This is a genomic window from Nocardioides pocheonensis (genome assembly GCF_003725535.1).
Lineage (GTDB): Bacteria > Actinomycetota > Actinomycetes > Propionibacteriales > Nocardioidaceae > Marmoricola > Marmoricola pocheonensis.
Genome location: NZ_RJSF01000040.1, coordinates 322,386 through 379,767, shown reverse-complemented (window position 1 = coordinate 379,767; position 57,382 = coordinate 322,386). Strand labels below are relative to the sequence as shown.

Here is a 57,382-nt window from a genome sequence, read left to right as displayed (position 1 = left end):
TGGCCGCCGAGCAGAGCAGGAACGCGTCGGTGATCACCAGCTGCTCGGAGACGTCGAACGCGAGGAGGTCGGTGGCGAGCTTGTCCGAGGCGGCTGCGGCAGCGGCCCGGACCAGCTCGAGGGCACGGGGCGTGGCCGTCATGGGCGCCTTCCGGTCATGGTCGGGGATTCTTGGTAGAGCCGGTGCTTGGCGATGTACTGCACGACGCCGTCGGGCACGAGGTACCAGACCGGCTCACCGCGTCCGGTGCGCGCACGGCAGTCGGTGGAGGAGATGGTCAGCGCGGGGATCTCCACGATCGTGACCCGCTCGGGCGGGATCCCGTCGAGCATCGCCTGGTCCATGTCGTATCCCGGGCGCGTGCACCCGACGAAGTGCGCCAGGGCGAACAGCTCGGCGGCGTCGCGCCACGTGAAGATCTCGGCCAGGGCGTCAGCGCCGGTGATGAAGTACAGGTCCGCGTCGGGCATGCCGGCGGCCAGGTCACGCAGCGTGTCGATCGTGTACGTCGGGCCGGGCCGGTCGACGTCGACGCGCGAGACCGTGAACCGGGGGTTCGACGCCGTCGCGATCACGGTCATGAGGTACCGGTGCTCGGCCGAGGTGACCTCGCGGGCCGACTTCTGCCACGGCTGGCCGGTGGGGACGAACACCACCTCGTCGAGGTCGAACCACGCCTGCACCTCGCTGGCCGCCACGAGGTGGCCGTGGTGGATCGGGTCGAAGGTGCCGCCCATCACGCCCACGCGCCGACGGCCTCGCCCCGGCTCGACCGGGGCCGAGCCGTCGACCTCGGGCGTCGTGCTCAGGAGTGCTCGCGTCCCTGGCCGAAGGCAAGCAGGGCGCCCATGAGGACCAGGAGCACCAGCAGGATGCCGCCACCGATGTAGTACGGGGCCCAGTACGTGCCGGACTCGGCGACGTCGGCGCCTCCGGAGACCAGCGGAACGAGCAGGTTCGTCATGGCCGGTACCTTACCGGCCCGTACGCCGCGCCCCGGCACCCGGTCAGTGGCCGAACAGGATCCCGACACCGGCCAGCACCAGCCAGAACCGGATGGTCCGGCCGAGGAAGACCGTCCCGAGGAAGATCGCGAAGTTCATCCGCAGGGTGCCCGCGAGCACCGCGATCACCGCCAACGGTGGGAAGCCGGTCACGGCCGAGGTGAACGAGATCGCGCCGGCGAACACCGGGCGCCCGACGATCCGCTCGTGCCAGCGCGCGTAGGACAGCTGCCACTTCTCGGTCTCCATCTTCTGCCGGATCCAGCGGATCCGCAGCGACTGGGTGCCGGCGAAGTACCAGAACACCTTGCCCGCGGTCTGCCCGGCGGCCCCGACGGCAGCCAGCTGCCAGTCGGAGAGGTGGTGCGCCTTGATCGCGACCGCGGCCAGGTAGGCCTCGACATTGAGGATCGGGAGCAGTGCGGATGCCACCGAGAACAGGAAGGTCCCGAGGATCAGCTTCACGCCGTCGTGCCCTGCACCGGTGCGGTCGGCGCGTCGGTCGACCGCTCCTGGCCCGTGGCCTGCGGGATCGGCATGCCGATCCGGGCGACCATGATCAGCGAGACGATCTTGAACACCAGCAGCGCGCTCGCGACGATCGCCCCGACCCAGGCCAGGTGGGTCACGAGCAGGAACACCGCGAACAGCGCGGAGTTCACCGCCTTCGCCGGGTGCGTCCAGTTCATCCGGTAGATCGTCTTGTCGACGACGAAGAAGTAATTGGGGCTGCGGATCCGCCAGGCGAGGAACGCCGTCGACAGGAAGCAGTCGATCACCATGAACTCGGCGAGGTAGATCAGCACCGGCGCGGTGAACTCCGGGTGCAGCCACGCCAGGCCCAGGTAGAACGTCGCCGAGCACAGCCGGTCGCTCATGATGTCCAGGACGGCGCCGATGCGTGTCTCGTGGTGGAGCCGGCGGGCGACCTGGCCGTCGAGCGAGTCGCCGGCCCAGTAGACCACCAGGCCCACCACCAGCAGCTTGAGCGCCGGGCTCCAGAACCCTCCGGTGCGGTCCGCGTGCATGGCGAAGCCCATGACGGTGATCGCTGCCGCGGTGCGGATGAACGTGATGATCGTCGCCGGCGTCGCGAACCGCTCCTTCGCGGGGTCGGCCCAGACGTCCAGGTCGCCCGGGTCCATCGGACCCGTTCCCCTCACCTTCAACGCACGTGCCCCTCGCCGGTGACGACGTACTTGGTGGACGTCATCTCGGGGAGCCCGAGGGGTCCGCGAGCGTGCAGCTTCTGGGTGGAGATCCCGATCTCGGCGCCGAAGCCGAACTCGCCGCCGTCGGTGAAGCGGGTGGAGGCGTTGATCATCACCGCGGCCGAGTCGACGGCCGCGGCGAACCGCCGGGCGGCGGACTGGGAGCCGGTGACGATCGCCTCGGTGTGGCCCGAGGAGTGCCGCCTGATGTGGTCGACGGCTGCGTCCAGGCCGGGTACGACGGCCGCGGAGATCTCCAGGGCGAGGTACTCGGTGTCCCAGTCCTCGTCCGTCGCGGCGACCACCCCGTCGAAGGCGGTGAACGCCTGGTCGCCGTGGATGGTCACGCCGGCGTCCTGGAGCGCGGCGACCACCCGGGGCAGGAACTCCTCGGCGACCGCCTCGTGCACGAGGAGCGACTCCGCCGCGTTGCAGACCGAGGTGCGCTGGGTCTTGGAGTTGAGGACGATGTCGAGCGCCATGTCGAGGTCGGCCGCCGCGTCGACGTACACGTGGCAGTTGCCGACGCCGGTCTCGATCACCGGCACGGTCGACTCCTCGACGACCGAGCGGATCAGACCCGCACCGCCGCGCGGGATGAGCAGGTCGACCAGGCCCCGGGCGCGCATGAGGGCCTTGGCGGCGTCGTGTCCCTCGCCCGGGGCGAGCTGGATGCAGTCCTCGGGGAGGCCTGCCGAGGCGAGCGCCTGACGCAGCAGCCCCACGACCGCAGCGTTGGAGCGTCTGGCGCTGGAGGATCCCCGGAGGAGCACCGCGTTGCCGCTCTTCAGGCAGATCCCGGCGGCATCGGCGGTGACGTTGGGTCGCGCCTCGTAGATCACGCCGACCACGCCGAACGGCACGCGGACCTGGCGCAGCTCCAGGCCGTTGGCGAGGGTCGAGCCCCGGAGCACCTCGCCGACCGGGTCGGGCAGCCCGGCGACCTCCCGGAGCCCCTGGGCCATGCCGGCCACGCGGCCGCTGTCCAGGCGCAGGCGGTCGATCAGGTGGGCCGGGGTGCCGGCGTCCTCGGCGGCCGCGACGTCCTCGGCGTTGGCCGCGAGGACCTCGTCGGTCCGGTCGAGCAGCTCCTGGGCCATCGCCTCGAGGGCGGCGTCCTTGGTCGACCGGGTCGCGAGCGCGAGCACGGCCGCAGCCTCGCGGGCGCGCGCGGCGGCCTCGGCGATCTGGTCGGACATGGTGCTGAGCCTATCCGGGACAGGACGGGGTCGAACCGCCGGATGGGGTCGGTCGGTGGGGTCGAGGTTTCGGCCCGCCGTCGCGGGTTCGCGAGCTCACCCGCGGGCTCGCTCAACCTCTTCGCGTCGCAATCCTGCTCGTACCTCGCGGGCTTGCGGCTCAGAGGCGGAACGGCACCGACGTCGGCTTGTGGTGGCCCACCGGGCGTCCGCCACCACGGCGGGCGCGCAGCGACTTCTCGACGACCTCCAGGCCGACGACCTCCCAGGAGGGCAGTCCGGCAGGCTCGCGGTACTCGGTCCACACGCGCAGCGCCAGCGAGGCGACGTCGAGCATCGAGTCACCCTCGTCCCAGAACTGCAGCTCCGCGCTCGCTCCGGTGAACGACACCGAGTCGATGAACGGGCGCTGCTCGCTCAGGCGCGCCAGCGCCGACCGGACGAGCAGCGGCTCGACCGGATCTCCCGCCACGGTGACCGTCACGTGCCACAGGCGCCCCGCAGGGTCCACCACCACACGCCCTCCTCAGCCGCCGACCCCCAACGGCACCAGTGTGTCTGACCCTGGGGCCGCCGTGCAGTCGAATCCGCCAACTCGCGAGCGGCCCGCTCAGCGGTCCAGGAGGGTGAGGTCGTCGCGGTGGACCACCTCGCGCTCGTACGACGCGCCCAGCTCGCGGGCCAGCTCCCGGGTCGAGCGGCCGAGCAGTGCGGGCAGCTCGGCGGCGTCGTAGTTGACCAGGCCGCGGGCGACCGCGCGCCCGTCAGGGTCCAGCAGGTCGACGGGATCGCCCGCCGCGAAGGACCCGGTGACCGCGGTGATGCCCGCCGGAAGCAGCGAGGCACGGCGCTCGGTGACGGCGCGGACGGCACCGGCGTCGAGCCTGATCGTCCCCTTGCCCTCGGTCGCGTGGGCGAGCCAGAGCAGCCGGGTCGGGCGGCGGCGACCCGTCGGGTGGAACAGCGTGCCGACGGTCCGGCCGGCGAGCGCGTCCGCGACCTGGCCGGCGGCGGTGAGCACGACCGGGATGCCGGCACCGGTCGCGATCCGGGCGGCCTCGAGCTTGGTCTGCATGCCGCCGGTGCCCACCCCGGCGCTCCCGGCGCTGCCGAGGGTCACGCCGTCGAGGTCGGGCTCGCCGTGCACGTCGGCGATCATCCGGCTGCCCGGGCTGCTCGGCGGGCCGTCGTACAGGCCGTCGACGTCGGAGAGGAGCACGAGCAGCTCGGCGTGCACCAGGTGGGCCACGAGTGCGGCGAGGCGGTCGTTGTCACCGAAGCGGATCTCGGTCGTCGCGACGGTGTCGTTCTCGTTCACGACCGGCACCACACCCATGCCGAGCAACGTGACGAAGGTGCGCTGCGCGTTGCGGTAGTGCCCGCGGCGCGTGACGTCGTCCAGGGTGAGGAGGACCTGGCCGGTGACCAGCCCGTGCCGGGCGAACTCCTCGGTGTAGCGGTGGACCAGGATCCCCTGGCCCACGGACGCAGCCGCCTGCTGGCGGGCCAGGTCGCGCGGCCGGCGGCGCAGCTGCAGCGGCGCCAGCCCGGCGGCGATCGCGCCGGAGGACACGAGCACGATCTCCGTGCCGCGGCCGTGCACGGCCGCCAGGGTGTCGACCAGGGCCCGGACCCGCTCCGGGTCGATGCCGCCGGCAGCGGTCGTCAGCGACGACGACCCCACCTTCACGACGACGCGCGTGGCCGCGGCGACGGCGGACCGTGTCACCGCTCGCCCTCCGCGTCCTCGTCCCCGCGGTCCAGGCGGCGGGCCACGTCGGCCCGCGTCTCGGTCTCGGCACGCTCCGGCATCGCCTCGGCGATCGCTTTCCGGCGGTCCGCGGCCGGCCGCGACTCGGTGAACCGCTGGTCCTCCCCGCGCCGGCCGAGCATCTCCGCGCCGCCCGCGTCCAGGCCGGGCTTGAAGTCGAAGACCACCGCGTTGTCCGGATCGCCGATGAGGACCGGATCCCCTTCGACGGCACCGAGCTCGAGCAGCTTGGCCTCGACACCGAGCCGGTTGAGCCGGTCGGCGAGGAACCCGACGGCCTCGTCGTTGCTGAAGTCGGTCTGCCGGATCCAACGCTCGGGCTTCTCGCCCCGCACGCGCCAGCCCTCGCCCGTCTCGCGGACGGTGAACTCCTCGGAGGAGTGCCGCGACTTCGGGCGCAGCACGATCCGCTCGGCCTTGGCGACGACCCGCTCGCGGCGGGCGGCGGCCACCACCTGGGCCATCGCGAAGGACAGCTCGCGCAGGCCTTCGTGAGTGACCGCGCTGACCGCGATCACCGGCCAGCCCCGAGTGGCGACCTCCTCGCGGACCATCTCGGCCATCTCGCGGCCGTCGGGGAGGTCGACCTTGTTGAGCGCGACCAGGCGGGGCCGGTCCTCGAGACCGCCGTACCGGGCGAGCTCGCGCTCGATCACGTCGAGGTCCTCGAGCGGGTTGCGGCCGGGCTCCATGGTCGCGAGGTCGACGACGTGCACGAGCGCCGCGCACCGCTCGATGTGGCGCAGGAAGTCGTGGCCCAGGCCGCGGCCCTCGCTGGCACCCTCGATCAGCCCCGGTACGTCGGCGACGGTGAACGTCGTGTCGCCCGCCTGCACCACGCCGAGGTTGGGCACCAGCGTGGTGAAGGGGTAGTCGGCGATCTTCGGCCGCGCCCGGCTGACCGCGGCGATCAGGCTGGACTTGCCGGCGCTCGGGAAGCCCACGAGGCCGACGTCGGCGACCACCTTGAGCTCGAGGCTGATCGTGCGTTCCTCGCCCGGTTCGCCGAGCAGCGCGAAGCCCGGGGCCTTGCGCTTGGCCGACGCCAGCGCAGCGTTGCCGAGGCCTCCGCGGCCGCCCTCGGCGATGACCAGCTCGGTGCCGGCCCCGACCAGGTCGGCGATGAGCTCGCCGGACTCGTCGGTGACGACGGTGCCGTCCGGCACCGGCAGCACGACGTCCTCGCCGTGGCCGCCGTTGCGGTGCCCGCCGGCGCCGTGGCCGCCGTGGCCGGCCTTGCGCTTGGCGTTGTGGTGGTAGTCGATCAGCGTGGTCACGTCAGGATCGACGCGCAGGATCACCGATCCCCCGGGGCCGCCGTTGCCGCCGTCGGGGCCGCCCAGCGGCTTGAACTTCTCGCGGTGGACCGAGGCGACGCCGTTGCCGCCCCGCCCGGCGGCGACGTGGAGCACCACGCGGTCGACGAAGGTCGGTACTGCCATCGGGTGCTCCTTTCTGTGCGTGTGGTTTCGGCAGGCTCAACCACCTGTGTGGTCGAGCCTCGAAACCACGAAGGGCGCCCCTGGAACTCAGGGACGCCCAACGTCGAGTCGGTGTGTGGTGCTAGCGCCCGGTCACTCCGCCGGGGACGGGACGATGTTCACCACGCGGCGACCACGTCGGCTGCCGAACTCCACGTTGCCCGCGACCAGCGCGAACAGGGTGTCGTCGCCGCCACGGCCGACGCCGGTGCCGGGGTGGAAGTGCGTGCCGCGCTGCCGGACGATGATCTCGCCGGCGTTGACCAGCTGACCGCCGTAGCGCTTCACGCCGAGACGCTGGGCGTTCGAGTCGCGGCCGTTCTTGGTGGACGCCGCGCCCTTCTTGTGTGCCATGAGTTCAGTCCTGTTCGGTCGAGCCTGTCGAGACTCAGAGCTTGATGTCGGTGACCTTGACCTGGGTGTACTTCTGCCGGTGACCCTGGCGCTTCTTGTAGCCGGTCTTGTTCTTGTACTTCTGGATGATGATCTTGGGGCCCTTGGTGGCGCCGAGCACCTCGACGGTCACGGCCGCCTTGTCCAGGCCGGTCGAGGTGACCTTCTCACCGTCGACGACCATCACCACGGGCAGGCTCAGGGACGCGCCAGCGACCTCGTCGGTCCTGTCGATCTCGATGACGTCGCCGACAGCAACCTTCTGCTGCTTGCTGCCACTGCGCACGATCGCGTACACGTCCGCTTCACACTCCTCGTCGATGAAACTCAGGGTCCGGCGGCACACGTCTCCCGCCGGTCGGCGGGGGTGGTCCACACAGAGAGGGCGTGCACGAGCACGCCGAGGATCAACTTTACGTGGTGGCCGGGTGCGCGGTCAAAACGGCTCCGCGGGAGTCCGGCGCCGCGGGGGGCCGCCGTACCCGCAGGATAGTTCACGAATGTGAAGTAATCTGCCGGTCATGTCCTCCCGCTCGGTCTCCCCCGGCCCGCCGACGCCTCCCGGCAACGAGGCGCCGCTGTCGCGCTTCGACCGCGACCACCCGCACTACCGCTGGATCGCGCTGTCGAACACCACGCTCGGCATGCTCATGGCCACGATCAACTCCTCGATCGTGATCATCTCGCTGCCGGCGATCTTCCGCGGGATCCACCTGGACCCGCTCGAGCCGGGGAACGTCAGCTACCTGCTCTGGATCATCATGGGCTTCCTGGTGGTCTCGGCGGTCCTCGTCGTCACCCTGGGCCGGCTCGGCGACATCTACGGCCGGGTCAAGATGTACAACCTCGGCTTCGCGGTCTTCTCCGCCTTCTCGATCCTGCTCTCGGTCGACCCCTTCACCGGCGGCCAGGGTGCGATGTGGCTGATCGTGATGCGGGTCGGCCAGGGCATCGGCGGGGCGATGCTGTTCGCGAACTCCACGGCGATCCTCACCGACGCCTTCCCCGCCGCGCAGCGCGGCATGGCGCTGGGCATCAACCAGGTCTCCGCGATCGCCGGCTCGTTCCTGGGCCTGATCATCGGCGGCGTGCTCAGCGAGTGGCACTGGCGCGCGGTGTTCTGGGTGAGCGTGCCGATCGGCGTGGTCGCGACCGTCTGGGGCTACCGCTCCCTCGTCGAGCTCGGCGAGCGCCGGCACGCCCGGCTGGACATCCCGGGGAACGTCACCTTCGCCGTCGGGCTCACCGCGCTGCTGGTCGCGATCACCTACGGCATCCAGCCGTACGGCGACCACTCGACCGGATGGTTCAACCCGTGGGTCCTCGCGGGGTTGATCGGGGGAACCGTCCTGCTCGTCGCCTTCGCGCTGATCGAGGCGCGCGTGGAGCATCCGATGGTGCCGATCGGCCTGTTCCGGATCCGCCCGTTCACGATGGCCAACCTCGCCGGCCTGATGGCGGCGATCGGTCGCGGTGGGCTGCAGTTCATGCTGATCATCTGGCTCCAGGGCATCTGGCTACCGCTCCACGGCTACAGCTACGAGTCGACGCCGCTGTGGGCCGGCATCTACCTGCTCCCCCTGACCGTCGGCTTCCTCGTGGCCGGGCCGGTCTCCGGATGGCTGTCCGACCACTTCGGCGCCCGCCTGTTCGCCACCGGTGGCTCGCTGCTGGTGGCCGTCACCTTCGTGCTGCTGCTGGTGATCCCGATCGACTTCGCCTACCCCTGGTTCGCGCTGGTGATCTTCCTGAACGGGATCGGGTCCGGCCTGTTCAGCGCCCCGAACACCACGGCGGTGATGAACTCCGTGCCGGCGCACGAGCGGGGAGCGGCCTCCGGCATCCGCGGCACGATCTTCAACTCCGGCACGTCGCTGTCGATCGGGGTGTTCTTCTCGCTGATGGTCGTGGCGCTCGCGAACGTGCTGCCCCGGACGCTCACCGACGGGCTGACCAGCCAGGGGGTCCCGCACGACGTGGCCGCACGCATCGGCGGCCTCCCGCCGGTGGGATCGCTGTTCGCGTCGTTCCTCGGCTACAACCCGATCGCCTCGCTGCTCGGACCCACCGGTGCCCTCGACTCGCTGCCGAGCGAGCACGTGCGGACGCTGACCGGCAAGACCTTCTTCCCCCACCTGATGACCGACCCGTTCCACCACGGGCTGGTCGTGGTCTTCCTGGCCGCCGCCGCGATGATGCTGGTCGCCGCCGCGGCCTCCTGGGCGGCCGGGGCGAAGTACGTCCACGACGACCGGCCCGGCGAGGCCCTGGGACGGGAGTGAGTCGATGACGACCCCTCCTCCGGACGACGTCGGCGGCGACACCATCCGGCTCTACCGAGCGCTGGTCCGGATCACGCGCTCGATCCGGCGCGACGCGCGCGAGATCCCGATCGGGCACGGAGCGCTGAGCGCACTCGCCACCCTGGTCACCGACGGGCCGCAGCGGGCCGGCACCCTCGCCGAGACCGAGGGCGTGAGCGCTCCGGCGATGACCCGCCTGCTGAAGTTCCTCGAGGACCAGGCGTACGTCGCGCGGCGCGCGGACCCCGACGACGGCCGGGCGACCCTGCTGGCGGCCACGCAGGCCGGCGAGGACCTGGTCCGGTCAGGGCGGGCCGCGCGGCTACGCGGGCTCGAGGACCGCCTCGCGGCGCTTCCGGACGACCAGCTCGAGCTGCTGCTGGCCGCGCTCCCTGCCCTCGAAGCCCTCGCCGACGACGCCTGACGATCAGCGCTTGCGCGAGCCCTTCTTCTTGACGGGCACGTGCACCAGCGGGTGGCCGTTGTCCGCCTCGTCGAGCTCGAGGGCCGCGTCGGCGGCCACGCCGTCGACCAGGTCCTGGACCTCCGGGGCCGCGCCGTTCTGCGCGGATGCGTCGACCGACGCCGCCTCCCGGTCGTCGTCGCCCGCGGCGGGCGTGGTCGCGTCGGCCTGGGCCTCGGCTGCCTCCGCGTCGGGCTCCTGGACCTCCGCGCTCGCGGCAGGCGGCCCGGCGGGCCGCCCCGCGCGACGACGGCGCGTGCTGGTCACGACGATCGGTCCCGGAGCGGCCTCCGCGGCGTCGCCCGGCCCGGGCTCGGGGGCCGTCACGCCCGCCCAGGTGATCTCCAGCGGGGGCTCCGAGGCCTCGTCGGGCGCCTCCCCGACCAGGGCTGCCTCCACCGGGTCACCGGTGAGCTCGCGCTCGTTGCCCTCGTCCGTGCCCTGCTCGACCTCGACCGGCACCGTCTCCTGCTCGACCTCGGCGGACCGGGCGGCGCCCTCCGCCGGGGGCTTCGACCCGGCCAGGGCCATCGGCGACGGCTTCACCGGCTCGACCGGCGCGGAGGTGGTCTCACCGGAACGACCGCGCGTGCGTCCGCCCCGGCCTCGGCGCCCACGAGCCTCGTCGGCCGCCGGCGCACTGCCGCCGCGACCGGCCGGCTCGACCGGCTGCTCGTGCACGATCAGGCCGCGGCCCTTGCAGTGCTCGCACTCCTCGCTGAACGCCTCGAGCAGACCGGTGCCGATCCGCTTGCGGGTCATCTGCACCAGGCCGAGCGAGGTCACCTCGGCGACCTGGTGGCGGGTGCGGTCACGGCCCAGGCACTCGACCAGGCGGCGGAGCACCAGGTCGCGGTTGGACTCCAGGACCATGTCGATGAAGTCGATGACGATGATGCCGCCGATGTCACGGAGCCGCAGCTGCCGGACGATCTCCTCGGCGGCCTCCAGGTTGTTCTTGGTGACCGTCTCCTCGAGGTTGCCGCCCGAGCCGGTGAACTTCCCGGTGTTGACGTCCACGACGGTCATCGCCTCGGTGCGGTCGATGACCAGTGACCCGCCCGACGGCAGCCAGACCTTGCGGTCGACCCCCTTGGCGATCTGCTCGTCGATCCGGTACGCCGCGAAGATGTCCCGGCCGTCCTTGGACTCGTAGCGCTCGAGGCGCTCCTTGAGGTCGGGAGCGACGTGCTCGACGTAGCCCTCCACGAGGTCCCAGGCGTCGTCGCCCTCGACGACCAGCCGGCTGAAGTCCTCGGTGAAGAGGTCGCGGACGACCTTGAGCGTGAGGTCCGGCTCGCCGTACAGGAGCTCGGGGCCCTTGCCCGCCTCGACCCGCTTCTCGATCTCGGCCCAGCGGGCGGTCAGCCGCTCGACGTCGTGGGTCAGCTCGTCCTCGCTGGCGCCCTCGGCGGCCGTGCGGACGATGACGCCGGCGGTGTCGGGGACGATCTCCTTGAGCAGCGTCTTGAGCCGGTTGCGCTCGGTGTCGGGGAGCTTGCGGGAGATCCCGCTCGTGGTGCCGTCGGGCACGTAGACGAGGAACCGGCCGGGCAGGCTGATCTGGCCGGTCAGCCGGGCGCCCTTGTGGCCGACCGGGTCCTTGGTGACCTGCACCAGGATGGTCTGGCCCGACTTGAGCACGGACTCGATCTTGCGGGGCTGGCCCTCCTTGTGACCGAGCGCCGACCAGTTCACCTCACCGGCGTACAGCACCGCGTTGCGACCCTTGCCGATGTCGACGAACGCCGCCTCCATCGAGGGCAGGACGTTCTGGACGCGTCCGAGGTAGATGTTGCCGATCAGGGAGGTCTGCGACTCCCGGGCCACGTAGTGCTCCACGAGCACCTTGTCCTCGAGCACGCCGATCTGGGTGAGCTCGCCGCGCTGGCGGATCACCATGACCCGCTCGACCGACTCCCGCCGCGCGAGGAACTCCGCCTCGCTGACGATCGGGGCGCGGCGACGGCCGGCCTCGCGGCCCTCACGGCGGCGCTGCTTCTTCGCCTCCAGCCGGGTGGAGCCGGCGACACCGGTGATCTCGTCCTCGGGGTTGCGCGGCTTGCGGACCCGCGTACGCCGACGACGGGTGCCGCCCTCCTCGCCGCCCTCGTCGTCGCTGTCCTCCCGCTCGTCCGGGACGGAGCCGCTCGGGGTCTCGTCGGCACCCTCGGCGCCGTCGTCCCCGGCACCACGACGACGTCGACGCCCACCACGCCGCCGCCGGCGACGGGGGCCGCCCTCGCCGTTCTCGCTGTCGTCCGCTTCGCCCTCGGCCTGGCCGTCGACCTGGCCCTCGACCTGGGCCGCGTCGCTCGCCTGGTCGGGCTCCTCCGCGACCTCGTCGCCGGACCGGGCCTTCGTGGTCTTCTTCGCCGCCTTCTTGGCGGTCTTCTTCGCCGCCTTCTTGGCAGTCTTCTTCGCGGCGCCGTCCTGCTCCTGGCCCTCGGTCTCGCCCGGGGTCCCGTCAGCGACCGGTGCGGCCTCGGCCGCATCCTCGGCGGGGGCGCTCGCGGCGGTCGCCTTGGCGGCCCGCTTGCGGGTCGGGGTGGCCTCGGGCGCCTGGAAGAGGACCGCCGGCGCGGCGGCGGCCTTCCGCGACCGCTTGGCGGTCTTCCGGGGGGCCTCGGCGGCCTCAGGAGCCTCGGCGGCCCCAGGGGCCTCACTGGCCGGCTCCGCACCGGCCTGCGGGACCTCGGTGCCTGCCTCGGGCGCGGCGGCCTTCTTCGCGGTCTTCTTGGCCGGGGCCTTCTTGGTGGTCTTCTTCGCCGCCTTCTTGGCGGCCTTCTTCACCGGGGCGTCGGCGCCCTCGGCGGCCGGCGGAGCGGCACCGGCGTCGCCGCCGGCGGGAGTCTCAGGGGTTTCGGGGCCGGTGGTGTCGTCAGCGTCGAGCACGATCGCTCTCCTCGTGCACGGGGCCTGCGCATCGCTGGCGACCGTGCGGGTCGGCCGCGGGGATCTGGTGAGCCTCGCGACAAAAGCCTTCAGTCGGCGACGACACCCTCCGTGTGCGTACGTCGGGTGGAGCGGTCCCTCGTCACTGACCGCGGTCGCAGTGCCTCTTCCGGGCTACCGACCCCTGCGCGCTGTCACCACGCATTCAGCCGGCCGCGTCGCGGTCCGGTGACAACGGATCACCCACCGTGCCGGTTCGTGGATCGAGAGGACCCTGTGCCAGCCTCTGCGCGAGCGCAGCCGGGCCGGTACTGGTCCCCGCAACTTCACGGAGCGCGGCGAGAACGTCGTCGGGTCTCACGGACGGTGTTCCATGTCGCAAGACCACTTGGAGTATCGCACACGTTTGTCCGGTGTTCGCCGACTCGCCGGTCGCCCGCGCCTCCAGCGCCACGATCGCGGCCCGGGCGTCGAAGGTCCGCAACCCCTTCTTGGTCATCCGCTCGACGGGCACCTCGTCGGTCGCCAGCAGCGTGTCGACCGCGGTGCGGAGCGTGTCGGCGTCGACCCCGGTGAGCGTGATCTCCCAGACCGATGCCTCCAGCCGGTCGGCCAGGGAGCCGCCCGCGCTCTCGACGACCTCGACCAGGTCCAGGCCGTCGGGCAGGGAGTCGTCCAGCTCGCGGCGCACGATCTCCGGGTCACGTCGCTCGGCCAGGCCGATCTCGAGGTACTCCGCCTCGCTGGCGGCTCCGGTCGGGCTCGCCCCGGCGTACGAGATGCGCGGGTGGGGGCTGAACCCCGAGGAGTACGCCATCGGCACCTGCGCCCGGAACAACGCACGCTCGAAGGCCCGGCTGAAGTCCCGGTGGCTGGTGAACCTGAGCCGCCCCCGCTTGGCGTAGCGGATCCGCAGCCGCTGGACCGGCGGAGCCTGCTGCTCGGGCTGGCTGCGGGGAGGTGGCACGCACGGAACCCTATCCGGGCGGGACGGTGGACTCTCTCGTTGCCGAGAGGTCCCGGCCGCCAACGGCTAACTTGGGCGCCATGGAGGGTGAACGAGTGTCCGGCTCCGGGCCGCGGATCTCGTTCGCGATCCCGTACTTCAGCGGGCTCGGTCACCTGCGCGAGGCGATCGAGAGCGTGCTGCGCCAGGAGTGGGACGACTGGGAGCTCGTGGTCGTCGACGACCACGGGCCGGAACCTGCCGAGGACCTGGTCGCGTCGTTCAACGACGCCCGGATCTCCTACGTGCGCAACGAGCGCAACCTCGGCCTGGGCGGCAACTGGAACCGCTGCCTCGAGCTGACCCGGGCCCCGCTGGTGACGATCCTGCACGCCGACGACCGCCTGCTCCCGGAGTACGCCGGTGCCGTGCTCGCAGCCGCCGACGCGCACCCTGAGGTCGCGGCGGTCTTCACCGACGTCTTCACGATCGACGCCCACGGCGTGCGCAGGCGGACGATCACCGACCACGTCAAGAGCCGGCTCCCCCGCCCCTCCGGGGACCACGTCGTGGAGGGGGACGAGGGCCTGGCGCACCTCTTGTTCGGCAACTACATCATCTGCCCGACGATGTGCCTCCGACGCGCGCTCGTCGGGCACGCGCCGTTCAGCACCACCCTGCGCTTCGTCCCCGACTGGGAGCTGACCACCCGGCTCCTCCTGCAGGGAGGGTCCCTCTACGCCCTGCGCCGGCCCCTGCTGGAGTACCGGCGCCACGCCGGCACCGAGACGAGCCGGATGACGTCGGACGCGTCCCGGTTCGCCGAGGAGATCGGGTTGATGCGGCAGCGGGCGGCCGAGTGCGCCCAGCACGGTCTCGCCCGCTCGGCCCGTACGGCGCGCCGCCGGACCACCGTCCGGGGCCACCTGCTGCTCCGGGCGACCCTCGACGGGGCGCGCGGGAGGCGGGTCTCGGCCCGGGAGGAGTGGCGGGCTTTCTGGTCAGACCTTCGTGACCACGGCGACCGGCTCCGGGTGGATCACCCGGATCCGCAGGAGTGACAGGAAGAGCCCGGCCATGACGGTCTGCGAGCCGAGGATGAGGCCGAGCATCGCCGGTGCCGCCGCTCGCACGCTGTCCCGCGCCTTGAGGGCGCCGAAGCCCTGGCCGCGCCAGTCGATCAGGGACGCCACGGTCCACCCGACCCCGACCAGGAAGATGACGAAGCCGATCCCGATGAGCTTCTCCAGGTTCAGCCGCTCCTGGAACCGGTGGAACCTGGCCCCGGCCGGCAGAAAGCCCTCGTGCGCGGCGTACACCTTGGAGAGCACGGCGAAGATCGCGGCCTGGTAGCCGACGACGGTCGCCGCCACCCCGTAGAGCATCGCGCCGACGTCCAGGCCGTGCCCGCCCACGACGATCGGCCCCCTGATCAGGGCGGACGTCATCACGAGGCCGAGCAGCGCCAGGAAGACGCCCGGGTAGAGGAACAGCCAGCGGGGGCTGTAGAGCAGCAGGAACCTCAGGTGGCGCCAGCCGTCGCGGAAGCTGCGGAGGTGCGGGCGCCTCTCGCGACCGTCGCGACGCAGCCTCGCCGGCACCTCGCGCACGTCGAGCTCGGCCAGGCACGCCTTCACCACCATCTCGCTGGCGAACTCCATGCCCGAGGTCCGCAGGTCGAGGGCGCTGATCGAGTCGCGTCGGAACGCCCGCAGGCCGCAGTGGAAGTCCCGGACCGGCGCCTCGAAGAACAGCCGGCCGACGAACGACAGGATCGGGTTGCCGACGTACCGGTGCAGCGGTGGCATCGCACCCGGGTCGATCCCTCCGCGGAACCGGTTCCCCATCACCAGGTCCGCCCCGGACCTGAGCTCGTCGAGGAACGGGCCCAGCGCCTCGAAGTCGTAGCTGTCGTCGGCGTCGCCCATGGCCACGTAGGTCCCCCGGGACGCCGCGATGCCACCGGCCAGTGCGGCGCCGTACCCGCGCTCCTCCACGACGACCACGCGCGCGCCTTCGGCCCGGGCGATGTCCTGGGAGCCGTCCGTGCTGCCGTTGTCCGCGACCACGATCTCCCCGGAGACACCGGAACGGTCCAGGAAGGCGCGGGCGTGGCGGATGCAGGTCGCCAGCGTCACGCTCTCGTTGAGGCAGGGCATCAGGATCGACAGCTCGACGTCAGCGCCCGGATCGGCTCCTTCGACGAGGGCGGACACGACCCCAGCGTAATCCGCGCGAGGGTTATCGTGGCGGCTCCTGGCGACGCCCGCGCGTCCGGACGGGGAGGTGAGCGGGGTGACCGAGACACCCGGACCACGGCCGGACGGCCGCGACACCGCCGGCAGCGAGTACGCCGAGCGCCTGCGGACCCGCGGCGATGCGCGCTGGAAGCGGCTGCTCGACGTGCAGCGCCCCTACCGGTGGAACCTGCGGCGCCTCGAGCTCGGCCGCGTGCTCGACATCGGGTGCGGGGTGGGCCGCAACCTCCACGGCCTGGCCCCGGGCAGTGTCGGCGTGGACCACAACGAGGTGGCCGTGGCGATGGCCCGCGACGCCGGGCTGTCGGCGTACACGACCGAGGAGTTCGACGGCTCGGACCTCGACCGGCCCGGCGCCTTCGACGCGATCCTGCTGGCGCACGTGCTCGAGCACGTGTCGGCCGAGGTCGCCGACGAGATCCTGGATCGGTACCTGCCCTGCGTCCGCGACGGCGGCCGTGTGGTGCTGATCACACCGCAGGAGGTCGGGTACCGCAGCGACCCCACGCACGTCCGGTTCGTCGATCTCGAGACGATGCGCAGCCACGTCGTACGCCTGGGGCTGACCGTCGAGCGGGCCTACTCCTTCCCCTTCCCGCGGCCCGTGGGCAAGGTGTTCACGTACAACGAGTTCGTCCTGGTGGCGTCCAAACCCGCCTCTGCCTGAACCGTCGAGCCGCTCTGCCGTCCCGCGGTGTGACCTTCGCCTCGTGGACGCCTCTGGGGCTCGCACGATTCGGCCGGGCGTCCCGCCTTCCCTACACTGCGAGCCATGTCTGAGCCCTCCACGCCCGCGCGCGCGACCTCGCTGGCGCCGGGTCCGAGCGTCGACACGACGGGTCTCCGCGTGGCCGCGATCGTCCCCTGCCACAACGAGGAGCTCGCGGTCGGCAAGGTCGTGCGCGACCTGGTCGACGCCGTGCCGGGGATCGACGTCTACGTCTACGACAACAACTCGACCGACAAGACCGCCGAGGTCGCCCGTGATGCGGGCGCGATCGTCAGGTACGAGCACGCCAAGGGCAAGGGCAACGTCGTCCGGCGCGCCTTCGCCGACGTCGACGCCGACGTCTACCTCATGATCGACGGTGACGACACGTACGACGCCTCGGCGGCCCCCCGCCTGATCTCCACCCTGCTCGAGGGCCCCTACGACCACGTGCTGGGCGTCCGTCGCGAGGTGACCGAGACGGCGTACCGGCCGGGTCACGCGACCGGCAACCGGATGTTCAACGCGCTGGTCAGCGGCATCTTCGGCGTCGAGGTCAGCGACATGCTCAGCGGCTACCGCGCCTTCAGCCACCGGTTCGTCAAGTCGTTCCCCGCGGTGTCGCGGGAGTTCGAGACCGAGACCGAGCTGACGGTGCACGCCGCGACCCTGCGCGTCCCGCAGACCGAGGTCGAGGTCGACTTCACCGACCGTCCCGAGGGCGCGGAGAGCAAGCTGCGCACCTACCACGACGGTTTCAAGATCCTCCGTCTCGTCCTGCACCTCGCCCGGGTCGAGCGCCCGGTGCTGTTCCACACCGCGGTGGCCGCAGTGCTGATGCTCGTGGGCCTCGTGGTCGGCCTGCCCGCCGTCCTGGACTACCTGCGCACGGGGCTGGTGCCGCGGTTCCCCAGCGCGATCCTGGCCGCCAGCATCGAGCTGCTCTCCTTCATGACCTTCTTCCTCGGCCTCACCCTGAGCGCGCTGAAGCGGGTGAAGGACGAGAACATGCGCCTGGTCTACCTCTCGATGCGCCCCCCGGCCACGGTGGCGGCCCCGGTGGAGGGCGGCACACCCGCGCAGAGCACGCGGTGAGCGACCGCCTAGGGTCTCCTCGCGTGAATCCTGAACGCGAGCCTCGCCCGCTGTCGTCGACCGTGTGGTCGTCCTGGGTCGCGGGCGTCGGGGCGCTCGTCTGGTTCGTGACCTTCGCCGCGCTCCTGGCGGGCTCGCAGTTCTACACCGACGACCTGCTCTACCTCCAGCAGGGTGCGCGCGACCACCTCACGCTCGGCTGGCTCCAGGTGAACAGCTACGGGCACTTCGCGCCGGTCTTCCGGCTGATCTATGCCGTCGTCGCGCGGCTCGGCGGCGTGAACTGGGCCCTGGCAGCCGCAGTCCTCGCCACGCTCGTGCTGCTGCTCTACGTCGCCCTCGCGTGGTTCACCACGCAGCTCCTCGGGCGGCGACCCGCGGCCATCGTGGTCGCCGTCGCGGGCGTGACCTGCATCCCCGCCCTCAGGACGACGCTCTGGATGGCGTCCGGCGTCCAGGTCATCGGCGGCGCACTCTGCATGACGTTCTGCATCGCCGGGTTCGTCGCCTACGTCCGGTCGCAGCGCGTCGCTGCCCTGGCGATCTCGGTGCTCAGCCTCGTCGTGGGCCTGGTCTGGCAGGAGCGCCCGATCCTCACGATCGGCTACCTGGTGCTGATCCGGTACCTCTTCTTCCCTCCCGACTGGGCCCTGGGCCGTCGGCGCACCATCGTGAGAGACGCCCTGATGTGGGCGCCGTACCTCGTCGTGATCGCCGGGTACCTCGCCTACCGGCTCTTCGTCTTCGACGCGTCGCCTGCGCCGGGGACCCTGCGGTCGGCCTGGTCCCTGCTCACGAGCGGCTTCGTCCGCAGCTACCTCCCGAGCCTGGTCGGGATCCGCCTGGACCAGAACTCCGGCTGGTTCGAACCCGCATCCATCCTCGGCGCGCTCGTCCTCCTCGGCGCCTTCGCCGCACTGGCCCTCACCCGCCGTGGCGTCTGGCGTTGCGTGGTCTTCCTGCTGGCGACGTACGTCGCCAACGTCGCCGTGCAGGCTGCCGGGCGGCTCGGAGCGCACGGGGCCGATCCGATCGGCTACTCGCGGGACCTGCAGTACTTCGTCGACCCGTACCTCGCGACCATCTTCGCCCTGTGCCTGGGCGCCGTGCTCCCGCGACGCGAGCCGGGCGCGCTCGGCCGGCTGGTCCCGGGAGTGGCCGTCCTGACCGCCGCGGTCCTCGCGGTCGTGACCACGGTGTCGTGGACCGTCGTGGTCCGGAACAACGCCCAGACGGGAGCGCACAGCTACCTCAACCGGGCGATCTCCGAGCTCGACGCGACCGGGCCGGTCGACCTGGTCAGCCTGAAGGTGCCGGCCAGCGTCGCGTTCTCCTTCGTGGACCCCTTCACCGACCAGGTCCAGTTCCTGACCATCGACAAGGACCTCGCGCAGAAGATCGACCCGACCTCACCGCGAAAGGTGGTCCTGGCGGCGGACGGGAGCGTCATGCCCGTGCACCCGGCCACGCTCGCTCGCAGCACCGACCTGGGTGCCGCGCGCCCGGTGCCGGGCCGGAAGGCGACGCTCACGCGGACGGCCAGTGGGCTCTGCATGAGCGGCGGCGCATCCTCGGCGATCAAGGTCCCGCTGCCGGCCACGGCGCCCTTGCCCGGCGTCGGAGCCTTCCAGCTCGCCTACAGCAGCCCCCACGGCGCGGAGATCCGTGTCGGCACCTACACCGACTCCGGGCGGAGCATGAACCAGTGGTGGTCCACGCTGCCGGGAGGCACCGACCGGACCTTCCTCGGCCGGCTCGACGGTGAACCCGGGCAGGGTCTGCTGATCGTCGCGGTCAAGCCCGTCCAGGACCTCTGCATCCGCAGCGCGTGGGTGGGCATGCTCGCGGTCGACACGCCGGACGGCTGTCGGGTGGTCGACCACGTCGGCGCCTACACCGCCGAGCCGGCGGACTGCTCGAAGGGCTGGCCCGCACAGTAGGCGGTGCCGAACGACGCCCGCTCCATTGCTTAGACTCGCGAGGTTGCCCGATCAGCTGCCGACCCCATGAGGCCGAATGACCCTGACGACGCCCGGCGTACGCCGACGGCTGCCTCCGCCGGCCGAGCAGCGGTCGGACGGGCTCCGGTTCGACATCCAGGCACTCAGGGCCGTGGCGGTCGGGGCCGTGCTGGTCTTCCACTTCTGGCCCCATCTCCTCCGCGGCGGGTTCGTCGGCGTGGACGTGTTCTTCGTGATCTCGGGATTCCTGATCACCTCGCACATGCTCAAGCACCCTCCGGCCCGGGCAGGTGACTTCGCGGCGTTCTGGGCGAGGCGGGTGCTGCGGCTGATCCCCGCGGTCGGGGTCGTGCTGCTCCCCACCCTCCTGCTGGTCGTCCTGTACGTACCCACCGCCCAGTGGCACGAGCTCGCCCGCGAGGCGGCGACCTCGATGCTCTACGTGCAGAACTGGCAGCTGATCACGCAGGCCACCGACTACCTCGACGCCCACCACGCGCCGTCACCGTTCCAGCACTTCTGGTCCCTGTCGGTGGAGGAGCAGTACTACATCGCCTGGCCGTTCGTCGTCGCCGGGCTGACCTGGGCCGTCCGCCGGCTCGGGCGGAAGCGCCTCGTGGCGGCCGGGTTCCTCCTCGTGCTCGCGGTGTCCTTCGGCCTGTCCGTGACGCAGACCAGCTCGTCGCCGGCCCATGCCTACTTCTCGACCTGGACCCGCATGTGGGAGCTGGCGATCGGGAGCCTCCTCGCTGCGGTGTACCCCGGGCTCAGCCAGTCGCTCACGGCGCGGTTCCGGCAGATCCTCTGGTGGTGCGGTGCCCTCGGGATCGCCCTCTCCTGCGTCGTGATCACGTCCTCGACCCCCTTCCCGGGATACGCCGCCGCCCTGCCGACGGTGTCCACGGCCCTGGTGATCCTCGCCGGCGACCCCCGCGGGCTCGGCGCGGTACGACGGTTCACCCACGCGGCGCCCGTGCAGCTCGTGGGCGACATCTCCTACGCGCTCTACCTATGGCACTGGCCGCTGATCGTGATCGCGCCGTACGCGCTCGGACGGGACCTGGGGTTCCTGGACACGCTGGTCGTCCTGGCCTGCGCCCTCACCGCCGCGTGGGCCAGCACCCGGTTCGTCGAGGCACCGGTCCGCTCGTCCTCGTTCCTCCGTGGCCGGTCCCGGAGGGCACTGCTCGCCGGCCTGGCGATCAGCACCACCGTCGTGCTGGCCGCCACGGCGCTGTCGCTGTACGTGAGCGGCCAGGTCCGGGCGGACGCGGCGAGGGTCCGCACCGCCCTGACGTCGGATCGGCCCTGCTTCGGAGCGGGTGCGATGGACCCGAAGCACCACTGCCCCGACCCTCACGGGGACCAGCTCTTCACCTCCCCCGCGTTCGCCAAGGCCGACTTCACCGAAGGCATCGACAAGTGCCTGAACTGGCCGCCGTACAAGTACCCGGCGATCTCCTGCGCCCGCGGGGACACGACCCGTCCCTCCGGGAAGATCGCCCTCTTCGGGAACTCCCACGCGGGTCAGTGGACCGAGGCGATCAGCCGCATCGCGGAGGCACACCAGTGGCGCCTGGACACCTACATCGTCGGCGCGTGCTTCTCCTCGATCAAGCCGCAGAGCGCTGACTGCACCAAGATCACGAGCGAGGTGATCGACAGGATCCGCAACGGCGGCTACCGCCTGGTCGTGTTCGCCACGTTCGACGGGCACAACTCCGGCCCGGACCTCTACCGCAGCACCATCGACGCGTTCACCGCCGCCGGGGCGCACGTCCTCGTCATCCGCGACACCCCCGCGCCCTGGGACGAGAACAACCCGCCCGCCGACTGCGTGAGCCGGCACCTGCACCGCGTGGCGGCGTGCGACGGCAAGGCGTCGGTCTGGATCCGGCCCGACCCGCTGCACCTGGCGGCGAGCACGCTCGCGCGCACCGACCGGCGCGTGACGACCGTGGACCTGAACCGCTTCCTGTGCGTGGACGGCCGGTGCCCGTCGGTCATCGGCGGCGTGATCGTGTTCTCCGACTTCAACCACCTGTCGAAGACCTTCTCGACGACGCTCGCGCCCTACCTGGAGCCCGCGGTCATCAAGGGGATGCGGAAGGGGTCCTGAGCCTTCAGGACTTCCGGGTCAGGACCAGGTTGACCTGACCCGCGGGCCCGGCCGAGTCGCAGATCGACACGATCTCGCGGGGCGTCTTCGTGGCGAGGTCGCGCTCGACCTGCACCCGCACCTCCAGGCCGGCTGCCTGGTGGCTGCGGAGCACCTCGACCGGGTCCAGACCACGCTCGCGCAGGGCGGACGGCCAGAACTCCGCGACGATCACGACCTGCGGCGTCCGCGCGATCATCCCGGCCATCCCCGCGATCACCTCGGCCTCGAACCCCTGGACGTCGATCTTGACCAGGTCGAACCGGGCATGCGGGAGGACGTCGTCGAGCGGAGCGGCGGGCGAGAGCATCGAGCCGGAGCTCCCGGCGGACGTCCTGGTGTCCCCCAGGTTGTGCTCGGCGGTGGTGAGGGCCAAGATGCGCTCCCCGTCGGAGAGTGCGAGGGCGTGGGGGGTGATGTCCGCGCGGGAGTTCCAGGCGTTGAGGGCGAGCACTCTGCTGGTCAGCGGATGCGGCTCGAAGGCGTGGATCTCGGCCCCCGGGCACCGCGCGCCGACCAGCAGGGAGAAGTAGCCGACGTTCGCTCCGACGTCGAGGAACCGCAGGCCCGGACGGAAGAACTGCCCGAGGAGCTCGGCCTCCTCGGGCTCCCAGGTTCCGTGCTTCTCCAGGTAGGGCCGCATGACGTCGTCGGACTTCGGCATCCAGAGCACACCCGCGTCGGTGGGGATGGACACCAGCTCCTCGCCCAGGTAGGGCGTCGGGGGCTCGTGCTTGAGGCCGGAGGTGAATCGGACGGGGATGCGTGGCAGGGCCTTCATGCGAGGGCTCGCTCCTTCGTGGGTTGCGGCTGCGGCTGTCGGAGCCGCTGGGTGATCCGTCTCCCCCACTCCATGCCGGGTCGCTCGACGGTCGCGTAGCTGACGCTCGCGAAGACGAGCGTGAGCACGAGCACGAGGGGAAGACGCCAGGCGTACCCACCCGTGGCGGGCAGGTGGCGCAGCGGACCGCGCTCGTAGACGGCGAGGATCAGGGGGAAGTGCCACAGGTAGATGCTGTAGCTGCGCTCCCCGAGCCATGTCGAGACCGAGCGCAGCGGTGACGGGGAGAACTCCCCTGGATAGGCCGCCATGATGAGGGCCGGCACCATGAGGAGCATCACGACGAAGTCGTAGCCGACGAAGAACAGGCCGTTGCGGAAGTTCGAGCCCCGCTCGACCCAGTGCAGCAGCAGGGCGCTCGGGATCGCCATGAGGATGAACAGCGAGGTGCTCATCCGCGGGAACCAGCGGTAGACCCGCGCGCAGTGCCCACGCACGACCAGCCAGCGGGCACCGATGCCCAGGGCGAAGATCGCCAGGGCGCCGATGAACTGGCGGGCGATGAACAGGCTCTCCACCCCGGTGTCCACGGCGGCACCGTGGAAGTAGAACTCCCGCAGGCCGTCACCGGCGAACGCCACCAGGCCGCGCCAGGCCAGACCGGTGAGGGCGATCAACGCCAGGCTCAGCCACGGCGCGCGCTTCACCGCGAGGGCCAGCAGCGGCAGGAACGCGTAGAGCATCATCTCGATCGTCAGGGTCCAGAGCGCCCCGTTGACGTTGAGCGAGCTCGCGGTGCTCGGGAAGAGCGCGTGCGTGAAGGTGAACGACGCGGCCACCTGCTTGGCACCCGTCTGGCTGAACACCAGGTGCGGCCCCGCGAAGAAGAGGAAGAGGATCGCGACGTTGACGTAGTACGCCGGGGCGATCCGGAAGATGCGCCTGATCCAGTACACCCGCAGGTCGGCGGGTCGCTCGTTCCAGAAGGTCTCGGCCAGGAGGAAGCCACTGAGCATGAAGAAGAGGTTCACGCCCCAGTTGCCGAAGCCCTCCATCAGGAACGAGCCCGGGAACCGCGGTTCGCGGGACAGGGTCCACATGTGGTGGGAAACAACCGTGAGGGCAGCGATGCCGCGCAGCGCCTCGATGCCGGGCAGCCACGCCTTCTGGGTGCCCGGGTGACGGTGCTCAGACACGGGCGGGGTAGTTGCCGTGACGCTCGGCCCGGTCCGGGAACGCGTCGGAGAGCGCGCTGGCGAGGCGGCCCCGGTCGAAGATGTTCACGGCGACGGCATCCTGGCCACCGAAGTACTCCTTGAGACCCTCCGCGACCCGGAACGGGTCGACGTCCTTGAGGTGGGTGAACCCGCGGTACCGGAGGAGGACGGTCTCGTCCAGGCCCTCGGCCCCGACGACGCAGCGGACGACGTCGTCACCGACGGTGCTCGGCGGTCGCCAGCCCACGTCGATGGAGTACCCGAACTGCTCACCGGCTCGCCGGATGATCGCGTCGATGCCGTAGAGGTGGGCCTCGTCGAGGATCCCGGAGGACGCGAAGGCGCGCACCTGGGAGCGGAACATCGGGTAGCGCAGGTCGATGATCCGCTCGTTCTCCGGAACCGACGTGTGCTCGTGGCTGACCAGCCCGGCCTCGAGGTTGGAGCCCCGGCCGGAGTGGTAGACGAACGTGCCGGGCGCGAGCGCGATCCGGTAGCCCGCAGCCAGGCTCCGCAGGCTCCAGTCGGTCTCCTCGCAGTACCCGCGCCCGAAGACGGGGTCCATGACACCGACGTCGCGGACGACCGCGGTGGGGATCAGCACGCAGAAGGAGATGCCGGCGGGGATGTCCATGACCGCGTCCCCGTAGTGGCCCTGGAGCGAGTCGCTGACGAAGTCCACGACGTCCTGGTCGGCGAGCAGGGTGTCGGGGTCGTCGTTGGGCAGGGAGTAGAGCGAGACGTTGTTGGACCATGCCGTCACGGACCCCACGCCGTCCGCGCGCGCAGCCCGGACGAGCTGGTTGACCACGTTGCGCGGGTAGAGGACGTCACTGTTGGAGATGATCACGTGGTCGTAGCCCTGCTCGACCGCGGCCAGCATCCCCAGCGACACGTTGCGAGGGATGCCCAGGTTGCGAGGAGTGCGGTAGTAGCCGATCCCGCGCTTGGCGCACATCGCGGCGAGCCGACCGCTGAACCCGGGCGCCGGGCTGGCGTCGTCGAGCACGAGGACGTCGACGCCGGCCTCGGTCTCGTCGATGCGCTTCGCAGAGTCCAGGGTGCGCTCGATGAACGCCTCACCGTTGTAGGCGGTGATCGCGAGGAGGACGCGCGGCTTCGCCATCGTCACCCGCCCAGCCGGGCCCGGGCGCTGCGAGCGATGCGCGACGCGACCTCAGCGGACCGGAAGGCACGGGAGCCCTTGATCGCCTTGAGCTCGGTGGTCAGCTGACGATTGCGCAGCTGAGCCTTCTGCAGGGCCGTCGTCGTCTTGACGAGCTCCTTGTTCATCGCGGTCAGGCGCCTGGTCAGGTCGATGACGCGCGCGTTCGCCACCTCGAAGTCCAGGAGGCTCTGGCTCAGCGAGAGCTGGTCGAGGTCGACGGTGTTGGTCACCTCGGCCGGCTCGGAGGCTTCGGACTTGGGCATGTCACTCCTTGGTGCGCGCAGTTCGGTCGGCCGCCTTGCGGGGGGCCTGCTTGTCGGACTTGGCGGGCTTCGCCGGCAGAACTCGGGGCGGCTCGGCGATCAGCCGACGGTACGCCGCCACCAGGCCCTCCGCCGTCGCCTCCCAGGTGTACCGGGTGCCTGCCTTGAGGGTGGCCTCGACCTGGTCGCGGCTCCTCTGCGGGTCGCCCAGCAGCTCCTCGCAGACCGCCGCGAGCGCCGCAGGGTCCCAGGACTCCGCAGCGTAGGGCACGTCGGGGAGCACCTCGGCGAGGGGGCCGAACCGGGCGAAGACGGTGGGCGTGCCGAAGCGGGCCGCCTCGAACGGAACCAGGCCGAAGCCCTCCGCGGCCGTCGGGTAGAGGCAGATCTCCGCGTGCCGGAGCAGCCAGTTGCGCTCCTCCGAGGTGACGTCGGGGATCGTGATGACCTCCTCGGCACCGAACGACTCGACGGCCTCGATCACCCTGCTCGAGCCCTCCGGCACGGCCACGCCGGCGAGCACGAGACCCAGGTCGGGCCGCTGCTCACGCAGGATCCGCAGCGTGCGGATCGCCAGGTCGCGGTTCTTGTGCGAGTAGTTCGCTCCGAGGACGACCAGGAAGGGACGGGCGGCCCAGCCGCGTTCGTGCAGCTCGGCGGGGAACTCGTCCTCCTCGAGACCGGTCAGGTGGTCGGTGCCGTTCTCGATGACGAACAGCCGCTCCTCGACGACCGGGAGCCGCTCCTGGTGCAGGCTCTCGGCGACGTCGTGCGAGATCACGACGACACCGTCGGACATCGACACACCGGCCAGGATGTTGTCGCGGTAGGCCAGCCACTCGGCGGGCACGTAGTAGGCGCCGATGTCGTAGGCGATCAGGTCCTGGATGGTCAGCACGATCCGGTCGGCCACCCCGCGCCAGTTGCGCCACGGCAGCCGGCTGGGCTGGAACGGCCGGTGCAGGACGTCGGCCTTCGGCGAGCCGGGCGGGAACCTCAGCGCCTCGACACGCAGCACCTCGACCTTCGGCCGGACCAGCACCTTCTCGGCGTACCGGGGAATGGGGCCGGCGAGCGCCACGCCCACCCAGCGCACGTCGTCGCGCTGGGCGAGAGCGTCGATCAACGCCAGGGTCTGCACCTGGGTGCCGTTCTCGACCGGCCCGAGGCACGAGGCGTCGATCATCACCCGGAGCCCCTGCGCCTTGGCCCGCGCCGTGGCGAGGGCGAGACCGAGGGGGGAGTTCGGGTCCTGCGCCTGCTCGAGGTGGAGCCGGGGGAAGAAGCCGTGGAGCTCACGAAGCCGCCGCCGCACCGGCTGCAGCGTGAGCGGCGCGGGGCCCCAGTGCTCGTCCTCCCACGGGCGGTTCACGTACGTCGCAGGGTCCAGCATCGAGCGCATCCCGCGCCTCGCGGCGCGCAGCAGCATCTCGACGACGGCGACCTCGGGGTCGCCGGCGAACTCCTCGTCCGGCCCACCGGTGACGACCACGCAGTCGCGCGAGATCAAGGTGGCCGGGCCGGCGACGGCGTGGATCGGCACCGGCCGCAGGTCGGGGTCCGTCGTGCGCAGCCGTCGCGTGAGGCTGGTCTCGTCGTGACCCTCCACCGCGAACTTGTTGGGCCGGTTGCGGTTCGGGAAGCTCAGGTGCCCGGCCGAGTTGCACAGGAACGACACCGAGGCGACGCGCAGGTCCGCCGACATGATCGCGCGGGACGTGCCGAACCCGTCGAGCGGAGCGATCGTCGGCGCGGTGACGACCAGGATCGGCCGGTCAGCCCCGGCAGCAACGTCGCGGAGCGACTCCCGGAACGTCCGCGGGTGGACGACCCGGACGGCCGCATGGGCGGGCAGCTCGTCGTCCGGACGGCTGCTGTCGGTCGCGACCACCACCTCGGAGACGTCCGGGAGCGCCAGCAGCCGGGTGATGGTGGGCAGCCACCTGGTCAGCCGCCCCCGGGCCCAGACGAGCGCGATGACGGAGTCGACCACTCCGGTCTCGTCAGCCAAGGAACCCACCCCGCTCGAGCCACTCCGACAGCGTGGAGCTGCCGGCGGCGAACGTCCACTGCGGCTCCCACTTGAGCTCGTCGCGTGTCCGGGTGATGTCGGCGACCGCGTACCGGACGTCACCGTCGCGGAACTTGCCCGAGACGACCGGGTCGGGAGCGCCGTACATGCCGGCGATGGTGCGCGCCGCGTCGAGGATCGTCGTGACGACGCCGGTGCCCACGTCGAGGACGCGCAGGTCCTCGGCGCTCGGCGGCCGGGCGATGCAGGCGGCCAGGGCGCTCACGACGTCGTCGATGTAGACGAAGTCGCGCCCGATGTCGCCGTCCTCGTAGACGTCGAGGGTCTGTCCACGCGACGCCAGCCGGTGGAAGAGGGTCACGATGCCGGTGTACGGGTTGTGCGGGGACTGGCCCGGGCCGTAGACGTTCTGCAGCCGGAGCACCGAGAGCGGGATCGAGAAGGCGCTCGCCCAGTTGCGCAGGATCAGCTCCTGGGCGAGCTTCGTGGAGCCGTAGACGCTCGACGGCGACGGCTGCGTGTGGGCGGCGTCCATCGGGATCGGCGTGGCGGGCACGCCCGACGCGTCGCGGTGGTCCCACTCGGCGCGCTCCAGCTGCGTGTGCGACCGGGGCGGCGGGTTGAACACCTGGCCGTCGGGGGTGCGCCAGGATCCTTCCCCGTAGACGGCTCGGCTGGACGTGACGACCACGTGCTCGGGCATCGCCTCGTGCCGGACGAAGGCGTCGAGCATCCTCGAGGTGCCCACGACGTTGGTCATGGTGTGCCGGGTGGACTCGGTCAGCGACTGGGCCGTGCCCGTCTCAGCGGCGAGGACCACGACGATCCGCGGCTCGACCTCCTCGAGCAGGCGGTCCCACGTGTCGGCGCTCGCGACGTCGGCCTGCACGAGCTCGATCGCCTCGGGAAGGGCCTCGGGGCGGGCGCGTCCCGGGTGGACCTGCTCGATCAGGTCGTCGACAGCGATCGTGCGGAGCCCCTGCTGGAGCAGCTCCCCGCTCAACGCGGTGCCGATGAAGCCCGCGCCTCCGGTCACGAGCACGACAGGTTCGCGTGCAGAAGTGTTCGCCATCCCCATCCAAACTAGTCAGCCCGCTCCGGAGCGGCCGCGCGCAGCGCACGACCGGCAGGCACCTCGTGGGTCGATTTCTCCGCAGCACTCTACCTGTGCGGAGGCGGTGGTCGATCCGCGCCCGGCGTCGCGCGCGTCGCCCGCGCCCGGCCCGCGCGGCGTTGTAGGGTCGCCGCGGTTGCACCCGACCCGTGACCGACCAGGAGACCGACGGGAGCGCGGCATGAGCACCCCCGACCCTGACGTGAAGGGTCACGAGCCGGTCAAGGGTCGCCCAGGTGCCGCGGTTCGCGTGCTGGTCGTCCTGCTGGTCTGCGTGGCTGGGGTCGTCGGCTGGCGTGCCGTGGCCGAAGGCCTGGCGCCCCCGGTCGAGATCGTCGGCTATCCCTCCTTCGCCGGCTTCGACTTCCACCGCCAGTTCCTCGTCTACCGCCTGGTCGTCTGGGTCCTCCCGCTCTGCCTCGTCCTGGTCGTCGCGCTGCTCCGCCGCCGCTTCAGCTCGCCGTCGGACACTTCGGGCGACCACCTCGACCCCTGGCCCACGGGCCCCGTCGGGTCTGCGGCCCCCGTGGGCGCTCGGGAGGGGCGTGTGACCACAGCTGCGCAGGTCGTCCTGAGCAGCGCACTCGTCGCTCTCGCAGTGAGCACCGTCTCCGCCTCACCGGGCGGCCACGTCGACCTGGGGGGCTCCCTCGCCGCCGTCGCGTACGCCGGCTCGGTGGTCGCCCTGGGCGCGCTCGTGGCTCGCCGTGCGGCCCAGGACCTGCCCGCGGCCGTGGCCACGGTGAACGGGCTCGTGTCAGGACTCCTCGCTCCGGTCGCGGTCTGGCTGTTCGCGCACGGGAGCGCGGTCGAGGTCGACCGGGCCGGTCGCGACCACTGGCGCTGGCTCCCCTGGTGGTGCCCACTCGTCGTGGTCGGCCTGCTCTGCCTCCACCTCGCCCGGACACACCGGCGGGGCGGTTCGCTCGCACGGCTCGGGAGCCGGGCGGCGACAACGCTGGTCGTGCCCGCCGTCCTGTTCCTGCTGGTCGCGAGGATGCCCGGCCAGGTCGTGCGCATCGAGGGCTTCGACGACATGCAGGGCGTGACCGGGGCCGACCTCCTGGGCCACGGCTTCTTCCCGTGGCGCGACTTCATCTTCATCCACGGCGTCTTCGAGGACGCGCTGAGGAGTGTCGTCGGGTTCCACCTCTTCGAGCACAGCCTCTGGGGCTCGCAGGCTGCGTCCGGCGTCGTCTGGATCCCGCTCGGCTGGATCGGTCTCTACGCCCTCGGCGCGTGGTCCGCACGCGGACGGGCGTTCGCGGCGGTGCCCGCCCTTGTGCTGGCGGTCACGGCCGCACAGCACCTCGCGTTCCCGGACCGGTGGCTCGGCGCGGCGTACGTGTTCGTGATCCTCGGACAGGCGATCCGCACGCGCTCCCCCGCCTGGACGGTGGCACTGACCTTTGGCCTGTTCGTCGAGGCGGTCCTCGTCCCCGAGGCGGTGTACCAGGTGGTCGCCTGCGCCGTGGCTCTCCTGGCCGCCGACGTCGTCCAGCGGACGCCTGGCGACTCAGTCGTCTCCGGGCTGCGCCGGACGGTGACGTTCGGCGTGACGGGCGCGGCCTTGTCGGCGGTGTGGCTGCTCTACCTGGCGACCCAGCACGCGGCGTCCGACTTCGTCGGCTACTACCGGCTCTTCGGCCCCGGGCACGCGGAGTCGGGCACCCTGCCCGTCGGCCCGTACGTCTCGACCGCGTGGTACCTGACCTTCTGCGCCACGACGGCGCTCGTCGTGGTCACCTTCGCCGTCCTCGGACGCGCCCTCCTCGAGCGCCGGCCCACCGACGAGATCACCTGGCTGCTGCTGGCGACCGCACTGTTCGCCGGCCTGTACGGCGAGAAGGCGGTCGGACGCTTCGACGACCCGCACGTGCAGCAGTCGGTCACCGCCGCACTCCCCCTCGTGTTCGTCTGGCTCGCCGTGGGCTTCGGCCGCCTCGAGAGCCGGTGGCGCTCCGGCACGCTGGCCGGGCCCAGGCTCACGAGCAGTCTGCCGCTCCCCACGCTCGCCACCGCCTTCCTCCTGGTGGCCGTCCCCGTGACCGCCTCCGCGGCCTGGGACGCCCCCGGCAGAGCGGTCGCGACCGCATCGGGCCTGCGCACGCCCGGCATCGGCTACCACGCCGCCCAGGCGATGGCGCCGGACACCCTCTCGGACCTCGGGGCCGTCGTACGGAGCCTGGGCGGGGACGGTCCGGTCTTCGACTTCAGCAACAGCCCCGGCATCGTCCATTTCCTGCTCCACACGGCCCCGGCGACGCGGTACTTCCACGTGAGCATGGCGATCGCCCCGGACGCGCAGCGCGACCTGGTCCGCCGGCTCGAGGTGGCCCGTCCCCGCGTCGTGGTCTTCGACAGCGACCTCTTCGGGCTGGCGACCTGGGACGGCGTCAGCAACCAGGTGCGCCACTACCTCGTCTCGGACTTCGTGCTCTCCGGCTGGACGCCGGTGGTCCGGAGCCACGGCATGCTCTTCCTGCTGCGCAACGACCTGGTGCGCTCCCGCCCCGCCCTGCCGGCCCTCGCCGAGCCCCCGGAGACGACCGACCTGGACCGCTCGACCTGCGACTGGGGCCTCGCCGCGGCCTACCTGCCGTCCGCGGGTTCGGGCACGCCGGTCACGCTGGGCGTCGGTCGGCCCAGCTCCGTACGCCGGCTCGTGGTCTCCGGCTGGGCGTACGACCCCACGACCGACGCCGGTGTCCGGACGATCGTCGTCCGCGTCGGCGGGACCACGGTCGCGACCCTGGCCGCGCACGAGCCCCGACCGCGGCTCGCGGCCACGATCGGGATCGCCGGCGCTGCGCAGGCCGGCTTCGACGCGGACGTGGTGATCCCGGCGGCCGGAGACGTCCAGGTCGTCGCGATCGGCGCCAGCGGCTCGACCCCGCTCGCCGTGGCCGACGGCGAGGACGACGCTCCCGCGACCCGTCGGCCGGGGTCGGCGCCCCTGGGCCGGCTGGACTCGCTGCAGACGTCGACGGGCACGCTGTCGCCGGTCGAGGTCCCTGCGGGGCTGCGGCTCTCCGACTACCACCTCGCCACGCTGTCCTCGGGTGGGCACGCGATGGGAGCCAGCACGCTCACCCTGGTGGACGGCGGGCCCGCCGGCTCAGCCGGTCACGTGATCAGGGCCCGCACCCTTCCGGATCTCCGGGCACTCCGGGTGCGCGTCGGGAGCTGTCTCGCGTGGCGCGGGGTCGAGGCCGATCGGCTCAACCTGCTCCAGGAGGGTGGCTCACCGGTCGACCGGATCGTGCTCTCGGGGGTCTCCTGACGGGTTCCGGGGCTCGGCGTCCTGGGCGCGCAGCAGGTCGGAGAGCTCGCTGTGGCCCGACGGCGACCCGATCTCGTAGAACCGCTCGGTCACCGGGTAGCCGGCCAGCCGGCCGCCGGCCGCGAGGGCCGTGCAGATCGGCGCGAGGTCGGCGACCTCGTCGGGTCCGACGTGGGCCTCGATCACCGCTCGGGTGTAGACCGACAGGCCGTAGTCGATCCAGCGCATGTCCGCGGGCACCGGGTCGAGCCCCTTCTCGTAGCGCAGCACCCGTCCGTCGCGGTAGACGACGTTGCTGCCGTCCCACCGGCCCTCGTTCTCGAAGACGGTCATCAGTGCTGGGAGCCCGGACGCCTCGCTCGCGCGGAACACGTCACCGGGGTCGACCTGCAGCCACGAGTCGCCGTAGAGGACGAGGAAGCTGTCGTCCAGCACGCCCTCGTCGGCGGCGAGGCGCAGCGCTCCCGCGGTGCCCCTGAGCTGGTCGCCCTCGTCGACGTACCGGACCGAGAGGCCCCACGCGCCACCGTCACCCACGAAGTCACGGATCTGCTCGCCGAGGTAGCCGATGCAGTAGACGACCGAGTCGATGCCCGAGCGAACCAGCCACCTGAGCTGCCAGTCCGCGAACGGCCGGCCCGCCACCGGGAGCAGGGTCTTCGGGACGGACTCCGCGACCGGCCACATCCTGGTGCCGAGGCCCCCGGCGAGGATGACGCACTGCATGGCTCTCCTACTCCCGGACGAGCACGGTGCTGCCGCCCTGGTCCACCCCGAAGCGGAGCTCCGCCATGCCCTCCTCGCGCATCGCCGCCCGGAGCCTCCGGGTGTCCGCGGCGTAGAACATGAGGAAGCCACCGGCACCCGCGCCGACCAGCTTGCCGCCGAGGGCGCCGTGGTCGCGACCGACGCGGTAGAGGTGGTCGATCCGGTCGTTCGACATCGACGTCGAGCGCTTCTTCTTGTTCAGCCAGTGCTCGTGCATGAGGTCCGCGAAGACGTCGGTCCGGTCAGCCTCCAGGGCGGCGAGCTGACGCAGGCCGAGGTCCTTGACGAAGTGCAGGTTGTCGATCATCTCGGCGTCCCCGTCCTTCGACTTGCGGTCCTGCTCGGCGAGCACCTCGTCGGCAGCGCGCGAGTAGCCGGTGAAGAACATCAGGAGGTGCTGCTCGAGGTCGGCGACCGTGTCGGCCGAGAGCCGAGCCGGCTCGACCCCGACGGTCCCGTCGGGGTTGAAGTCGAACCGCGTGATCCCGCCGAAGGAGGCGACGTACTGGTCCTGCTTGCCGACCCGACGGCCGAGCCGGTCGATCTCGATCTCGCACGCCTCGCTCGCCAGGTCGGCCGCGCTGACGTGGTTGCGCTGGACGGCGTGGACGGCCTTGAGGAGACCGACCGTGAACGACCCCGACGAGCCCAGGCCGGTGCCGGCCGGGATGTCCGCGGTGCTGACGATCTCCACCGACGGTCCGATGTCGTGGATCGACAGGACCTCGCGCACGATGGGGTGCTCGATCTGCGCCACCTTGTCCACGCGCTCGAGCTGGGAGTACTTGAGGAAGTAGTCGTCGGTGAACGTGCGGTTGACCGAGATGTAGATGTGCTTGTTGATCGCGGCCGACACGACCATGCCGCCGTGCTCCTGGTAGTACGACGGCAGGTCGGTGCCACCACCACCCAGGGTGATCCTCAGCGGGGTCCTCGTGATCAGCATCAGCGGACCAGGGGGACGTGGGCGACCGCGGCGAGCTGCCAGCCGAACCGGCTGTCGTCGCGGTTGTGGGGGAACGTACGCCGGAAGAACGCGGTGACCGCCTTCTCCAGCCCCGAGCTCTCGTCGGCCGGGCCGCGACGAGCCATGTCCTCGACCAGCTTCTCGCCGCGTGCGACCACCGCCAGCTTGTAGAGGTTGAAGAACGGGAAGCCGGTCCGCAGCACGCGGTCGACGTCGAGACCGGCGTCGGTGAGCACCTCGTGGAGCGCTGCGGCGGTGAAGTGACGGAAGTGGCCGATGTGCCGGTCGAACGCGGACCGCGGACCGCCCGGGACCGTGACGACCACCTTCGCTCCTGGCGCGAGCAGCGAGAGGGCGTTGCGCATGAGGGTGGTCGGGTCCTCGACGTGCTCGAGCACCTCCGAGCACACCGCATGGGTGGCTGGGAGCTGGTCAGCGGCCAGCGTCACCGGCTCGAGCAGGTTGCGCTCGAAGAACCTGGCCCCCACCCCGGCTCGCTCGGCCGACTGCTGCGCTCGACGGACGCCCTCACCGCTGTACTCCACGCCGAACACGGTGACGTCGGGATTCTCCGCCTGGTAGTCCACGGCGAACTGGCCCTGGCCACTGCCGATGTCCAGCAGGACGGATCCCTTCGGGAGGGGTCCCAGCAGCTTGAGGATCATCGCGTGGCGGTAGTCGTTGGCGGGGTTGCCCTTGGCAGCCTCGCCGTACCTGTCCCAGTGGTCGTCCCAGTCGTCCTGGTCGGTGCCGTCGGGATTGAGGCGCGCCTCGCTCACAGGACGAATCCCGCCGCACGCGCGTCGTCGTGGAACATCTGCACGGTCTCGAGCGAGAACTGGTCGAGGTCCTTGCCGAGCCCGTCGAGCTTCGCCAGCAGGTCGTGGGTGACCGTGATGATGTGCACGCCGGTCTCCTGCGCCTGGACCACGTTGAGGACCTCTCGCGGGCTGGCCCAGAGCAGCTCGAGCCCCGGATCGTGGGCGAGCGCCTCGAGCGACTCCTTCATGATCGGAATCGGGTCCCGACCGGTGTCGGCGATCCTGCCGGCGAACACCGACACGATGTGACCCGGTCCGCCGGACGACGCGGCGGCGACCTCCTCGACCTGGGCGACGGTCATCAGCGCCGTGACGTTCAGGTGCACCCCGTCAGCCGAGAGCTCGCGGATCACGGGCGCCGACGAGGTGCCCTTGGTGTCGGTCACCGGGATCTTGACGTAGACGTTCGGACCCCACCCGGCGATCAGCCGGGCCTGCCGGACCATCTCGTCCGGCTCGTCGGCGAAGACCTCGAACGAGATCGGGTGCTCGGTGATCGTGTCGAGGACCTTGTGGGCGAACGCCTCGTAGTCCGTGATGCCGGCCTTGCGCATCAAGGTCGGATTCGTCGTGAAGCCCGAGATCCGAGGGTCGTCAACAAGAGCGATCAGGCTCTCGAGGTCCGCGCCGTCGGCGAAAATCTTCACTGTCTCAGCTCCTGTTCAGGTGCGCCTGCTGCTCTGGCTCGTCAGCGAGGTCGTCGGTCCCCGTGACCCGGAGGATGTGGTGCACTGCTTGCTCCAGACTGCCAAAGGTCGCGTCTGCCGGCGATGTGAGCGGCTCACCATGTCCCCAGTCGATGTGCACCGAGGAGATCCCGGCGCGGCGGGCCGCCTCGATGTCCCTCCAGCGGTCCCCGACCAGCACACTACGCCGCAGGTCGATCCCCATCCGCTCCGCCGCGTCCAGAATCATGCCCGGGCGCGGCTTCCGGCACGTGCAGTCGTCGGCGTCGTCGTGCGCGCACACCACGATCTCGTCGACCGGCAGCCAGTCGCGGAGCAGGACGTGCATCGCGTCGAGGTCCTCTCGGGCGAGCGAGCCGCGGGCGACGTCGGGCTGGTTCGTGACGACGACGAGCGCCAGCCCGGCGCCGTGGAGCGAGGCGCACGCCGCTGCCGCACCCTCGATCAGGCGGAGGTCCGAGGCCCGGCGCGCCGGCAGGGGCACACCGTCGGTCACGGTCGACTCGACCAGTACTCCGTCCCGGTCGAGGAACACCGCGGGCCGACCGGCCATCAGCCGAACCGCCCCGCCCGCTCGTCGTCGGCCATCGACGTCATCGAGTCACGCAGCGCCTCGACTCCCGACCGCCGGTTCACCCACCCGAGACCGCGGATCTTGTCGGTGTTGATCCGCACGATCGGCACGTCGCCCTTCCAGCCTCGAGCACCTCCGGTGTACTCGAAGACCGTCTCCCCGGCCGCGATCCCGACCACCTGCGTCGCCAGCTCGGCGATCTCGGTGACCGTCACGTAGTCGCCCGTCGCCACGTTGAACGCGTCGAACGGGGTTTCGGCCAGCGAGCCGGCCAGGAGCACCGCGTCGACGATGTCCTCGACGTGGATGTAGGACTTGCTCTGCCGGCCGTCGCCGAGGATCCGCAGTCGCGTGGGGTCGGCGATGAGACGCCGCACGAAGTCGTAGCCGACGCCATGGGTCTGGTGGGAGCCGACCACGTTGCCGAAGCGGAACGCACGGACCGTCAGGTCGAACATCGCGGCGTACGACGCGAGCAGCGCCTCACCGGCGAGCTTGCTCGCACCGTAGGTCGACGTGGGCACCATCGGCCCGTGGTCCTCACGCGCCTCGATCTCGCCGAGATCGCCGTACACGCCGCTCCCCGAGGCGTAGAGGACCCGGCCGACCCCGGCCTTCCGCACCGCCTCGGCGACGTGGTGGGTCAGCCGGGTGCCCTGGTCGAAGTCGATCGCCGGATTCGTCACCGCCGCGGCGATGTCCGGGTTCGAGGCGAGGTGGATGACGGTGTCGTGTCCGTCGACAGCCCGGGTGAGCGCGTCGAGGTTGCCGACGTCGTCCCGCACGACGCCGAGCCGGGGGTCGTCCTTCACCTCGGCGAGGTGCCACTCGCGGCCGGACGAGAAGTTGTCGAAAACGGTGACGCGACGGGTCGACTCGTCCCCGAGCAGCCGCGCGACGAAGTGGCTGCCGATGAAACCGGCTCCCCCGACGACGCAGACGCGCTCGATCGGCGCAGCCGTCACGTGAGCGACTCCCAGCGGGTAGCCGCTCGTGACAGCGCCGGGTGCGTGACGAGGAGGTGCCAGATCACCGCGGCGAGGCCCTCGGTGTGGGGCGTCACGTGGTTCGGGAACAGCGGCGGCACGACCACGGCGGCGTCGGCCAGCTGAGCAGTGGTGCCCCCGTCACGACCGACGATCCCGTAGATCGACGCACCCCGCTCCTTCGCGAGCTCGAGCGCCGCCACGATGTTCGTCGAGACCTTCGCCTCGGCGTTGCCGCCGCCGACGGAGAACACGAGGACCGCGTCCTTGGAGCCGATCCGCGAGCCCTTGAGCCACGCGGAGAACGTGGTGTCCCAACCCTCGTCGTTCGCGCGCGCCGTGAGCTCGGAGACGTTGTCCGTGGGCGTGTAGGACTCGAGGGCGCAGATCTTGCGGAAGTCGTTCACCGCGTGGCTGGCGTGCCCGGCGGACCCACCGACTCCCAGGATGAAGAGTCGGCCCTCCCGCTCCCGCACGTCGGCCAATCCGAGGGCGACCGCCTCGATCGTGTCCGTGTCGAGCGCGTCGATGACGGCGACGCTCTCCCTGAGGAAGTCCTTGCTGAAGCTCATGCTCTCCCCGCTTCGTCCTTGGTGGCGACCGCGAAGGTGTTCAACCCGAACTTGTGCCGAAAGCAACGGATCGCATGTGGCTGGAATCCGGCCCGAACCATGAGCGGCCACAGATCCCGGGGATCGTAGTACATCTTGTGGTCGTCCATCTCCTCGGCCGGGGAGAGCCCCAGGCGGAAGGCGGAGAACTCCAGAGCGCGCTTGCCCCGCCAGGACGGCACGTTGATCGCGCACACGCCACCGGGTCGCAGGACACGGTGCATCTGGGCGATGGTCCGGTCCGGCTCCCACAGGTGCTCGACCACCGACATGCACAGCACGACGTCGAGCGAGGAGTCGGCGATCTCGTCCATCGCGTCGGGAAGCAGACCCTCGATGACTCGCGTCCCCTCGTACTGACGCAGGTCGGGCGCGAGCGAGACGTCGATCAGCGTTGCCGAGCCGACCTCGGACATCACCCGGCGCATGAACGTCGCGTCGTACCCGCAGCCGACGTCGGCGACGTCCTTGCCCTTGACCGATCCCACGACCTTCTCGATCTGGCGCTTGGACAGCCAGACGCCGAACCGGTCGACCACGGTCACCTTGCCGGACTCACCGAACGCGCTGGTCCGGTTCGCGGAGTCACTCATCGCTGGCCGCCGGACCGTACCGGACCCCCGTGGCGTGGAGGAGCAGGGTGAACGAGAAGGTCGAGAAGCCGACGATCATGAGGAAGAGCCCGAGCACCCCGAGATGGTTGATCGTCGCCGACGCGGCCGGGAGCGTCCGGCCGTCGGTGAAGAACCGGACGACGAGGGCCGCGAACAGGCCGAGCCCGAGGGTGAAGATCGCCATCGCCGTGAGCACGGCCCGCGTGTAGGAGAACAGGCGCCGCCATCGTTCGCGGTGGTTGCCGCCGTAGTCCAGGAAGACGTGCGCCAGGCAGCCCAGGTAGAAGCTGTGCAGCCCGATCGTGCCCAGGACCACGCCGACGAGCATCGTGAGGAGGCTGAAGGTGATGGACCCGACCGTGATGTCGCCGAACGACAGCGGCAGCACCATCAGGAGCCCGAGGACGAACGCGAGGATCCCCGGTTTGAAGAGGAAGAACTCCGCGCCGTTCACGAACATCGCGCGCAGGTTGATCCAGGCGGCCGCGAACGGGGAGAACCATCCCGAGCGCTTGTGGTGCGACAGCCGGCCCTCCCGGTCCTTGAGGAAGGTGACCGGGACCTCCCTGGTCACCAGCCCCATGCGGACGGACTTGAGCACCATCTCGGAGGCGTACTCCCAGGACTGCGACGTGATGCCCATCCGCACCAGTGCGTCGCGGGTGATGCCGCGCATGCCGCAGTGGATGTCGCTGAACTTGCTGCCGTAGACGCGGTTCAGGATCCAGGTCGTCACGGGGGTGCCGAAGTACTGGTGGAGCCAGGGCATCGCTCCTGGCTCGATCGAGCCCTTCCAGCGGGAGCCCATGGCGTACTCCGTGCCGGACCGCATGGTCTCGACGAAGGGCGCGAGCCGGCGGAAGTCGTAGGTGCAGTCGGCGTCCCCCATCACGACGTACTTTCCGCGCACGAACGGGATCGCGTCGATGTAGGCCCGGCCGAGCCCGCGACGCGGCGTGTGGAGCACGCGAGCGCCCCCTGACACCGCGATCGTGGGGGTGTCGTCCTCGGAGCTGTCGACGATGAGGATCTCCCCCGTCGTCCCAGCGTCCCGAAGCCCTTCGTGGCACCAGGAGACGAACTCGGCGATCGTGATCGCCTCGTTGACCGCGGGCACGAGGATGGTCACCTCGGGCTCCGGCACGTCGTCGGGTGGCACGAGGAGGAACACCTCCGGATCGCCCTCGGAGCGACGGACGGAGACGCCCTCGAGGGCCGCGGCCCCCGCAAGCTCCGCCGGCAGGTTCTGGACGGCCGTCACGAGGTGGCGGGGGTGGTTCGAGGAAGCATGTCGGCCACGCTACCAATCCAGGACCCGGCGGTCCGCCCCTGCTAGGGTCGCGACCTCCGGTAATCCGGGACTGGTGGAAAGCAGCTGGCCGCACGGGAGGCTCGATGACCCAGCCCGACCTGGCCGATCAGGCCGATCAGGCCGCGGTCGCGGAAGGCGAGCCGTCCGGCGAGGTGCCGCGCCGAGCATGGCGGTCGCTGTGGATCGCCGGCGGCGTCGCCGTGTGGATCGGCCTCTACCTCGCCCAGGTGCTGGGGTCACAGTTCTTCGCCGACGACTTCCTCTACCTGCAGCTCGCTCGCCAGGGGCACATCGACCTGGGCTGGTTCGCGGTCAACAACTACGGACACTTCGCGCCGGTGACCAGGCTCGCCTACCTCCTGCTGGAGAGGTACGGAGACCTGGACTACCGGCTCGCGGCCGTCGTCCCGGCCACGCTGGGGACGCTGGTGTTCCTGGCGCTCGCCTGGACCGGTCAGTCGCTCCTGGGACGTAGCCGGACGGTGCTGGTGCTCGCCGTCGTGGGAGCCACGTCGGTGCCACTGCTCCGGGTCGTGCTGTGGTGGGGCGCTTCGGTCCACGTCCTCGGCGCCGCCGCCTGCATGACGATCTGCATCGCCGGCTTCGTCGCCCACTGCCGCAGCGGAGGTCGGCTGGCCCTGCTCGTGTCGTTGGCCGGACTGACGACCGGCCTGCTGGTCCAGGAACGCCCGCTGATCACCGTGGGCTACCTCGTGCTGATCCGCTACCTGTTCGGCGTCGGCGACCTGCCCGAGGAACGGTGGTCGCGGGCATGGTTCCGGCGGGAGGCCGTGCTGTGGGCGCCGTTCGCCCTCGTCACCCTGGCCTACCTCGTCTACCGGTTGTTCGTCTTCGACTCCGCACCACAGCCGGGGTCGTTGCACCAGGCGGTCCTCTTCATGGCGAGCGGCACGCTGCGGAGCTACCTGCCGTCGCTCGTCGGGGTCCGCTCCGCGCCCGATGCCGGCTGGGTGGAGGTGCCGACGGTCCTGGGTGCCCTGCTGCTGCTGGCCGTGGGCGCGTTCATCGCAGCACGTCGGCACGGGGTCTGGAAGTGCGCCTTCTTCCTCGCCGCGACGTACGTCGTCAACCTTGGTCTGCTCGCGGCGGGCCGACTCGGCGTCGCGGACGCGATCTGGCAGTCGCGCGACCTGCAGTACTTCGTGGACGTCCACCTCGCCACGGTCCTCGCGATCCTGCTCGGACTGGGGGCGCTGCCGCCGCGCGAGACTCCCGCCGGCGACCGGCGCCGGCTGATGGACCAGGTGCTCGGTGTTGCGGTCGTCGCGGTCCTGCTGACGACCGCGGTCCAGTGGCACTCCGTGATCACGAACAACCAGGAGACTCCCGCCCACGGGTACATCGGTCGTGCGCGCAGCGAGCTGGCGCAGCGCACCGATGACTACGACCTGCTGCGGTTCATGGTCCCCCGAGACGTCGCCCCCGACTTCCTGGACCCCTACACGGACCAGCCAGGGATCTTCTCGCTCGTTCCCTCTGTCCGGCAGCACCTCTCTCCCACGTCCCCGACGAAGATCGTGGTCCTCGACTCCGGACACGTGCGGACCGCGCACCCGGTCGGCCTCGCCCAGGTCGCTGGCGGCTCGAAGGCGATCGCGCTCGGTGCCGGCAGTCGCGCCACGCTGCGCTCCGTGGGTGGCGCCTCGTGCGTCAACGGACGCCGGGCCTCGATCGTGACCGCCAAGCTGCCCCGGACGCTCACGTCCGACGCCCTGTTCCTGCTGGTCCGGTACTCGACCTCCACTCCCGTGCGCATGCGGGCCTCCGCGGTCAGCGCTGCCGGTACCTCGTTCAACAACGCCCTGACGACGCTGCCGGCAGGAACGCACGTCGCCGTGGTCGATCGCCTGGACGGGCACGAGGTCTCGACCGTCGCGCTCACGTTGTCGTCGCGCGCCCGCGACCTCTGCATCGACACCGTCTGGGTCGGCAACGTCGCCGCCGACGACGGTCACGGCTGCCGGGTCCTCGACCGGACGGCGAAGGAGACCGGCGTACCGGCGGACTGCTCCACGCCCTGGCTCCGCTGAGGAGGCCCCGAACACCCCGAGGGACGTTGCGTCGGGTCAGCCGGGCTTCACGGCGATGATCGAGAATCCCTCGATCGCCAGCTTCGACACCGGGACGTCCTGGAGCTGCGGCGGCACGTGGATCGCCGATCCGCTCAGGCGGACCATCCCGAGGTGGAAGCCGACAGCGCGGAGCGCGGCCTGGATGTCGTCCACGGTCAGCCGGTTGCACGACTGGTACAGGTCGAACATCCCCGAGGCCAGCGGACCGGATCCGAGCCGCTCGTCGAGGTGGGCCCGGATCTCCTCAGGCGACTTGGTCAGGTGGACGAAGGTCTCGTCGAAGAACGGCCACAGGTGCGAGCCGTGCTCGGAGAACCAGAGCGGCCAGACCTGGAGGAAGAAGACGCCACCGGGACGCAGCACGCGCAGCACCTCGGCGAGGAGTGGCCGCGGGTGCGTGACGTGCTCGAACACCGACCACGCGGTCGCGAGGTCGAAGGACTCGTCGGGGGCCGGGACCGTGTCGGGCTCCGACCGGACGAACCGGAGAGCCTCCTCCGGGCCGACCGGCTCGACCCCGTGCCGCTCGGCCTCGGTGTCGAGGAAGTCACGGTCGACGTCGACGATGTCGATGCCCATCACACTGCGCAGGTCACCGTTGCGCAGCAGCCCGAGGCTGATGATGCCGTCACCGCAGCCGACGTCGAGGAGGTCCTTGCCGGAGGTGCTCACGCCGCTGCCGTGGAGCGTGTCGAACGCGTCCTTCACTGCACCGTGGAAGTGCTCGTCCCACCAGTTCGGCTGCGTGGCGAACCACCGGGCGGCGGACTCGTTGTTGCCGGCGAAAGCGCGTTCGTTGGGCGACTGCATCCGGGCAGTCTGCCATCCACGCAGACCGCCACCGACGGGTGCTCGGGGCTCATCCGGCTGCTCGCGCAAGCGGCGACTGGTAGATCGACTTGACCACGTCGCCGCCGAGCCATTCCGTGAGCGATTCGGCCTCCGCGTCGAGGGCGCGCATCGCCGTGGCGTCCAGCGGCTCGGCGGGTACGACGACCACGGAACCGTCCTCGCGCTGGGTCCAGCCGCCCACGATCCGGCCGTCCCACCACGCGGTGGGGCCACCGTTGCCGTTCGCGTCGAAGAGCCGCTCCGCGTGGTCGCCGAGGTAGAAGGCACGCTCCTTCCACCCCATCGTGGTCGGGTCGAGGGCCGGGAGGAGGGCGGCCCACGGGTCGACGGGTTCCTCGTCGTCCAGGTCGTCGGGAAGGACCCAGCCGGTGCCTTGGGCGAGCCGGACCTCGACCGCCTCGACCTCGGCGAGCGCCCGCCGGACGGCGCTCTTCGTGGCACCGAGCCACCAGGTGAGGTCGGTCTCGGTACCGGGTCCGAACGTTCGCAGCCAGGACGTGACGAGGGCGGCGTAGCCCGCCGCCTCGGTGAGCGGCGGACCGACGTCGACCCAGTCGGTCGCGACCGTCCAGCGTGGTCGTGAGGTCTTCCAGCCGCCGTCGTTGTCTCCCCGCACGATCGACCCGGAGGCCGCCAGCGTGGTGAGCACGCGAGGAGCGATCGGGAACTCGCCGCCGTAGGTCTTGCCGGGCGAGACGACGATGCGCGCCTCGAGCGCCGGCAGGGCCGCCCGCAGCTCGGTCGTGGTCATCGGCCCCTGCTCGTGGAGAGCAGCCAGGACGGCCGCCGTCGTCTCCTCCACCCAGCGGGGCCCGTCACGCGTGATGCCGGCCTTCTCGACGTCGCCCGCGAGCCGCTTGCGCTGCTGCACGGCCACCCGCGCCGCCGCGCTCCCCCAGACCGCGGGGAGGAGCTCCCTCGGGAACGCGAAGACCGTACGTCGCATCGCGAGCTGCTTGACCACGCTGCGGTCCTCGTAGAGCGCCTGGTCGATCTCGGCGACGCTCGCCCGGCACCGCGCGAAGGCCGCCAGGTGGACCGACGCCGGCTCCGTGGCGTGCAGGCACGTCATCGCCCGAGTGGCCTCGACCACCGATCCGGCCGGGGCGGCGAGCCGGTGGCGCCGTGCGAGCCGGGTGCGTCGCTGGTCGTCCGGGATCAGCAGCATGCGCCCATCCAAGCGCACGGCTCCGACCTTCCGCTCTCGTCGTCGATCGCGGCGCGCGGTTCCCGGAGCCCGGGTCAGGCAGCGCCTGCGCACCCGTCGACGACGTCACCGGCGGGCAACCGGATCGTGACCGTGGTGCCGGCGCCGGGCGTGGAGACGACCGAGATCGTGCCGCCGTGCTCCTCGACGATCTGCTTGACGATCACCAGGCCGAGCCCGGTGCCCTGTATCGCCAGGCGGGTCGCCACCGAGGACCTGAAGAACCGGGTGAAGAGCCGGTCCTGCTCGTCCTCGGGGATGCCCACCCCTGTGTCGGAGACGGCGAACAGCACATCCTCGCCCTCCCGTCGGGCCGCCAGGGTCACTGTTCCGCCGGGCGGCGTGAACTTGACCGCGTTGGTGAGCAGGTTGAGGAGGGCCCGGTCGAGCTGCTCGGCGTCCACGACGACGGAGCCGGTGCCGGGACGGGAGTCGAGCACCAACGCCACCGACTTGGCGGAGGCGACCGGGGCCACCTGTCCGCGCACGCCGTCCACGAGGGCCGACACCGAGGTGGGCGCGCGATGCAGGCTCAGCGCGTTGGTCTCCATGTGGCTCAGCGTCAGGAGGTCGTCGATCAGGGAGAGCAGCCGCGCGCTGTTGCGCCCGATGACCTCCACGCCGGCTGCCTGTGCGTCGGTGAGGTCGCCGAGGTCGCCGTCGCTGAGCAGCTCGACCTCGCCGATGATGCTGGTGAGGGGGGTGCGCAGCTCGTGGGACACCGTCGCCACGAACTCGGTCCTGATCCGATCGAGCTTCTCGAGCTCGTTGACCTGGCGCTTGAGGCCGACCTCGAGCGCCTTGCGCTCGGTGACGTCACGCGCGGTCACGATGATGCCGTGCACGCTCGGGTTCGCGAGCAGATCGGTGCTGACGGCCTCCACGTCCGTGACCCGGCCGTCACCCCGACGCATCCGCCACTCCGCGCGAGCGCCCTTCCCCGGACGGTTCGACAACCGCGAGAAGAGCCGCGTCACCGCCGCGTGGTCCGACGGCTCCACGAGCGCGGTCAACGGGGTTCCCACCACGTCGTCCGGGCGGTGCCCGAGCACGCGCGCCACCGACGGCGTCACGTACCGGATCACCAGCTCGCCGTCGAGCACCATGATCACGTCCGATGAGTTCTGGACGAGCGCGCCCACCCGGGCCTCGCTGCGCTGCCGGCTCAGCCCGTCACTGAGCGCGGCGCTCTCCAGGGCGAGGGCGACCTGCGCCCCGAGGGTCCTCAGGCCGTCCATCACGTCCGTCGGGACCGGCGTCCGACTGGTCACGACCAGGCGGCCGTAGAGAGACGCCTGCGTGTGAAGCGGGATGACGACCGTGCCCGCAGACGGCACGGTGACGTCGTCCGCGGGCACGCGATCGGCGCTGATCTCGACGGTGATCTCGACGCCCGCCGGTCCCTGGAACAGGTCCCGTGCGCCGGCCACCGCGGCCCGCCGGATGTGCTCGCGGTCGGGTGCGGCTGCGAGCGCCATCGCCGCGCGCCGGAGCGCGGTCTCACGTCGTTCGGCGCGCTGGTGGCGTCCCACCGCCTCGCGCAGGCTGGCCACGAGCCCGAGCATGCGCACCAGGACCAGGGCGAACAGCACCGCGGAGGCCCCCGCCGCCACGGCTACGTCGAACCCGTCGATCGGCCAGAGCTGGTCCGCGACCAGCGTGGCAGGCGCGATCAACGTCGCGGCCGCCAGCAGCAGGATCCGTCTCCCGCTCAGGGAGGCGCCGGTCGCGGGCGCCCGCGCCGACAGCTGGGTCATGGAGGGGTGGAGCGCCGCCGCGCCCCACAGCACGTACGCGCCCATCCAGCCGAGGTCGAGCCAGCTGCCCATCGTGTAGCTGCCGTTCAGCTCGATGGCGCCGTAGACGACGTCGGTGACGACGAGCAGCAGGATGCTCGCCGTGAGCAGCTGGAACGACCGCGGACGGGAGCCGCTGCCCATGACCAGCCGCGCGGCGACCGCGAGGAGCAGCACGTCCATCGCCGGGTAGGCCATCGAGACCAGCCGCGACAGCACGCTGTCACCGAGGTGCCGGGTGTACGGCTCGATGAGGTAGATCCAGGACAGCAGGCCCAGGCCCACCGTGATGATCAGGGCGTCGAGGAGGCTCGCCGAATCCCTGCCCGGCGTACGGGTCCGGATCAGGAGGACGAGGCCGGCCGCCTGCAGCGGGTAGTACCCGATGTACAGCGCATCTGCCGCTGACGGGAACGACAGGTCGTAGGTGTAGTAGAAGAAGTCGCCCGAGACGAACAACAGCTGGGCGACGATGAACAGCACCCAGGGAACGACGGGGCGGGGTCGGTAGCGGACGACGCCGACAGCGATCGCCACCGTCGCCGAGAGCCCGGTCAACTCGAACAGCCAGTTGCTCCCGGCGACCGGGGACCGGAGATAGCAGACGAGCGCGAGCCCACCGCAGAGCAGGTAGACCAGGGACAGCCGGGCGCCGACGACGGACGCCGCCGCTCCCGCCCGGGTACGCCGGGACCACCGCCCTCCCGCGGTGTAGATGCCGAGACCTTCTGGAACGCCGACGTTCTCGCGCATCATCACTGGCCCCCACTGTCAGCTGTGCACTCTCCTGCTCCCGAGCGTGGCCGCCGGGACGGTCCAGGAGTCAGTGGCCAAGGTCACATCACCCGGGTCCAAGGTCCCGGTCGCGACCGGCTGTCGCAGCGCGATGTCAGGTCGGTTTGCGGTCGGTGGTTGGATCGTCCGGTGCACGCAGGTGACCAGGAGACCCGGTTCCAGCGTGTGCTCGTCGTCGTCGGCATCGCCACGCTCGCCTTCAACCTGCGGCCCGCCGCGGTCAGCGTCGGCCCGGTCCTCGACGAGGTGCGGGGCGGTCTGGGCCTCAACGGCACCGAGACCGGCCTGCTGACCAGCCTCCCGGTGCTGTCTTTCGCGGTCTTCGGGGCGCTGGCACCGCGGTTCGCGCGGCGGATCGGGATGCACCGGGCGACCCTGGTCGCGCTGCTCGCCCTCGTCGCCGGCCTCTGGCTGCGCTCCCGGATGGACGCCGGCGTGCCGTTCCTGCTGCTCTCGTTCGTCTCGCTGTCGGGCATGGCGGTCGCGAACGTGCTTCTCCCCTCGCTGGTGAAGCTGCACTTCCCCGACCGGGTGGGCCTGCTGACGTCGGTGTACTCGACGTTCCTGGCCCTGGGCCTGACCTCGGCGTCGATCCTGACCGTGCCGATCGCCGAGCACGGCTCCGGAGCGGGTCTGGACTGGCGGCTCGGCCTGGTCGTCTGGGCGGGCACGGCCGTGGTGGCGGTGCTCCCCTGGCTCGCGCTCGTCCGCCACGACCAGCGTCAGGAGGTGCAGCCGCAGCGCCACGGACTGGCCGACGTGGCCCGGACCCGCATCGGCTGGGTGATGGCGGTGTTCTTCGGGCTGCAGTCCCTGCAGGCGTACGTGATCTTCGGCTGGGTGGCCAAGGTCTACCGCGACGCGGGGTTCAGCGCCTCGACCGCGGGCCTGCTGCTCGGCGTCGCCACCGGCATCAGCATCCCGCTGTCGTTCGTGATCCCGTCCCTGACGGCCCGGCTCGCCGACCCCCGTGTGCTGCTCACCGCCATCATGGGGTGCTACCCCGTGGGCTACCTCGGGCTGCTGATCGCCCCGGTCGGCGGCGCGTGGGTGTGGGCCGTGGCCCTCGGCATCGGAACGACGACGTTCCCGTTCATCCTCACCCTGATCGGCCTGCGTGCCCGTACGCCGGCCGGCACGGCGGCCCTGTCCGGGTTCACCCAGTCGGTCGGGTACCTGATCTCCGTGATCGGACCCTTCGGCGTCGGGGTGCTCCACGACGCGACCCGCGGGTGGACCGTGCCGCTGTGGGCGCTGCTCGCCGTGTGCGTGCCGCAGTACCTCGTCGGACTGGCTGCCTCGCGTCCCGCCTACCTGGAGGACCAGCTCACGGCGAGACCAGCGACCGAGAAGACCGCCTGACGCGGTCTCAGGTCTGGAACTGGGTCACCAGCTCCCGCAGCTCGGTCGCCGTCTCGGTCAGCCGGAACGTCGCCTGGTCGGCACTGGCCAGTCCGCTCGTGGTCTGCTGGGTCGAGCTGGCGACGCCCTCGATGGTGTCGGCCATCAAGCGGGAGCCGTTGGCGATCTCGGTGATGCTGCGGCCCATCTCGAGGGTGACCGAGCTCTGCTCCTCGACCGCGGAGGCGATCGTGGTCTGCAGCTCGTCGATCCGGTTGATCACCTCGCTGATCCGGACGATGGCCTCCTGGGCGGCCCCCGTGTCCTGCTGGATCGTCTCGATCTTCTGCGCGATGTCGCCGGTCGCCCGGGCGGTCTCCTGCGCCAGGTCCTTGACCTCGTTGGCGACCACGGCGAACCCGCGGCCCGCCTCCCCGGCCCGGGCGGCCTCGATCGTCGCGTTGAGGGCCAGCAGGTTGGTCTGCTCGGCGATCGCGGTGATCACGTTGAGCACGGCCCCGATGTCCGCCGAGCTCTCGGTGAGCCGGCCCACGGTGCTGCCGGTGGCGTCGGCCGCGGACACCGCCTCGGCGGCGACGGTCGCCGCCTCCGCGGCGCTCACCGCGATCTCCCGGATCGACGCCGACATCTGCTCGGTGCTGGCCGCGACCGTGTCGACGTTCTGGGAGACCTGGGTGGCGACGACGCTCGCCGACTCGGCCTGGCTGGACGTCTGCTGTGCCGTGGTCTGCAGCTGGCTGCTGACGGCGGAGACCTCGGTGCTCGAGGAGGCGATGCCGTCGGCGGTGTGGACCAGGGCCTGCACGATCTCGCGCATCCGCTCGATCGCGCGGTTCAGCGCGACGCCCATCGTGCCGAGCTCGTCGCGCGAGTCGACGTCGGCGGTCGTGGTCAGGTCGCCGGCGGCCAGCGCCTCGAGCGACGTACCCATCCTCCGCATCGCCCGCGTCGTGGCGAGGTAGAAACCGACGGCGAGGTAGGCGGCGATCAGCACGGAGACCAGCAGGCCCAGCTCGACGCGGTGCGCGTTCGCCTGGAACCCGCCGATCCGTACGCCGATCAGCTGGTCGTTCTGCGGCTCGTAGGCCCGCGCGAGCGCAGCGGTCGTCCTGAAGGCCGTCTCCGCGGTCGCCTGCTGCACCGCAGCGAGGTCGTTGGAGCTGACCGCAGCGTTGATCTGGTCGACGAGGGCCGCCAGCGCGTCGTGGGCGGCCTTCGCCTTGCCCTGGACGTCCTGCGCGAGCGTCGTGCTGTGGGTCTGGGCCAGCATGGTCTTCAGCCCGGCGTCGACGGCATCGCCGGTGCTGGCGAGGACGCCGCCGGCGACCGCGAGCTGGATCCGGGTCGCGTCCCGCTGCGCGGCGGTGCCGGTCTTCGCCAGCAGCACCCGGTCGTAGGCCTGGGCACCGGTGTCGAGCAGCACGGGGAGCCGGAAGACCAGCGCGTCCATCAGGTAGTAGGTGTCCAGGTCGGGGTCGAGGGTCAGGTTCGACTTGTCCGACACGTGCACGATCAGCCCCTGCAGGGCGGCGGTCGCCTTGTTGTAGGCGTCGAACGCCGCCTGCGGCCCCTGGGCGGCCCCGGCGGCGGTGAGCGCGCTCTTCGCGGCCGTCCAGGCAGCTGCGGTCTCGAGCTCCGCGCCGTACGTCGCCTGCACCTTCTCCACCCGGTCGACCGCCGCTCCCACGCCGGCGGTGGCCGGGTCCTGGCCGCTCACCGCGAGCCGGCGCGCGGAGACCGTGCGTGCCGTGAGGTCGCTCAACGGCGCCAGGTAGGCCAGCCCGTCGCGCTCCTTGGCGCTGAAGCTGACCTGCGTGCTCTGGATGTCGACGTACCCCTTGGTGACCAGGGCCAGGGGCACCAGCAGCAGCGCGGGCACGAGCACGATCTTGTACGCGTAACGCAACCGGCCCATCAGCCGCACGGCCGGGAGGAACAGCTTGGTCATCGGGACATACCTCTCATCAGGACCCGAGACACTGTCCTGAAGATCGGCACGGTCGCCATTGGGTTGAGGGGCCGAAAGACCTTGAATACAAGGGCATTCGACTCAGGTGAGCCTTGCCTCAGCGGCGTCGACCGGTACCCGTCAGGGTGCGCTGCTCCCGCGCTTCGCTTCCTCGTCCTCACGCCACGCCGCCGCAAGGGCGCCGGCGTTCCACAGGACTCCCGCTCCGACGGCAGCGACCGTGAACAGCCCGACCTGTCCCAACCAACCGGGCGTCCATGCAGCGTCGAGGATCGCGGAGAGCAGCAGCCAACAGAGCGCCGCTGACCTGCCCAGGCGGGATCGGTTGGCCACGTCGGCCACCCTAAGGGGACGACGCCTCGCCGTGGGACGCCCTGCCTTCTGGTCGCCCGGACCACCACACCGCAGGACGTCCGGGTCGTGTCGCCCGCCGTCAGCGCTTCGTCAGACCACGTTGAGCGGGAGCAACTTCTGCCCCGTCGGCCCGATCTGGATGTCGGTGCCCATCTCCGGGCAGACGCCGCAGTCGTAGCAGGGGGTCCAGCGGCAGTCCTCGACGTCGACCGAGTCGGGGTCGAGGGCGTCCTCCCAGTCCTCCCAGAGCCAGTCCTTGTCGAGACCGGAGTCGAGGTGGTCCCAGGGCAGGATCTCGTCGTACGTGCGCTCGCGGGTGGTGTACCAGTCGACGTCGACGCCCGTGCCGGCCAGCGCCGACTCCGCGGCCGTCATCCAGCGCTCGTAGGAGAAGTGCTCGCTCCAGCCGTCGAACCGCCCGCCGTCGCGCCAGACCTGCTCGATGACCCGGCCGACCCGGCGGTCGCCACGGGAGAGCAGTCCCTCGACGATCCCGGGCTTGCCGTCGTGGTACCGGAAGCCGATCGCCCGGCCGTACCGCTTGTCGGTGCGGACCTCCTCGCGCAGCTTGCGCAGCCGCTCGTCGGTCGTCTCGTGGTCGAGCTGGGCGGCCCACTGGAACGGCGTGTGCGGCTTGGGCACGAACCCGCCGATCGACACCGTGCAGCGGATGTCGTTGTGGCCGGAGACCTCACGACCCTTCGCGATCACCTTCTTCGCGAGGTCGGCGATCTCGAGGACGTCCTCGTCGGTCTCCGTCGGCAGGCCGCACATGAAGTAGAGCTTCACCTGCCGCCACCCGTGGGAGTACGCCGCGGCCACCGTGCGGATGAGGTCCTCCTCGGTGACCATCTTGTTGATCACCTTGCGCATCCGCTCCGACCCGCCCTCGGGCGCGAACGTCAGCCCCGAACGGCGACCGTTGCGGGAGAACTCGTTGGCCAGCGTGATGTTGAACGCGTCCACGCGCGTGCTCGGCAGCGAGAGGGAGACGTTGGTGCCGTCGTACCGGTCGGCCAGGCCGGTGGCCAGGTCACCGATCTCGGTGTGGTCGGCGCTCGACAGCGACAGCAGGCCGACCTCGTCGAAGCCCGAGCGCCGGATGCCGTTCTCGACCATGTCGCCGATCGTGGTGATCGAGCGCTCCCGGACCGGGCGCGTGATCATGCCGGCCTGGCAGAACCGGCAACCGCGTGTGCAGCCGCGGAAGATCTCCACCGAGAACCGCTCGTGGACGGTCTCGGCGAGCGGCACCAGCGGGCTGCGCGGGTAGGGCCACGCGTCGAGGTCCATCAGCGTGTGCTTGCGGACGCGAGCCGGGACGCCCGGCACGTTCGGCCGTACGCCGGTCAGGGACCCGTCGGCCGCGTAGCCCACGTCGTAGAACTTCGGCACGTAGACGTTGCCGGAGACCGCGAGCCGCCGCAGGAGCTCGTCGCGAGCGCTCGGCATGTCCGCGCTGGGTCGCCCGTCGGCCTTCCACTCCCGCACGACCTCGCTGATCGCGAGCACGACCTCCTCGCCGTCGCCGAGCACGGCCGCGTCGACGAAGTCGGCGATCGGCTCGGGGTTGAACGCCGAGTGGCCGCCCGCGACCACGACCGGGTCGTCGTCGGTGCGGTCGACGGCGTGCAGGGCGATGCCCGCGAGGTCGAGCGCGGTGAGCATGTTGGTGTAGCCGAGCTCGGTGGCGAAGGAGATGCCGAGCAGGTCGAACGCGCGCACGGGGCGGTGGCTGTCGACGGTGAACTGCGGGATGCCCTCGCGCCGCATGACCTCCTCGAGGTCGGGCCAGACGGCGTAGGTGCGCTCCGCGAGCACGTCGTCGCGCTCGTTGAGCACCTCGTAGAGAATCTGGACGCCCTGGTTGGGCAGGCCCACCTCGTACGCGTCGGGGTACATCAGCGCCCAGCGGACGGTGCGCTCGTCGTCGCCCCACGGCTTCTGCACGGAGTTGAGCTCGCCCCCGACGTACTGGATCGGCTTCTGCACGGTCGGCAGGTGGGGCTCAAGTCGGGCGAACAGCGACTCGGGCACGGCGAAACCTCTCGAAGGACGGCGGGGGACGACCTCCTAGGGTACGCGCCAGCTCGGGTCGCGGCCGAACCCCGCGATCAGGTCGTCCTGCGGGTCGTCGTGCGTGCCGGCGCGCGGGCCGATCGCACCCACGCTGCGGTAGAGCTCCTCGCGGTCGGCGAACCAGCTCGCCACGCCGGCCACGACGTCGGGATCCAGGCGGGGAGGCCCGCCGATCGCAGCGGCGAGGTCCCACCCGTGGACGAGGTGGTCGGCGGCCAGCTGTGCGACGTACTCCTCGAGCCGTTCCTCACCGTAGGACAGCTGGACGGTGCCACCCGCCGGGAGCCGCTCGGCGACGGCGCTCGCGGCGTCGTCCGCGGCACGGAGCGCGACACCGCCCGGGTCGTCCCCGAGCAGGTCACCGTCGAACCGGTCGCCGACCTCCTCGATCGTGCTGCCGTCCAGCAACGGCACGGTCCAGAGGTCCTCGCCGGTGACGTGGTTGACCAGGCCGCGCACGGTCCAGTCGCTGCACGGCGTGGGCAGGTCCCACTGGTCGGCGCCGACCCGGCGGACCTGCTCGTTCCAGCTCTCCACCGTCCGGCGGTACAACGTGTCCAGCTCCACCTCAGAGCACCCCACTCTCCAGCGTCGTGCGCGCCTGGGCCACCCACCAGTCCAGGTCGTCGCGTTCCCGGGCCCGGGTCGCCGGGTCCGGATGCTCCGCCGCGTCCAGCGCCTTGTTCCACCCCAGCCAGACGAGGCCGAGCAGGAGGGCCAACCGCATCGCGGTCTCGTCGTACGCCGGCCCGGCAGCGGCACGGTAGGCCGCGATCGTGTCCTCCCGGCTCAGCGCGACGACCGACGAGCAGCCCGCGATGAAGCGAGCGACGTCCATCGCGCCGGGCGCCAGGACCGGCATCGCCCAGTCGAGCAGGACCAGGTCGTCGCCGTCGAAGCCCATGTTGACCGTGGCCAGGTCGCCGTGGACCAGCGTCACCGGACCCGCAGCCACCAGGCCCGCGGCATAGGGCGCGACGTCGGCGAGCACGCCGAAGACCGCGCCGGCGACGTCGTTCGGGACGAGGTCGGCGAACAGGGTCCAGCCGCGCCGGACCAGGTCCGGGAGCGGGCTGTCCGCGCCGGCGACCGCGCCGATCCGGTGCGGTGCGAACTGGTCCAGCACCGGCCCGAGCGGAGCGACCGCGCGCGGCGGGTCCGCGAGGAAGGTCCGGTGGAGCGCCGCGACCCGGCCCATCACCCAGCGCGTCTGCTCCGCGGTCAGGCGGTCGTCCCAGCTGAGCACGCGGTCACCGAGGTCGCGCATCACGATCACGGTGGTGTCGTCCTCGCACCAGCCGTCGAGGACCGCGTGGGTGACGCCCGCGGGAAGCCGGTCGAGCGCTCCCTCGCGCCACAGCAGGTACTCCCGGGCCGGGCCGCCACCCAGGAGGGCGTGCAGCAGGTCCGACTCGGCCGTGACGCGCTTGACGACGTACGACGCCCCGTCGGCGGTGCGGACGCGCTCGAGTCCGGCCCCCGACTTCCCGACGTGACCAGTCAGGGGGACGCGTGCGACGACTTCGCCCAGTCCGGCCAGCTCGGCCATGGGCTCGATGCTGTCACCGCGGGCGGCGACCCGCCATGGCCCGGTCAGGGGATTGCCCTAACGAGCGAGCACCCGCGCCGCCGGCAGCCGGCTGCTCGGGGAGATCGCCGAGCGGCGCTGGATGTTCAGCAGCAGCCCGACGCCGATCAGCGAGGCGAACATCGAGGACCCGCCGTACGACACGAGCGGGAGGGGTACGCCGGTCACCGGCATGATCCCCAGGCACATCCCGATGTTCTGGAAGGTCTGGAAGCCGAACCAGCAGGCGATGCCGGCCGCCGCGAGCCGGCCGAAGAGGTCCTCGGCCCGCGTCGCGATCAGCAGCGCACGCCAGAGCAGCAGCGCGAAGAGCGCGATCAGCACGCCCGCCCCGACCAGGCCGAGCTCCTCCCCGGCGACCGTGAAGACGAAGTCGGTGTGCTGCTCGGGCACGAAGCCCGACTTCGTCTGCGAGCCGGCGAAGAGGCCCTGGCCGAAGACCCCGCCGTTGCCGATCGCGATCCGGGCCTGGGTGGTGTTGTAGCCGGCGCCGCGGGGGTCGAGGTCGGGGTTGGTGAACGCCATGAACCGGTTGACCTGGTAGGCCTTGAGGATCCCGAAGGAGACCACGACCGCCGCGCCGAGGACCCCGGCCGCAGCCATGCCCGCCAGCCAGCGCCGGGGTGCGCCGGAGACCGCGAGGACCCCGAAGACCGTGGCCGACAGCACCAGCATCGTGCCGAGGTCGGGCTGCAGCAGGATCAGCAGCGCCGGCAGCCCCGCGATCGCCAGCATCAGCACGACCTCGACCGTGCCGACCTGGCGGCGCCGGGAGCCCTCCACCCGCTCGGCCGCGAGCAGCGCCATGCCGACGACCACGGCGAGCTTGGCGAACTCGGCCGGCTGCAGCGACATCCCGCCGACGATCAGCCACGACTGCGAGCCGTTGATCGTCGAGCCCATGACGAGGACCAGGAGCAGGCCGACGACGGACCCGGCGTACACCAGCGGCGCGAGGATGCGCACCCACCGGTGGTCGGTGACCACGACGGCCGCCGCGAGCGCGAGGCCGATCACGATGTTGGCCAGGTGCTTGCGCAGGTACGCCGTGTCGTGCCCGTGGGTCAGGGCGTGGTTCGCGGAGGTCGAGGACCAGACCAGCAACGTGCCGATCACGAGGATCGCGCCGGTCGCCAGGATCAGCGCCCAGTCGGTGCGCGGCGGGTTGAGCGCCTGGAGCCGCGCGCGGGTCTGCGGGACGAGCGTCATCGCGACCCTCCCGTCGCGGGCGGCAGGATCGAGCCGTCGGAGGCGAACGTCGGCAGGCGCCGCGGCGGCGTGACGCCCGGGATGATCGACTTCGCCGGGTCGACGTTCTCGCCGTCGATGCCGTAGAGCGCCTCCCAGATCTTGCGCACCGCCGGGCCCGACGTACCGGAGCCGGTGCCGGCCTGGCTGACCATCATCACCACGACGTAGTCCTTCGTGTAGGTGGCCACCCAGGACGTGCTCTGCTTGCCGTAGACCTCGGCCGAGCCGGTCTTGCCGCGGATCTTGACCTTGTCCAGCGGGAAGCCGCCGAACTTCCAGGCCAGCGTGCCCTCGCGAGGCGTGCCCTGCAGGGCGGTGTCGACGTAGCGGAGCGCGGACCTCTTCGACTTCACCCGGCCCTGCACCACCGGGTCGATCCGTCGGACCACGTGGCCGCTGGGGTCGACGATCGCCTTCGCGACGCGCGGGGCGTACAGGGTGCCTCCGTTGGAGAGGGCGGCGTACGCGCGCGCGAGCTGGAGCGGGGTGACCATCGTGTCGCCCTGGCCGATCGCGAAGTTCACCGCGTCGCCGACGTGGTACTGGTTGCCCTCGAGGCAGAACTCGTGGGCGAAGACGTGCAGGAAGTCGCGCTTGCCGCTGGTGTTCTTGCGGTCGACCTTGCAGTAGTAGCCCTTCATGGCGTTCCAGTAGGCGAGCTTCCACTGCCGGTCGGCGATCCGGCCCGTCGCCTCGCCCGGGATGTCGATGCCGGTGCGCTGCCCGAACCCGAAGTCCTTGGCCTCGCTGACCAGGGGGTCCTTGGCGTGCACGTCGCTCGGGTCGGAGCCGAAGCGGTTCCAGAAGCTGAGTCCGACCCGGTAGAAGAACGTGTCGCAGCTGATCTCCAGCGCCCGCGCGAAGTCGATCATCCCGTAGGAGGCCGACTCGTAGTTCTTGAACAGCCGGTTGCCGACCTGCACGCCGCTGGAGCAGTCGAGGCGGCTGTCCGGGCCGAAGCCGTGGTTGAACGCCCCGACGGTCATGATCGGCTTCCACGTGGAGCCGGGCGCGAACTGTCCCTGCGTGGCCCGGAAGAGCAGCGGGTCGCCCGCCTTCTTCGAGTAGAGGGCCTTCAGCTGCTTCTGGGTGATCCCGTCGACCCACACCGAGGGGTCGTACGTCGGCTGGCTCGCCATCGCGACGACGCTGCCGTCCTTCGCGTCGAGCACCACCACCGCACCGCTGTCGGCGACGTAGTTCTTGTGCGTGACCTTGTCGTAGGTCTTGCGCGCGGTAGCGATCGCGTCGTGCAGCTGCTGCTCGACGACGCCCTGCACCTTCGCGTCGAGCGAGGTCACCAGGGTGTCCCCGGGCGTCGCCTCTGCCTGCCCCGAGTCGCCGAGCACCCGGCCCATCGAGTCGACCGCGACCTTCTCGTAGCCGGGCACGCCGCGCAGCCACTGGTCGTAGGACTTCTCCAGCCCGGCGCGGCCGACGAGCGAGGCACCGTTCAGGGACCGGTCGTCGGACTTCTCGGCCTCGGAGAGCTCGTCGGCCGTGATCGGGCTCAGGTAGCCGAGCACGCCCGCGGCGTTGATGCCGAACGGTGCCGGGTACGCCCGGACGCTCTCCCGCTGGGCGACCACACCGGGGTACTCCTCCCCCTGCTCCGAGATCTGCACCGCCGTGGCCTGCGGCACGTCGCGCGCGACCGGCACCGGCTGGAAGGGCGAGCCGTTCCAGCAGGTGCCCGCGACCGCGCTGGGGTCACCACAGAGGCGCGTGCGGGCGAGCACGTCGTCGTAGGGCTGGTGGACGGCCGCCGCGACCTTGCGCAGCAGCGCCTCGGCCTGGGCGTCGGGCAGGTTGCCGAGGACGGTCCGGTCGACGCTGACCACCCAGCTGGCCCGGTCGGTCACCAGCGGCCGGCCCATGGCGTCGACGATCAGGCCGCGCGCCGGCTGGACCACGATCTCGCGCACGGACTGCTCGGCCGCCTTCGCCTGGTACTCCTCGCCGGTGAAGACCTGGAGGTACCAGAGCCGGGCGAAGAGCGTGACGAACAGCGTCACGAAGAGCACCTGCAGGACGAAGAGCCGGAGCCGGCTCTTCTGCTGCGAGGGGCGGATCAGCACCGCGGCCATCAGCGCAGGACCCGCACGCTCTCGTGGAAGGCGCGCTCACTGCTCGCCCGCAGCGAGCCGAGCACCCAGAGGAAGACCGGCACGAGGAGCGGTGCGAGGAGCAGGTCCCAGAGCACGCTGGTCACGATGATCCGCAGCATCTGGTCGACCGGGAGTCCCCCGTCGTGGAGCAGCACGCCGGAGAACGCGTAGAGCGAGGTGCCGACGAACGACCCCGCGCCCACGACCAGGACCGCGGTGAACGTCGAGGACCTGGCGTCCTGGCGCACGCGGCCGGCGAGGTAGCCGACCACCACCAGAGCCAGGGCCCAGCGACCCGCCACGTGGTCGGCGGGCGGAGCGAGGTCGAGCAGGAGCCCGGCACCGAAGCCGAGGAGCGCGGCGAACTGCGGCCCGCGGTCGATCGCGGCGACCACGACCAGCACCAGGGCGAGGTTCGGCACGACGCCGTCGATCGCGACGTACGGGAAGAGCACGACCTGGGCGACCACGGCCAGGCAGACCATCGCGGTCAGGGCCCCGGCGCGGAGGGCGGTCACTTCGGCGCTCCCGCCGTGAGCACGGGACGGTCACCCTGCGTGCCCTTCGGTACGACGACCCCGACCACGTCGAGCGCCGTGAAGTCCACGAACGGCTTGATCACCGCCTGCCGGGAGCTCTGCCGGGGCGAGGACACGACCGACTCGACGCGGCCGATCGGGATGCCGGCGACGTACGGCACGCCGTCCTTCGAGCCCCAGGTCACGACCACGTCGTCCTTCGACGGAACCACGGAGTCGTCGACGAGATCGAGCGCGAGGCGGCCGGTGTCGGCGGCGGACCCTCGGCCGCGGAGGAAGCCGATCTCGAGGTCGGTGCCGAGCCGGCCCCCCACGACGGAGTCCGTGTCGATGATCAGCAGCAC

The 57,382-nt window shown here is 71.3% G+C and carries 51 protein-coding genes (2 of these 51 only partly in view); 10 read left to right on the top strand and 41 right to left on the bottom strand.

The window, feature by feature from the left end; genetic code table 11:
- The 11 genes from rsfS to rplU all read right to left on the bottom strand — a co-directional run.
- Positions 1–142, bottom strand: partial view of a ribosome silencing factor gene (gene rsfS, locus EFL26_RS12695; RefSeq protein WP_123223229.1) — the 5' end (the start) only. It extends 266 nt beyond the left edge of the window; only the first 142 of its 408 coding nucleotides appear in the window; its start codon is at positions 140–142; its stop codon lies beyond the left edge, outside the window.
- Positions 139–810, bottom strand: a complete 672-nt coding sequence (gene nadD / locus EFL26_RS12690; RefSeq protein ID WP_281273758.1) for a nicotinate-nucleotide adenylyltransferase — start codon at positions 808–810, stop codon at positions 139–141. Before nadD ends, rsfS begins: the two co-directional genes overlap by 4 nt.
- Positions 807–965 (bottom strand): hypothetical protein, encoded by a 159-nt coding sequence (locus tag EFL26_RS24730; RefSeq protein WP_183408216.1) that lies wholly within the window; start codon positions 963–965, stop codon positions 807–809. The genes nadD and EFL26_RS24730 overlap by 4 nt, the downstream gene beginning before the upstream one ends.
- 43 nt (positions 966–1,008) lie before the next feature.
- Positions 1,009–1,470 (bottom strand): VTT domain-containing protein, encoded by a 462-nt coding sequence (locus EFL26_RS12685; RefSeq protein ID WP_123223227.1) that lies wholly within the window; start codon positions 1,468–1,470, stop codon positions 1,009–1,011.
- The gene (locus EFL26_RS12680; RefSeq protein WP_123223226.1) at positions 1,467–2,150 is read right to left on the bottom strand and encodes a CDP-alcohol phosphatidyltransferase family protein; all 684 of its coding nucleotides are present in this window, start codon (positions 2,148–2,150) and stop codon (positions 1,467–1,469) included. The genes EFL26_RS12685 and EFL26_RS12680 overlap by 4 nt, the downstream gene beginning before the upstream one ends.
- Positions 2,151–2,170: 20 nt before the next feature.
- The gene (locus tag EFL26_RS12675) at positions 2,171–3,415 is read right to left on the bottom strand and encodes a glutamate-5-semialdehyde dehydrogenase (protein WP_123223225.1); all 1,245 of its coding nucleotides are present in this window, start codon (positions 3,413–3,415) and stop codon (positions 2,171–2,173) included.
- Positions 3,416–3,575: 160 nt separating this feature from the next.
- Complete coding sequence (locus EFL26_RS12670; protein ID WP_221176942.1) at positions 3,576–3,929, bottom strand: hypothetical protein; 354 nt, start codon at positions 3,927–3,929, stop codon at positions 3,576–3,578.
- Positions 3,930–4,025: 96 nt separating this feature from the next.
- Positions 4,026–5,144, bottom strand: a complete 1,119-nt coding sequence (proB, locus tag EFL26_RS12665; protein WP_123223223.1) for a glutamate 5-kinase — start codon at positions 5,142–5,144, stop codon at positions 4,026–4,028.
- The gene (gene obgE / locus EFL26_RS12660) at positions 5,141–6,628 is read right to left on the bottom strand and encodes a GTPase ObgE (RefSeq protein ID WP_123223222.1); all 1,488 of its coding nucleotides are present in this window, start codon (positions 6,626–6,628) and stop codon (positions 5,141–5,143) included. The genes proB and obgE overlap by 4 nt, the downstream gene beginning before the upstream one ends.
- A gap of 132 nt (positions 6,629–6,760) precedes the next feature.
- A complete protein-coding gene (gene rpmA / locus EFL26_RS12655) occupies positions 6,761–7,021 on the bottom strand; it encodes a 50S ribosomal protein L27 (protein ID WP_123223221.1) in 261 nt (86 codons plus the stop codon).
- 34 nt (positions 7,022–7,055) lie between these two features.
- Positions 7,056–7,358, bottom strand: coding sequence for a 50S ribosomal protein L21 (rplU, locus tag EFL26_RS12650; protein WP_123223220.1), 303 nt, complete (start codon positions 7,356–7,358; stop codon positions 7,056–7,058).
- Between the two features lie 223 nt (positions 7,359–7,581).
- On the opposite strand from rplU, the gene EFL26_RS12645 reads away from it, so the two are divergent.
- Entirely contained in the window at positions 7,582–9,342 is a 1,761-nt protein-coding gene (locus EFL26_RS12645) for an MFS transporter (protein ID WP_123223219.1), read from the top strand.
- A 4-nt stretch (positions 9,343–9,346) separates the two neighbouring features.
- A complete protein-coding gene (locus EFL26_RS12640; RefSeq protein ID WP_123223218.1) occupies positions 9,347–9,787 on the top strand; it encodes a MarR family winged helix-turn-helix transcriptional regulator in 441 nt (146 codons plus the stop codon).
- Between the two features lie 3 nt (positions 9,788–9,790).
- Here the strand turns inward: EFL26_RS12640 and EFL26_RS12635 are convergent, their stop codons facing one another.
- Both EFL26_RS12635 and EFL26_RS12630 read right to left on the bottom strand, forming a co-directional pair.
- Positions 9,791–12,721 (bottom strand): Rne/Rng family ribonuclease, encoded by a 2,931-nt coding sequence (locus tag EFL26_RS12635; protein ID WP_342773532.1) that lies wholly within the window; start codon positions 12,719–12,721, stop codon positions 9,791–9,793.
- A gap of 205 nt (positions 12,722–12,926) precedes the next feature.
- Entirely contained in the window at positions 12,927–13,688 is a 762-nt protein-coding gene (locus EFL26_RS12630; RefSeq protein ID WP_123223216.1) for a TIGR03936 family radical SAM-associated protein, read from the bottom strand.
- An 80-nt stretch (positions 13,689–13,768) separates the two neighbouring features.
- Between EFL26_RS12630 and EFL26_RS12625 the strand changes: the two genes are divergently transcribed.
- The gene (locus EFL26_RS12625) at positions 13,769–14,728 is read left to right on the top strand and encodes a glycosyltransferase family 2 protein (RefSeq protein WP_123223215.1); all 960 of its coding nucleotides are present in this window, start codon (positions 13,769–13,771) and stop codon (positions 14,726–14,728) included.
- Here EFL26_RS12625 and EFL26_RS12620 read toward each other — a convergent pair.
- Complete coding sequence (locus tag EFL26_RS12620) at positions 14,669–15,883, bottom strand: glycosyltransferase family 2 protein (protein ID WP_221176941.1); 1,215 nt, start codon at positions 15,881–15,883, stop codon at positions 14,669–14,671. The genes EFL26_RS12625 and EFL26_RS12620 overlap by 60 nt on opposite strands.
- A gap of 79 nt (positions 15,884–15,962) precedes the next feature.
- On the opposite strand from EFL26_RS12620, the gene EFL26_RS12615 reads away from it, so the two are divergent.
- The 4 genes from EFL26_RS12615 (at position 15,963) to EFL26_RS12600 (ending at position 21,809) form a co-directional block, all read left to right on the top strand.
- Positions 15,963–16,592 (top strand): SAM-dependent methyltransferase, encoded by a 630-nt coding sequence (locus tag EFL26_RS12615; protein ID WP_183408168.1) that lies wholly within the window; start codon positions 15,963–15,965, stop codon positions 16,590–16,592.
- A 105-nt stretch (positions 16,593–16,697) separates the two neighbouring features.
- Positions 16,698–17,729 carry a glycosyltransferase gene (locus EFL26_RS12610; RefSeq protein WP_123223213.1) on the top strand — a complete coding sequence of 344 codons (1,032 nt, stop codon included), beginning with the start codon at positions 16,698–16,700 and terminating at the stop codon, positions 17,727–17,729.
- A 23-nt stretch (positions 17,730–17,752) separates the two neighbouring features.
- Positions 17,753–19,669 (top strand): hypothetical protein, encoded by a 1,917-nt coding sequence (locus tag EFL26_RS12605; protein ID WP_148046701.1) that lies wholly within the window; start codon positions 17,753–17,755, stop codon positions 19,667–19,669.
- A 76-nt stretch (positions 19,670–19,745) separates the two neighbouring features.
- The gene (locus EFL26_RS12600; RefSeq protein WP_123223211.1) at positions 19,746–21,809 is read left to right on the top strand and encodes an acyltransferase family protein; all 2,064 of its coding nucleotides are present in this window, start codon (positions 19,746–19,748) and stop codon (positions 21,807–21,809) included.
- A gap of 4 nt (positions 21,810–21,813) precedes the next feature.
- On the opposite strand, the gene EFL26_RS12595 is transcribed toward EFL26_RS12600, so the two are convergent.
- The 6 genes from EFL26_RS12595 to EFL26_RS12570 are packed head-to-tail and all read right to left on the bottom strand — an operon-like array spanning position 21,814 to position 28,381.
- The gene (locus EFL26_RS12595; protein ID WP_123223210.1) at positions 21,814–22,629 is read right to left on the bottom strand and encodes an FkbM family methyltransferase; all 816 of its coding nucleotides are present in this window, start codon (positions 22,627–22,629) and stop codon (positions 21,814–21,816) included.
- Positions 22,626–23,825, bottom strand: coding sequence for an acyltransferase family protein (locus EFL26_RS12590; protein WP_123223209.1), 1,200 nt, complete (start codon positions 23,823–23,825; stop codon positions 22,626–22,628). The genes EFL26_RS12595 and EFL26_RS12590 overlap by 4 nt, the downstream gene beginning before the upstream one ends.
- Positions 23,818–24,972, bottom strand: coding sequence for a glycosyltransferase family 2 protein (locus EFL26_RS12585; protein ID WP_123223208.1), 1,155 nt, complete (start codon positions 24,970–24,972; stop codon positions 23,818–23,820). The genes EFL26_RS12590 and EFL26_RS12585 overlap by 8 nt, the downstream gene beginning before the upstream one ends.
- A 2-nt stretch (positions 24,973–24,974) precedes the next feature.
- Positions 24,975–25,277 (bottom strand): hypothetical protein, encoded by a 303-nt coding sequence (locus EFL26_RS12580; protein WP_123223207.1) that lies wholly within the window; start codon positions 25,275–25,277, stop codon positions 24,975–24,977.
- A gap of 1 nt (position 25,278) precedes the next feature.
- Positions 25,279–27,288, bottom strand: coding sequence for a glycosyltransferase (locus EFL26_RS24530; protein WP_221176940.1), 2,010 nt, complete (start codon positions 27,286–27,288; stop codon positions 25,279–25,281).
- The gene (locus EFL26_RS12570; protein ID WP_123223206.1) at positions 27,281–28,381 is read right to left on the bottom strand and encodes an NAD-dependent epimerase/dehydratase family protein; all 1,101 of its coding nucleotides are present in this window, start codon (positions 28,379–28,381) and stop codon (positions 27,281–27,283) included. The genes EFL26_RS24530 and EFL26_RS12570 overlap by 8 nt, the downstream gene beginning before the upstream one ends.
- A 223-nt stretch (positions 28,382–28,604) precedes the next feature.
- On the opposite strand from EFL26_RS12570, the gene EFL26_RS12565 reads away from it, so the two are divergent.
- Positions 28,605–31,706 carry a hypothetical protein gene (locus EFL26_RS12565; RefSeq protein WP_123223205.1) on the top strand — a complete coding sequence of 1,034 codons (3,102 nt, stop codon included), beginning with the start codon at positions 28,605–28,607 and terminating at the stop codon, positions 31,704–31,706.
- Here the strand turns inward: EFL26_RS12565 and EFL26_RS12560 are convergent.
- The 9 genes from EFL26_RS12560 to EFL26_RS12520 are packed head-to-tail and all read right to left on the bottom strand — an operon-like array spanning position 31,668 to position 38,994.
- Complete coding sequence (locus EFL26_RS12560) at positions 31,668–32,432, bottom strand: sugar phosphate nucleotidyltransferase (protein ID WP_123223204.1); 765 nt, start codon at positions 32,430–32,432, stop codon at positions 31,668–31,670. The genes EFL26_RS12565 and EFL26_RS12560 overlap by 39 nt on opposite strands.
- A 7-nt stretch (positions 32,433–32,439) precedes the next feature.
- The gene (locus tag EFL26_RS12555; protein ID WP_123223203.1) at positions 32,440–33,420 is read right to left on the bottom strand and encodes a GHMP family kinase ATP-binding protein; all 981 of its coding nucleotides are present in this window, start codon (positions 33,418–33,420) and stop codon (positions 32,440–32,442) included.
- Complete coding sequence (locus tag EFL26_RS12550) at positions 33,420–34,220, bottom strand: class I SAM-dependent methyltransferase (RefSeq protein WP_123223202.1); 801 nt, start codon at positions 34,218–34,220, stop codon at positions 33,420–33,422. Before EFL26_RS12550 ends, EFL26_RS12555 begins: the two co-directional genes overlap by 1 nt.
- Positions 34,217–34,909 (bottom strand): transaldolase, encoded by a 693-nt coding sequence (locus EFL26_RS12545; protein ID WP_123223201.1) that lies wholly within the window; start codon positions 34,907–34,909, stop codon positions 34,217–34,219. The genes EFL26_RS12550 and EFL26_RS12545 overlap by 4 nt, the downstream gene beginning before the upstream one ends.
- 4 nt (positions 34,910–34,913) lie before the next feature.
- Positions 34,914–35,501: a D-glycero-alpha-D-manno-heptose-1,7-bisphosphate 7-phosphatase gene (locus EFL26_RS12540; RefSeq protein ID WP_123223200.1), complete on the bottom strand. Its 588-nt coding sequence runs from the start codon at positions 35,499–35,501 to the stop codon at positions 34,914–34,916.
- Positions 35,501–36,487 (bottom strand): NAD-dependent epimerase/dehydratase family protein, encoded by a 987-nt coding sequence (locus EFL26_RS12535; RefSeq protein WP_221176939.1) that lies wholly within the window; start codon positions 36,485–36,487, stop codon positions 35,501–35,503. The genes EFL26_RS12540 and EFL26_RS12535 overlap by 1 nt, the downstream gene beginning before the upstream one ends.
- Positions 36,484–37,080: an SIS domain-containing protein gene (locus EFL26_RS12530; RefSeq protein ID WP_123223199.1), complete on the bottom strand. Its 597-nt coding sequence runs from the start codon at positions 37,078–37,080 to the stop codon at positions 36,484–36,486. Before EFL26_RS12530 ends, EFL26_RS12535 begins: the two co-directional genes overlap by 4 nt.
- Entirely contained in the window at positions 37,077–37,712 is a 636-nt protein-coding gene (locus EFL26_RS12525) for a class I SAM-dependent methyltransferase (RefSeq protein ID WP_123223198.1), read from the bottom strand. Before EFL26_RS12525 ends, EFL26_RS12530 begins: the two co-directional genes overlap by 4 nt.
- Positions 37,705–38,994 (bottom strand): glycosyltransferase family 2 protein, encoded by a 1,290-nt coding sequence (locus EFL26_RS12520; protein WP_221176938.1) that lies wholly within the window; start codon positions 38,992–38,994, stop codon positions 37,705–37,707. Before EFL26_RS12520 ends, EFL26_RS12525 begins: the two co-directional genes overlap by 8 nt.
- Positions 38,995–39,128: 134 nt before the next feature.
- Between EFL26_RS12520 and EFL26_RS12515 the strand changes: the two genes are divergently transcribed.
- Positions 39,129–41,096: a hypothetical protein gene (locus EFL26_RS12515; protein ID WP_123223197.1), complete on the top strand. Its 1,968-nt coding sequence runs from the start codon at positions 39,129–39,131 to the stop codon at positions 41,094–41,096.
- Between the two features lie 36 nt (positions 41,097–41,132).
- Here the strand turns inward: EFL26_RS12515 and EFL26_RS12510 are convergent, their stop codons facing one another.
- From EFL26_RS12510 to EFL26_RS12500, 3 genes are all read right to left on the bottom strand, one after another.
- Positions 41,133–41,948 carry a class I SAM-dependent methyltransferase gene (locus tag EFL26_RS12510; protein WP_123223196.1) on the bottom strand — a complete coding sequence of 272 codons (816 nt, stop codon included), beginning with the start codon at positions 41,946–41,948 and terminating at the stop codon, positions 41,133–41,135.
- A gap of 49 nt (positions 41,949–41,997) precedes the next feature.
- On the bottom strand, positions 41,998–43,158 hold the full coding sequence (locus EFL26_RS12505; RefSeq protein ID WP_123223195.1) for a winged helix DNA-binding domain-containing protein: 1,161 nt from the start codon (positions 43,156–43,158) through the stop codon (positions 41,998–42,000).
- A gap of 74 nt (positions 43,159–43,232) precedes the next feature.
- Complete coding sequence (locus EFL26_RS12500) at positions 43,233–45,749, bottom strand: PAS domain-containing sensor histidine kinase (protein ID WP_123223194.1); 2,517 nt, start codon at positions 45,747–45,749, stop codon at positions 43,233–43,235.
- Between the two features lie 168 nt (positions 45,750–45,917).
- Between EFL26_RS12500 and EFL26_RS12495 the strand changes: the two genes are divergently transcribed.
- Positions 45,918–47,150, top strand: a complete 1,233-nt coding sequence (locus EFL26_RS12495) for a CynX/NimT family MFS transporter (protein ID WP_246000169.1) — start codon at positions 45,918–45,920, stop codon at positions 47,148–47,150.
- A gap of 7 nt (positions 47,151–47,157) precedes the next feature.
- On the opposite strand, the gene EFL26_RS12490 is transcribed toward EFL26_RS12495, so the two are convergent.
- From EFL26_RS12490 to mreC, 9 genes are all read right to left on the bottom strand, one after another.
- The gene (locus EFL26_RS12490; RefSeq protein WP_123223192.1) at positions 47,158–49,098 is read right to left on the bottom strand and encodes a methyl-accepting chemotaxis protein; all 1,941 of its coding nucleotides are present in this window, start codon (positions 49,096–49,098) and stop codon (positions 47,158–47,160) included.
- A gap of 141 nt (positions 49,099–49,239) precedes the next feature.
- On the bottom strand, positions 49,240–49,452 hold the full coding sequence (locus EFL26_RS23885; RefSeq protein WP_148046700.1) for a hypothetical protein: 213 nt from the start codon (positions 49,450–49,452) through the stop codon (positions 49,240–49,242).
- 111 nt (positions 49,453–49,563) lie between these two features.
- On the bottom strand, positions 49,564–51,510 hold the full coding sequence (locus EFL26_RS12485; RefSeq protein ID WP_123223191.1) for a TIGR03960 family B12-binding radical SAM protein: 1,947 nt from the start codon (positions 51,508–51,510) through the stop codon (positions 49,564–49,566).
- A 36-nt stretch (positions 51,511–51,546) separates the two neighbouring features.
- Positions 51,547–52,119, bottom strand: coding sequence for a TIGR03086 family metal-binding protein (locus EFL26_RS12480; RefSeq protein ID WP_123223190.1), 573 nt, complete (start codon positions 52,117–52,119; stop codon positions 51,547–51,549).
- 1 nt (position 52,120) lies between these two features.
- The gene (locus tag EFL26_RS12475; RefSeq protein WP_123223189.1) at positions 52,121–53,101 is read right to left on the bottom strand and encodes a phosphotransferase; all 981 of its coding nucleotides are present in this window, start codon (positions 53,099–53,101) and stop codon (positions 52,121–52,123) included.
- A gap of 57 nt (positions 53,102–53,158) precedes the next feature.
- Complete coding sequence (rodA, locus tag EFL26_RS12470; RefSeq protein ID WP_123223188.1) at positions 53,159–54,349, bottom strand: rod shape-determining protein RodA; 1,191 nt, start codon at positions 54,347–54,349, stop codon at positions 53,159–53,161.
- On the bottom strand, positions 54,346–56,478 hold the full coding sequence (gene mrdA / locus EFL26_RS12465) for a penicillin-binding protein 2 (protein ID WP_123223187.1): 2,133 nt from the start codon (positions 56,476–56,478) through the stop codon (positions 54,346–54,348). The genes rodA and mrdA overlap by 4 nt, the downstream gene beginning before the upstream one ends.
- A complete protein-coding gene (mreD, locus tag EFL26_RS12460; RefSeq protein WP_123223186.1) occupies positions 56,478–57,017 on the bottom strand; it encodes a rod shape-determining protein MreD in 540 nt (179 codons plus the stop codon). The genes mrdA and mreD overlap by 1 nt, the downstream gene beginning before the upstream one ends.
- A protein-coding gene (mreC, locus tag EFL26_RS12455) for a rod shape-determining protein MreC (protein WP_123223185.1) crosses the window boundary here: on the bottom strand, positions 57,014–57,382 show its final stretch. The gene runs 546 nt beyond the window's last position; the window shows 369 of its 915 coding nt (coding positions 547–915); its start codon lies beyond the right edge, outside the window; it ends in the stop codon at positions 57,014–57,016. Before mreC ends, mreD begins: the two co-directional genes overlap by 4 nt.

What these genes read in the sequence shown, in the direction of transcription:
- EFL26_RS24730 (WP_183408216.1), bottom strand. Translation starts at nt 965, where the DNA reads ATGACGAACCTGCTCGTTCCGCTGGTCTCCGGAGGCGCCGACGTCGCC.
- EFL26_RS12680 (WP_123223226.1), bottom strand. Translation starts at nt 2,150, where the DNA reads ATGGACCCGGGCGACCTGGACGTCTGGGCCGACCCCGCGAAGGAGCGG.
- EFL26_RS12675 (WP_123223225.1), bottom strand. Translation starts at nt 3,415, where the DNA reads ATGTCCGACCAGATCGCCGAGGCCGCCGCGCGCGCCCGCGAGGCTGCG.
- obgE (WP_123223222.1), bottom strand. Translation starts at nt 6,628, where the DNA reads ATGGCAGTACCGACCTTCGTCGACCGCGTGGTGCTCCACGTCGCCGCC.
- rpmA (WP_123223221.1), bottom strand. Translation starts at nt 7,021, where the DNA reads ATGGCACACAAGAAGGGCGCGGCGTCCACCAAGAACGGCCGCGACTCG.
- EFL26_RS12645 (WP_123223219.1), top strand. Translation starts at nt 7,582, where the DNA reads ATGTCCTCCCGCTCGGTCTCCCCCGGCCCGCCGACGCCTCCCGGCAAC.
- EFL26_RS12640 (WP_123223218.1), top strand. Translation starts at nt 9,347, where the DNA reads ATGACGACCCCTCCTCCGGACGACGTCGGCGGCGACACCATCCGGCTC.
- EFL26_RS12625 (WP_123223215.1), top strand. Translation starts at nt 13,769, where the DNA reads ATGGAGGGTGAACGAGTGTCCGGCTCCGGGCCGCGGATCTCGTTCGCG.
- EFL26_RS12610 (WP_123223213.1), top strand. Translation starts at nt 16,698, where the DNA reads ATGTCTGAGCCCTCCACGCCCGCGCGCGCGACCTCGCTGGCGCCGGGT.
- EFL26_RS12600 (WP_123223211.1), top strand. Translation starts at nt 19,746, where the DNA reads ATGACCCTGACGACGCCCGGCGTACGCCGACGGCTGCCTCCGCCGGCC.
- EFL26_RS12595 (WP_123223210.1), bottom strand. Translation starts at nt 22,629, where the DNA reads ATGAAGGCCCTGCCACGCATCCCCGTCCGATTCACCTCCGGCCTCAAG.
- EFL26_RS12585 (WP_123223208.1), bottom strand. Translation starts at nt 24,972, where the DNA reads ATGGCGAAGCCGCGCGTCCTCCTCGCGATCACCGCCTACAACGGTGAG.
- EFL26_RS12580 (WP_123223207.1), bottom strand. Translation starts at nt 25,277, where the DNA reads ATGCCCAAGTCCGAAGCCTCCGAGCCGGCCGAGGTGACCAACACCGTC.
- EFL26_RS12570 (WP_123223206.1), bottom strand. Translation starts at nt 28,381, where the DNA reads ATGGCGAACACTTCTGCACGCGAACCTGTCGTGCTCGTGACCGGAGGC.
- EFL26_RS12565 (WP_123223205.1), top strand. Translation starts at nt 28,605, where the DNA reads ATGAGCACCCCCGACCCTGACGTGAAGGGTCACGAGCCGGTCAAGGGT.
- EFL26_RS12560 (WP_123223204.1), bottom strand. Translation starts at nt 32,432, where the DNA reads ATGCAGTGCGTCATCCTCGCCGGGGGCCTCGGCACCAGGATGTGGCCG.
- EFL26_RS12555 (WP_123223203.1), bottom strand. Translation starts at nt 33,420, where the DNA reads ATGCTGATCACGAGGACCCCGCTGAGGATCACCCTGGGTGGTGGTGGC.
- EFL26_RS12540 (WP_123223200.1), bottom strand. Translation starts at nt 35,501, where the DNA reads ATGGCCGGTCGGCCCGCGGTGTTCCTCGACCGGGACGGAGTACTGGTC.
- EFL26_RS12530 (WP_123223199.1), bottom strand. Translation starts at nt 37,080, where the DNA reads ATGAGCTTCAGCAAGGACTTCCTCAGGGAGAGCGTCGCCGTCATCGAC.
- EFL26_RS12525 (WP_123223198.1), bottom strand. Translation starts at nt 37,712, where the DNA reads ATGAGTGACTCCGCGAACCGGACCAGCGCGTTCGGTGAGTCCGGCAAG.
- EFL26_RS12515 (WP_123223197.1), top strand. Translation starts at nt 39,129, where the DNA reads ATGACCCAGCCCGACCTGGCCGATCAGGCCGATCAGGCCGCGGTCGCG.
- EFL26_RS12510 (WP_123223196.1), bottom strand. Translation starts at nt 41,948, where the DNA reads ATGCAGTCGCCCAACGAACGCGCTTTCGCCGGCAACAACGAGTCCGCC.
- EFL26_RS12505 (WP_123223195.1), bottom strand. Translation starts at nt 43,158, where the DNA reads ATGCTGCTGATCCCGGACGACCAGCGACGCACCCGGCTCGCACGGCGC.
- EFL26_RS12500 (WP_123223194.1), bottom strand. Translation starts at nt 45,749, where the DNA reads ATGATGCGCGAGAACGTCGGCGTTCCAGAAGGTCTCGGCATCTACACC.
- EFL26_RS12490 (WP_123223192.1), bottom strand. Translation starts at nt 49,098, where the DNA reads ATGACCAAGCTGTTCCTCCCGGCCGTGCGGCTGATGGGCCGGTTGCGT.
- EFL26_RS12475 (WP_123223189.1), bottom strand. Translation starts at nt 53,101, where the DNA reads ATGGCCGAGCTGGCCGGACTGGGCGAAGTCGTCGCACGCGTCCCCCTG.
- rodA (WP_123223188.1), bottom strand. Translation starts at nt 54,349, where the DNA reads ATGACGCTCGTCCCGCAGACCCGCGCGCGGCTCCAGGCGCTCAACCCG.
- mrdA (WP_123223187.1), bottom strand. Translation starts at nt 56,478, where the DNA reads ATGGCCGCGGTGCTGATCCGCCCCTCGCAGCAGAAGAGCCGGCTCCGG.